The organism is Pantoea sp. Seng, from assembly GCF_009829935.1.
Classification (GTDB): Bacteria; Pseudomonadota; Gammaproteobacteria; order Enterobacterales; family Enterobacteriaceae; genus Pantoea; species Pantoea communis.
The window spans coordinates 1-57,286 of the sequence record NZ_SZZV01000017.1 but is presented as its reverse complement, the minus strand read 5'-3'; the positions used below and the strand labels follow the sequence as shown (position 1 = coordinate 57,286).

Below are 57,286 nucleotides of genomic sequence, written 5' to 3'. Positions count from 1 at the left end.
TCAGCTTACTGTAAGGTAAGCGAAAATCCGTTGATTGCGCTGAATTTACCTTTGGCGCAGTGGTCTTTTTTCCGGAACATATCGCCGCAACTAACGGGCTGAACCGCGTGTTCAGCCCGTTTTTTTGTGGTGCGGCAGAAATGCGTTGAATGGAAAACGGCAGGCTCATAGCAGATGAAAAAGATGTTAACCGGGTTACTTTTCATGGTAACCACCATAGCCTTTGGTGCAGACGATTTCACCCTCAGGGATATTCACTTTGACGGCTTGCAACGCGTCGCACCGGGTGCAGCAATGCTGAGTATGCCCGTACGCGTGGGCGATCGCGTCACACATGACGATATTCGTAACACCATTCGTGCGCTATTTGCCACTGGCAACTTTGAAGATGTGCAAGTGCTGCGCGATGGCGATGCGCTGCTCATTCGTGTGAAAGAACGGCCGGCCATTGCGAGCATTTCCTTCTCCGGCAACAAGGCAATCAAAGAAGATCAGCTGAAGCAAAATCTCGACGCCACCGGTGTGCGGGTCGGCGAAGCGCTGGATCGCACCACATTATCGGATATTGAAAAAGGGCTGGAAGATTTCTACTACAGCGCGGGTAAATACACTTCCAGCGTCAAAGCTGTGGTCACGCCGTTGCCACGCAATCGTGTCGACCTGAAGTTCGTGTTTACCGAAGGTGTATCCGCGAAGATTCAGCAGATCAATATTGTCGGCAATCATGCCTTCTCATCAGATGAACTCATCTCGCACTTCCAATTGCGTGATGATGTGCCTTGGTGGAATTTTATTGCCGATCAGAAATATCAGAAACAAAAACTGTCCGGCGATTTAGAAACACTGCGTAGCTATTATCTCGATCGCGGTTTTGCACGTTTTAATATTGATTCAACGCAAGTGAGTTTAACACCCGATAAGAAAAGTATTTATCTGACAGTCAATATTCATGAAGGCGATGTTTACCATATTTCCGATGTTATCCTGAACGGCGATATGGCGGGACACTCCGCCGAAATTGAGAAACTGGCCCATATACCGCCAGGGGCTTTATACAGCGGTGCCAAAATTACTGAGAACGAAGGCGCGATCAAAGCGCTGCTCGGTCGCTACGGCTATGCTTTCCCGCAAGTCAGTTCTCAGCCTGAAATTAACGATGCAGACAAAACCGTTAAACTGCATGTGAATGTTGAAGCAGGGCATCGTTTCTACGTGCGTCAGGTGAAGTTCAGCGGCAATGACACCTCGAAGGATTCGGTGTTACGTCGCGAAATGCGCCAGATGGAAGGGTCGTGGTTAGCCAGCGATGCGGTTGATCAAGGTAAGGCCCGTCTCAATCGTACCGGCTATTTCGAAAGCGTCGATGTTGATACCCAGCGTGTGCCCGGCAGCCCTGATCAGGTCGATGTGGTGTATAAGGTGAAAGAGCGTAACACCGGCACTTTCAACGTGGGTCTTGGGTACGGCACCGACAGCGGCATCAGTTACCAGCTTGGCGTCAGCCAGGATAACTGGATGGGTACCGGTAATACCGTGAGTTTTAGCGGCACTAAAAACAGTTATCAAACCTATGTTGAGATTGCTGCCACCAATCCTTACTTCACCGTGGATGGCGTGAGTCTTGGCGGTAAACTGTTCTACAACGACTACAGCGCCGAAGATAATGACCTGTCTGAATACACGCTGAAGAGTTTTGGTGCCAGCAGTACGTTAAGCTTCCCGATCAGCGAAAACAGTAATCTGAGTTCAGGGCTGGATTACACCTACAACCGCGTCAGTAATATGGCACCACAGGTCTCCATGTGGCGCTATCTGGGATCGCAGGGCATCCATCCGAAAGTGATCACCACCAATGAAGATGATGATGACGATTACGCCACCAGCGATGAGAAGTTTGTCGCCAATGACTTCTTCTGGAACATTGGCTGGAACTACAACTCATTAGACCGTGGTTTCTTCCCAACGTCGGGGGTTTCCGCTGGCTTTAATACCAAAGTGACGATCCCCGGATCGACCAACAGCTATTACAAAAGTACGCTGAGTGCCAACGCATACTTACCGCTTAGCAGTGATCATCGCTGGGTGCTGATGGGGCGTACCAAAGCCGGCTATGCTGATGGTTTGGGCGGCAAAGAAGTGCCGTTCTACGACAACTTCTACGCCGGCGGCTCCAGCTCCGTGCGCGGATTCTCATCCAATACCATCGGTCCAAAAGCGGCTTATTACAGTTGCACCGGCAGCGAAAGCAGCTATGGCAACTGTTCGGTGAATAAATCGGATGATGCGGTGGGTGGTAATGCGATGGCTGTGGCGAGCGCGGAGTTAATCGTCCCGACTCCATTTGTTAGCGATCGTTATGCGGATTCACTGCGCACCTCGTTCTTTGTCGATGCCGGTACCGTTTGGGATACCAAATGGGAAAATACCGCGGCAACGCGCGCGGCAGGCATTCCGGATTATGGTGATCCGAGTGAAATCCGTGTTTCCAGCGGTCTGGCATTACAATGGCAATCGCCGCTTGGTCCGCTGGTGTTCTCTTATGCCTTGCCGATCAAAAAATATGAAGGCGATAAGTCTGAGCAGTTCCAGTTTAATATCGGGAAAACCTGGTAGTGGTTATTTCTCTGTTAAAGAAAGAAGTAAGATTTACGTTATCTTTAAACAGAGAGAACAGAATAAAATAGCCGTTTTCGTAAAATAGTCAGGGTACGGTGCTTATGGAATGAGTGCCTGCCATCATCGTTGTTATGCATTTTCTATCAATATATTTCGCCACCCATTTGGGTGGCTTTTTTATATTATTTAACCTTCGCTCAGGCGTAATCCGCTTTCTGCATCAAACAGATGAATCTTCTCGGCGTTAAATCCAATACGAATCTGATCGCCACTCACCGCGCTATGACGCCCGGCGATTTGCATATGCATGGCGTGACCGTGCCATTCAAGGTGCAACAACGTTGATTCACCGGTGATTTCGACCACTTTTACTTTAGCTTGTGCGCGAGTTTCGGCTTCCAGTAAATCATGAGGACGCACGCCCAGCGTCACCTTAGCCCCTTCGCGATCGCGTGCCGCCGCATGCCAGCGCAGAGGTAGCGGTTGCCATAAATCCTGGCACTGCACACCCGGAATGCCATCGCGGGTAATCAATTTCGCCGGTAACAGGTTCATCGGCGGTGATCCGATAAAACGCGCCACGAAGGTATCTGCCGGACGATCGTAGATCGCCAGCGGTGCACCCTGCTGCACAATGCGTCCCTCTTTCATCACCACAATCTGATCGGCCAGGGTCATGGCTTCCACCTGGTCGTGCGTGACATACACCATGGTGGTTTTGAAGCGTTGATGCAGGGATTTGATCTCCGCACGCAACTCCATCCTCAGCTGTGCATCGAGGTTGGACAACGGCTCATCAAACAAGAACACCTGCGGATTGCGCACCATCGCGCGTCCCATCGCCACACGCTGGCGCTGCCCACCGGATAACGCACGCGGATAGCGCCCGAGCAGTTTATCAATGCCGAGAATCCCGGCGATGCGTTCGATTTTGCTCTGCTGCTCTTCGCGCTTCACTTTCTTCACCTGCATATGAAACGCGAGGTTCTCTGCCACCGTCAGATGCGGATAAAGCGCATAGCTTTGAAACACCATAGCGATATCACGATCGGCGGGATCGCGATCGTTGATTGCCACTTTATCCATCATGATTGCGCCATCCGACAGGCTCTCCAGCCCCGCCAGCAGGCGCAATAAGGTGGATTTACCACAGCCGGACGGACCGACCAGTACGGTAAAACTGCCGTCGGGAATGGTAAGGTCGAGCGGATGCAGAACCGATTGTTTGCCGTAGCGCTTGGCCACTTTTACGAGTTCAACACTGGCCATGATTTAGCGCTCCTGTGCGGAAAGTTGCAGTTGATGCCAGTCGGGATAGCGACGTGGCTGGGTACTGATTGCCAGTGACGCCACCGCGATGCCCCATTGCAACGCGGTGGTGATATTCTGCTGATGCAGCAGCGCAGTGAGAAAACCGGCATTAAAGCTGTCGCCTGCGCCAATGGTATCTACCACGGTGACGGGCTTAGCGGGTTGATTGATGTGCTGATGTGATTGCCAGCAACCTGCGCCTTGCGCACCGCATTTGACCACGCAACCGCCGCGGCCGCTGAGTCGTTGTGCGAGTTGGGTGGCGGCCACGTTAAGATTCTCCGCGTCCATTAGGCCCAGCGTTTCGACCTCATTGAGCAGCAGCCAGTCACACAGCGGTAACCACTGCGTCATCTGCTGGCGAACCTCTTCGGTCCACCCCTGCGGCGGCCATCCGGTATCCACGGCGGTGGTAAATCCGCGTTGCTGCAACTCACTCAGTAACAGCGGGTATTCGTTGTAAAGTTGCAGGCACAGGAAGGTGCCACACAGCAGCACGATATCGCCTTCACTGGCACGCAGCGGCAGTTGATTCAGCACATCTTCGGCGGTGAGCCGCACGATATGGCCAAGATTACTGAGGAAGGATCGCTCGTGATCGGAGTGCGTCACACCCACGGTCAGTGAGGTTTCACAGTGATAGCGCGTCCAGTGGGCGACGCTGTGCGGGAAGTAACTGCCCAGCCAGGCGCTTAAGCCGTCATCGCCCTGATTTGCCACCGCACGATGACGCACCTGCATCGCTTCTAACGCTAACGCACAGTTGCCCGCCGATCCGCCCGGTCGCAATTCGCTGTGATTCATCATCACTTCGGTGCCACGCTGCGGCCAGTGGTCGAGGGTGCCCATAATCAAATCGACGTTAATATTGCCGACCACATACAGCGTGGCGGTAGTGTCCATGTTCATCTTCATCCTTTGCTCCCGCCACTGGCCAGGCCGCTCACCAGCGTTTTCTGCAGCCAGATAGCAATAAACAGCGGTGGCACGGATGCCAGAATGCCGACCGCTGCGATCAAACCATCATCGGTGGCGCGTCCGGCGGTAAAGCCCGCAATCGTCACTGGCAAGGTTTGTGCCGCAATGTTGCTGGTGAACAATAGCGCATAGAAAAACTCATCCCACGCCAGCAGCCAGCCAAACAGCGCCGCTGCACCCAACACTGGTTTTGCCAGTGGCAGGGTAATGCGCAGCAGCACCTGCCAGACGCGCAAGCCATCCAGCCGCGCCGCTTGCTCAATATCCTGCGGTAAGGCATCGAACTGGTTTTTCAGCATCCACGTCAGAAACGGCAGGATCAGCGAGCAGTAAACGATGATCAAACCGGGGCGCGTGTTAAGCAGATCAAACTGTTGCAGCAGGAAGTAGAGTGGCAGCACAAACGCCACTGGCGGCACCATATATATAGCGAGCGAGGCAAACAGCCAGCCATCGCGACCACGGTAGCGGGGGAAGCTGAACGCCGCCGGAATGGCCAGCAGCAGACAGATAATCGTCGCCCCGGTTGCCACTAACAGGCTGTTACCCAACGCATGCAGGAACAGTGTGCCGGGTTGGCCGGGTTCCAGTGACATCAATCGGCCGTAGCGACTGAAGTCCCACTGGCGCGGCAACCATTCCAGCGGAACCCGCGTGAGATCGCTGGTGGCGCTGACGCTCATCAGAAACAGCCAGCCCATTGGTGCGAGTACCGAAATTGCCACCAGCAGCGCGGCGGCATATTTGGCTGTGTTGCGTAATTTAGCCTTCATACGCGCTCCCTTTACGGCGCTGACGCCACAACAACAACATATAGAGGGTGATCAGCACGGCGCACAGCAGCGTCATCAGCATGGCGTAAGCCGCGCCGCTGCCCGCGCGCAAATAGCTGAATGACTCCTGATAAACGTAGAAGCTCAGGGTTTTAGTGCTATCGACCGGGCCGCCGCGTGTCATCACATAGATGATGTCGAAAATCTTGAAGGCATCGATGGTGCGCAGTACCAGCGCCACACTCAGCGGGCCGACAATCGCCGGGAAGGTAATGGCACGGAAGCGCCGCCAGGCAGATGCACCATCCAGACGAGCCGCTTCAAACAGATCGTCAGGGATGGATTGCAATGCAGCCAGCACCAGCAGGGTCACCAGCGGATAGTTTTTCCAGATATCGGCAAACATCACCGCGTTGAGCGCCGAATCCGGCGATCCCAGCCAGCTACGATAGCCATCAATAATGCCCAATTGAGTCAGCAGGGCGTTAATGCTGCCGTAATCGGGGTTAAAGTTGAGACGCCACATCATGGCGTTGACGATGGTCGGCAGCGCCCACGGCAGAATCACCAGCACGCGCAAAATGTTGCGTCCGGCAAATTTCTGATTCAGCAGCAGCGCCACCAACACGCCAATCGCCCCTTCAAACGCTACCGAGACAACGGTGAAGTAGAGTGTGCGCCACAGTGAAGATTGAAAATCAGGATCGGTGATGGCGAACAAATAGTTCTCCACACCCACCCAGGCTGGCACTTCGCCGCTGCCAATGAGGGCAGCATCGGTGAAACTCAGCCAGATGGTGCGCAGCAGCGGCCAGGCGGTGAGCAACAGCATCACCAGCAACATGGGTGCTAACAGCACCCATGCCTGCCGTTGTTCGCGTTGACGCAAACTCAGCATGCTGACCCCTTAACGTAAACGCGCAGCACTTTTATCAACCGTCTGCATGGCCGCGTCTGGCGTGGCGCTGCCCACCAGCACTTGCTGCAGTTGCTGCTGCAAGGTGTTGGAGAGACGGGAATAATCAGCGGTTTCCGGGCGTGAAAGCATCACGTTCAATGATTTGTCCGCCGCCGCGATCAGGCTCTCCTGATTCTTCAGTACCGCAGGATCCTGATATGAGCTTTTCCAGATGGGCAGGCTCAGGGTAGCGTATTTGTTTTGAACCGGTTGCGAAGTCATGTAGCTAATGTATTGCCACGCCTGGTCACCGTGGGTGCTGCCTTTGGCGATGCCGAGCCCCATCGAACCGTTCACCGCACCAAATTTACCCGGCGCATCGCCTGGTGCCGGAACGATACCCACCTGACCGGCCACTTTGCTCTGCTTCGGATCGTTAGCCATGTTGTACATATAGGTCCAGTTCAGCGCGAACGCGGCATCGCCGTTGGAGAAGGCTTTGCGCACATCCTCTTCCAGATATTCGCGTGATGCTGGGTTACTCAGCCCTTCATCCAGCGAACTCTTCATCAGCTTGACCGCCTGCAATGAGGCCGGGCTAGAGAAATCGAGCTTGCCGTTGTTATAGAATTTGCCGCCAAAGCCAGATACCAATGTGGTGTAATCACACACCAGCGCTTCCGCCTGCGACCAGCTCCACACCAGTGGATATTTTACGATGTTCTTTTGTTTGATGATGCGTGAGTCATCAATCACCTGTTGCCAGGTTTGCGGCGGGGTGGTGATCCCGGCTTTCTCCAGCATCGCTTTGTTGTAATAGAGATATTTGGTATCCAGGATCCACGGCATGCCAAGGGTTTTGCCGTTATAGACCACGGTGTTCATTGCGCCGGGGAAGATCTTCTCTTTTTCGTCTGCGGCGATACGGCTGCTGACGTCCTGCAGCAGATCAAATTTGGTGAATTCCGCCGGCCAGATGGCATCAAACAGCACCACGTCATAACCGTTACCGCCTGCGCCACGCGCCGCGACAATTTTGTCGTGCAGCGCTTCGTACGGCACAAACTCCAGATTCACCTGCACATCCGGATGCGCTTTCTGGAACTCCTGCGTCATGGCGCGAATATCATTTTCGCTGTAAGCCGCCTGAGTCATAAACAGCGCATTGAGGGTGGTTGCGGCTGCCGCGCTGCCGGCGCTGGCTAACATGACCGCGATGGCACAGCCTTTCAATGTGGTCGAAAACCGGATTTTCATAACATTTTCCGCCTTGATGCAAGAAGAGGGTGTTTAATTAAATCAATTTGATTGATTTAATAACGCGCACAGGTTGTCAGGTTGCTGCAGCTGACATCAATGAACTAAAGCAAGTGACGTGCCAGGGCATAAATCTCGTTTGCCGCTGCTCACTACTCTGCACAGATTTTTGCGGCTGTCAGGTAAACAGGTTGTAAATTGTGTCGCCGATCATAGATATTGATGCGCTGGCAGTCGCGGGCGTGAGAAGAGGGAAGCAGGATGAAAACATCAGGAACCAATCTGGAGCATGCGCGCGCGCACAATCGCCGTGTGATCATCGAAGCGATCCGCCTGCACGGTGAATTGACGCGGGCTGAGCTGGCGCGACTGACCGCCTTAACCCCGCAAACCGTCTCCAATATCGTGGCTGAACTGGAAGCCGCCGAACTGCTTACCAGCCGCCAACCGCGCAAGCAGGGGCGTGGGCAACCGGCGATTCCGGTAATCCTCAATCCAGCCAGTGCCTTCTCCATCGGCATTCATCTCGACCACCAAACCCTACTGATCGTACTGGTGGATCTCACCGGTGAAGTTCATTTCCGCCGCCTTATTCTGGTGCAAAAACCCCAGCCCGATGCCACTTTAGCGCGCATTGCGGAGGTGCTGGCAGAGATCAAAACGCAGCTCGGTGACCGCTGGCAGAAAGTCCTGGGGATCGGCGTAGTGATGCCGGGACCCTTTGGCGTTGAGGGGATTTCCTCGGTGGGTCCCACTACCTTGCACGGCTGGGAGTCGGTCGATATCGAAGCAAGGCTGGCCGAAATGAGCGGCGTGCCGGTCACGCTGGAGAACGATGCCACGGTAGCGGCGATTGGGGAGCGTTTCCACGGCGTTGCGCGCCATCTCAACTCGTTTATTTATCTCTATATCGGCACCGGATTGGGCGCGGGTATTATCATGGATGGTCACGTTTACAGCGGCCATGCGCACAATGCTGGTGAAATTGGGCATGTGGTGGTGGAACCGGGTGGGCGCGAATGCTATTGCGGCAATCACGGCTGTCTGGAACGTTATGTGTCACTGCAGGCCGCCTATGAATTCTGTGGGCTGGACCCGATGACCGCGTTGCCGGACGACCTGCTGGAAGTCGATCCCGCAGTATTTGATCGCTGGATTGATACCGTGCTGACGCCATTGCGTCAGGGCATCAATATGCTGGAATGCATTTTCGATGCGGAGAGCGTGATCATCGGCGGCATGATGCCCGCCGCACTGCTGGATAAAATCATTCAGCGCCTGCCGCCGCTCTATCAGTCGGTGCGCGGGCGTTATCTTACCGGCTCACGTTTGAAAACGGGCATGACCGGCAGTGATACCGCGGCATTGGGTGCGGCGGCGTTGCCGATTTTTGACGAGTTTAATCCGCAGTTTCAGGTGTTGATGAAATGAGGACAAGAAGGAGCTGGCAAGGCCGGTTCCTGCCCTTAAATGACGTTGAAACAACGGAAATCCTGACTTGCCATCTGCCAGAATACTGTGCCTGACGCCTGCGCTGAGGCAGGTGACTTGATAGGATTTAACCTGCGAAAAATACGCTCAACTTTTGCTGCTCCCGGCCGTGCTCATCCATATTATCCGCCGCCAGCCAGGCCGATATCGCATGCTTCACCTGCGGCCATTCACCATCAATTATCGACAGCCAGTCGGTATCGCGATTGCGTTGTTTGCGTGTCATTGCCTGGCGGAAACGCCCTTCATAAGTGAAGCCAAGACGTTCCGCTGCCCGACGTGAGGCGAGGTTAGTGGAATCACAGCGCCAGGCGACCCGGCGGTAGCCCAGCTCAAATGCCTGTTTCAGTAACAAGTAGATCGCTTCACTGCCCAGCACGTTACGCTGCATCAGCGGCGACCAGGTGACATGACCAATCTCAATCGCACCGTTCTGGCCGTCAATATTGGCGAAACATACCGCACCAACCGCTTGCTGAGTGCGTTGGCCGATCACCGCGTAACTCACCAATCCGCTGTCCTGGCATTTTCCACTGATCCAACTTTCCATCTCTGCCAACGAGGCGGGCTGTGTCGCGCCCAGCCAGGTCCAGTCCCGATCGTCTGGTGCGCTTGAGAAGGCGGCAAACAAAGCGTGACTGTGCGCAATATCTAACGGTTCAAGCGTACAAAAGCGGCCGTGAAGCGGAATAGCAGGAGGCGCGGCCAGCGGCTGCCAATCTGGCAGAGCAAAACCCACTGGCTGACCATATTGATTCAGTTGCGTCATCGTCTGTCCCTGCTGAGCTGAAAATTATGTGCAAAGGCACTGTGTTGCCTTAATACACTCAGTTTATAACAAGAAAATTATCGGGCGATTTAAAATCTTTTTTACGCATTACCGTAATGACATTTTGTACCACCCATAACTTGCCAATTTGTCTGTCATGGGTGACTGCACACGGAAAATGTAAATGTGTTGTATTGCACTTTAAAACAAACCGCCTACCTTCATCATAATCAATTATCGTAGAAAGGTGTGTTTGAATGAATATCTGAAATACGTTATCCAGTTCATGTAATGTAATGGATGGTTTATTACGCGGATCGTTTAGTCGTTCAAATGCGGCATGGAAAGTAAAATGAATTCTGGCGCAGTCTTCAGCGAGGATGTCATTGATATCAGCTTCCAAATTCAGGAGTTGTTGTTCCGTTATGGTCATAATGCTGCGCAGCAACCTCGCTCAGTTTGCGATTGAGCTCTTCATTTGAGAGTGCATGAACGGTCGTAACATGGGCGCTGTAGCTTAGCGTTCCCATCCGGACATCAAACTCTTCATTATCAAATGAATCGACAAAGACGGCGTTGCCGCTCTCAGCATCAAAGAATGAGGCGTAATTCTGCTCTATTTGCATGTCAAATTTAAACATACAGACTCCCAATCAAGAAATTCTCTTCGATTATAGATGACAGAAATTACACCTTTTATGCAGTTTTAGCGACAAGCCGATAAACAATTCGCGATGAGTTTATCATCCGCTGAACAATGTGCAATATTTAAATGGTCGAAGTGTTAAAATAATTTCTATTTAAATCATATTGTTAATGGTTTCGGTAACGAGATTTAATACTGTTTTATGGCCATATATGTCTCGATTTTTAATTTTCAACTTGTTAGCTTTACAGTTTCCAAAAACCGAGAGTATGTGTTGTTAAAACGTGTAAGTAGATTCAGTCACATTATTAAAAATATATCTCGGACGAGAATCTTCAGAACAAAACAAATGGAGCTAAAATGCAGCCAAATCTACGCGAAGTCGCAGTCAAAAACGTTGAAATCGGTAGTAACGTTACGATTTACCAGCCTGCGAACGTTTATGGCTGCACCCTGCAAGACGATGTCTTCATCGGTCCGTTTGTCGAAATCCAGGCACATACGGTGATTGGAAGAGGCACAAAAGTGCAGTCGCACACCTTTATCTGCGAATACGTTAGCGTGGGCGAAAACTGCTTTATTGGTCACGGCGTGATGTTCGCCAACGATATGTTCCGGGATGGCAAACCCAATGCCGATCGAGAAAGCTGGGCGCGCATCACGCTGGGTAACAACGTCTCAATCGGCAGTGGCGCGAGTATTTTGGCGGTCAGCATCTGCGATGGCGCGGTCATCGGCGCGGGCAGTGTGGTGACGAAAGACATCACGCAGAAGGGCGTTTACGCCGGAAACCCGGCGCGTTTACTGCGGTTGCTATAGTACAAGGAACAGACTGGTTGTTTCGTTTATTTCGGATGTTGTTTGTTTCGTTTGTTTCGATTAGTATTAGAGCGCTGTAATTCACGAACTAAGAAACTGGAAAACTCATGACAAACTCAATTCTGGACAATGTCAGCCTTCCGGCTCAGAAGGAAATTGAGGCCGCTCTACGTGGACAAAGAGAACTGGCGACTTTTCTCTCCACAAAGCTGGAGACACAAGTCATATCCATTCAGGATGCAAACGACGAAACTCACCAAATCGAGTTGCCAACCTCAGCTTTAACGTTGCTAATGAAGGTGTTGGGAGAACTGGCCGTTGGAAATGCGGTGCAGGTCGTTCCGGTTCATGCTGAATTAACCACACAGGAAGCAGCCAATATCCTCAATGTCTCACGGCCTCATATGGTGAAACTATTGGAAGAGGGGAAGCTGCCATATCATAAAACTGGCCGCCATCGCCGCGTGCTTTTTGCAGACCTGATGCGCTATAAAGCTCAGCGCGAAAGTGAAAGTAATAATGCTATGCAGGAGTTGGCTGACTTAAGCCAAGGACTCGGTCTTTACTAATGACTCACTCGCCTTATCCGGTTGTACTTGATGCCTGTGTTATTTATCCAAACATGCTTCGTGACTTGCTTATGCGACTTGGACTAAGTGGTTTATACATGCCTAAGTGGACCGCGACTATCCATGATGAATGGCAACGAAACTTGGTTAAAAATATGCCTGAAGTCACGCCGGACAAGGTTAAGCGTATAGAAGTGCTAATGGACAAAGCGCTTCCTGATGCTCTTGTGACTGGTTTTGAGCCGCTGATTTCTGGGTTATCACTGCCTGATGAAGATGACAGGCATGTGGTTGCTGCGGCAATAAAATGTAATGCAGAAGTCATAGTCACATTCAATTTAAAAGATTTCCCGGGCGAGAATTTGGATGCGCTGGAGATTGAGGCGATGCATCCGGATGAATTTATTTTAGATTTAATCGATCTGAATCGAGCGCTGGTTTTAAAGGCGGTGCGAGAGCAGCGTACAAGCCTTAAAAATCCAGCAATCGGTTCAGAGGAGTATCTTACCTCATTGTTAAAGCTTGGATTGCCAATGACGGTAAGAGCTTTGGAAGCTTATAGCTTCATGATTTAGCTCGCATAATGCGGGCAGCATTATTGATTTATCTGTTGCGTCTGCTTTAACTCTCCATCACCCAATGCCCGGCGCTCACCTCGCGATAGCGCCGTGTTTCCGGCACAAACCCCAGAGCGCGCACCGGGCTTTTCAGCTCGCTAACGTCCATATGGCGCTTGAGATGACGTCGAGCTGGATCTGGAACCGGCACCGATGACAATAACTTGCGCGTGTAGTCATGCTGCGGATTCTCAAAGATCGCGGCGCGCGGGCCGATCTCGACAATCTCGCCCAACAGCATCACCGCCACGCGATGGCTGATGCGTTCCACCACCGCCATATCGTGCGAAATAAACAGATAAGACAGCCCTAGGCTGCTCTGCAGATCCAACAGCAGATTAATAATCTGCGCCTTCACGGTCACATCCAGCGCAGAGACGGATTCATCGGCAATAATCATTTTGGGGTCGAGCATCAATGCACGGGCAATACAGATGCGCTGGCGCTGACCGCCGGAAAACTCATGTGGATAACGTTTCATCATCGCCGAAGACAAACCCACACGTTCCATCAACTCCGCCGCCTTTTCCCGAGCAGCCTGTTTACTGCCGAGCTGATGTTGCAGATAAGGCTCGGTCAGGGCTTCGAGAATCGACATCCTTGGATTAAGGCTGGCGAACGGGTCCTGAAATATCATCTGCATCGCCCGACGTAACTGGCGCAGTTCGCTGGAGGAGAGATTTAGCACGTCATAACCGTCGAAAGCGATCTCGCCGGCATCGGCTTTCACCAGCCGGGTGAGGGAGCGACCGGTGGTGGATTTTCCACAGCCGGATTCACCGACCAGCGACAAGGTTTCGCCGGGCATCAGATCGAAAGAGATATTCTCCACCGCATGCACCGCACCGGTTTTGCGGCTTAACAGCCCTTCGTGGATGCTGAACCGGGTGCTAAGGTTTTTTACCGACAGCAGCGGCTGTTGCGAAGCGGGGCGCTCAGGTAGCAGTGCCACCGCATCACCTTTCAGCGCAAACTTCTGCGGCCCCGAAATGCCACGCATGGCGCCGAGCTGCGGCACGGTAGCGATCAGCGTGCCCGTATAATCCGCCGCTGGCGCCGAGAAAATGTCCGCCGTGGTGCCGGTTTCCATCACATCACCTTGATACATCACCAGCGTGCGATCCGAGACTTCTGCCACTACGCCCATATCGTGGGTGATAAACAGTACCGCGGTGCCTTCCTCTTCCTGCAATGTCTTAATCAGGTCGAGAATTTGCCCCTGGATAGTGACATCCAGTGCGGTCGTCGGCTCATCGGCAATCAGCAGTTTTGGCCGCAACGCCAGCGCCATGGCAATCATCACACGCTGGCGCATGCCGCCGGAAAAGTGATGCGGATAATCATCGAAGCGTTTAGCGGCATTAGGAATGCGCACTTTCTCCAGCAGCTTCACCGTCTCTTTCCGCGCCGCCCGCTTACTGATGTTGCGATGGTTGATCAGGACTTCAGCGATCTGGTGACCAATGGTGAAAGAGGGGTTGAGGCTGGTCATCGGCTCCTGAAAAATCATCGCCACGGCGTTGCCACGAATATCGCGCATCGCTTTTTCGCTCAGATTCAGCAGGTCCACGCCGTTCAGCAGCACTTTGCCGGTCACGCGCGCGTGGCGCATATTCAGCAAGCGCATAATCGCCATCGACGTCACGCTTTTGCCCGAACCCGACTCCCCGACAATCGCCAGCGTCTCACTGGCGTTGATGGTCATCGATACGTTCTTCACTACCTCACGCCACTGATCGTCATGGCGAAACGCAACGGTGAGGTTTTCTACCTGCAAGACCGGCTCGCGACTCATTTGGCCGCCACAAAGCGAGCCGAACGGGTGCTGACCGGCAGAAATTCAAAGTCAGTGTCGAAAGGATAGGCAGGCTGCAGTTTACGTTTACGCGCCAGACGTTCGACGTACTGATCCACCACGCCTTCAGACAGCGCCATCAGGTTAGGATTAGCAAATGGTGCCAGTTCCGGTGACAGATAACCCGATTTCACCACCACAATTTTTGCCTGCGCAGGATGAAGCCCCAGCAATTCAAAATCAGCGATATTGTGATAAGGGCGACGACGATCGGCGACCACCACCGTAATGCCGCCGGTTTTCAGCAGCGCCTGTTTAGCCAGCGAACGCGCATCATCACTCACCAGCAGGACTTCAAATTCTGCAGTAACTTTCCCCCCTGCGGGATCGAGCGTGGCACCGATCGTCAGAGTGAGTTTCGCCCCAACGCCTGCCGCAAAAGCAGCATCGGTGGCCGGTTTATCGGTGATTCCGGCGACGATCACATCCTGCGCGCCCTGGCGAATCAACTCTGCCAGCAGATTGGCACGATCGCCCACGCCACCACCGGTCGGGTTATCGCCCGAGTCGGCCAAAATCACCGGTGCAGTTTCACTGGCGATGGCCATTTTCACGCACTCTTCGGTGCTGCCTGTGACGCAGCCGAAGACAAACTCGTCGCGCGCCTGCCAGTATGCCAGCGCCAGTTTTGCTGCCTGTTCGGAAAGCACATCGGCGTCGGTACCGGTCATGATTGCCGCCGCAGTGGCGCGCGGTTCATCGGCCCAGACATAGCCGACCATCAGCGACGCATCCCAAATGTGGTCGATTTCATTGATACCCGGCAAACGCGCATACAAACTTTTTGCCGGTTCATCTTCGGTACTGGTGCGCTCACCGGGCAGCACCACCGGAATCGGTGCCCAAATCACACCGGGTTTCACGCCGGTTTGGAGGCTTTTCACCAGCATCGACACGGATCGACGCATGGTTTCTTCCACATCGATGTGCGGCGCCGTGCGATAGGTTGAGAACATATCAATGGCATCGATGATGCGCTGCGTCACGTTGCCATGCAGATCGTAACTGACGGTGATCGGACAATCCGGGCCGACCAGTTCGCGCGTGGCAGTAATCCAGTCACCTTCGGCATCTTCCATCCCTTCCACATACACCGCGCCGTGCATGGCGAGGTAGACGCCGTCCACCGGCAGCTGGGCTTGCAGACGGGTGAGAAAATCCTGCCTGAAGTCATCATAAGTGACCCGCGCCACCGGGCCACCGGCGATGGCGCGCGCATGGAAGGTCGGCAGAAATTCGGCATCGTAATCCTGCAGGAAAGCAAAGTAGGGGTTGGTCAGCAGATCGTCACCGCGCACGATGCGGAAGTCGTCGGCATAGTTCAGCACCGGGTTATACGTACTGCACTCCGTATGAATGCCACCAAAAGCAATGCGCATACAGCCTCCGCTAGTCGGGTAATTGAATGATAAATCGATATGCTGCCACGCTTGCCGCGGCGCGCGCCCAGCTCTGTTCGCTGATCACGATGCTGGAAATCGGGGTTTTGCCCATGATCGACGGCAACACGTGGCTATCAATGGATTGCATCACCACGGTTTTCAGTAAGCCGTCAAAAGCATCGGGTTGATGTGCGATGACGATCAATTCGGGATCGTTCATCTGAATAATGTTGGCGATCGAGAGGCCCAGCGCGTGACCAGCCTGATGCAGAATGGCGATGGCGGCACTGTTGCCTTTCACCGCCAGCGCTTCCAATTCGGCGATGGTTTGGCTCTCGAGTGCTTTATCGCGCATGCTCTCGCGAATCGCGGTCAGCGAGGCGAGAGTATCCAGGCAGCCGCGTTTGCCGCATCGGCAAGGGCGTCCGCCGGGTTCGATGGTGCAGTGGGCGATTTCACCGGCCCCGCCGTGTGCGCCGCGATGCAGTTGACCCTGGAAGAAGTGTGCGGAACCGATGCCGTCACCATGGGAAATCAGGGTGAAGTTGCGCGCTTTTTTCGCCACGCCGAAGATCTTCTCGCTGACGGCCAGCGCTTTGGCATCGTTCTCCAGCGAGACGTCCAGCCCGGTTTGCTGTTTGAGCATGTCGGCCAGCGGGACATTCTTCCAGCCCAGAAGCGCTGATTGCACGCAAATTGCCTGATTTTCATCGACAAATCCGGAGAGCGTAACGCCCAGGCCAATTAATTGATCGGCTGAAATGCCTTTCTGCGCAATCAAATCGGGAATCGCTGCTGCTAGCGTCACACTCAGCTGTTGGGGATCAGGATCGAGTGGCATGTGCGTGCTCGCCAGCACCAGTCCATGCATATCAATCAGCACTAAAACGACGTACTCGCCGAGTAGCGAGGCGCCGAGAAAATAGGCGCTGTCAGCACGCATTTTTAATAATACCGATGGCCGACCCTGACCACTGGATTCCGCCAGGCTCTCTTCCAGCAATCCGGCATTCAGCATCTCTTTGACCAGTGGGCTAATCGCGGCTTTGCTCAACTTCATATTTTCCGCAATAGCGGTACGGCTCATGCCGTGCGAGGCAATAAGCAGACGCAAAATTTGCTGCTGGTGGGCATTGAGCATGTTGGTTCTCACTGCATTAGCGATATGACCTGACAATAATGAGGCTGGAAAACAAATTCAACGATATTTAGTTAATTTTCTGAACGCAGATCTTACTATAAGTAAAATATATGAACTTACGTATTGGCTTTTGTTCAGAGAGTGTGCCTTATATAACGTTGTTAATTCACCTAACATTTCAATGATTCATTGAGGGCCTTCATGCAAAGCACATTCAAGCATTTAAAGGTACTGACGCTGGCCGGTTGTATCATGGCGTCACTGGCAAGCTCGGCGGCAATGGCCAGCCAGCTGGTGATTATGCAAAACGAACCGCCACGCAGCATGGATCCGGGCAACCAGACCGCTACCTTTACCGGCACGGTACTCGACCCGATGTACGAAGGCCTGACGCGTTTGGGTGATGACGGCAAGATTATTCCCGCGCTGGCGCTCTCCTGGAGTGCGGACAGCAGCGGATTGCACTGGACCTTTAAGCTGCGCCCCAACGTAAAATTCCACGACGGCACGCCGTTTAATGCCGATGCGGTAGTCGAAAACTTCCAGCGCCATTTGGATACCAAACGCGGTCTGGCGGGCAGCGGTAAAGTTCGCACCTTTATTCAGGATGTGAAGAAAACCGATGATTTAACGGTTGAGTTTGAGCTGAAAAAAATCAATCCGGCCTTTTTAACCGTGCTGGCATCGGGACCAGGATTAATGGTCAGCCCTACCGCAGATAAAGCAGGCAGCATCAATAATAAGGCGGACGGCACCGGGCCGTATAAGCTGGAACAATATAAATCTGGCGAATATGTGCTGGAGAAAAAGAACAGTGATTATTGGGGTCAATCAAACGGCCCTGATGAAATTAAATGGACGTGGAGCAGTGAGCCTTCCGTGATGAATATGGCGCTGCAATCCGGACAGGTCGATATTATTAACCCGGTGCCACCGCAATTCGCCGGCATGTTGAAAAACAATGCCAACGTTAATTTAAAACAGTCGCCGGGTGCGGCCGTGTTCTGGGTGGATCTGAATACGCAAAGCAAAGCGTTGAGCGACGTGCGCGTGCGTCAGGCGCTGAACTTTGCTACCGATCAGCAGGCGCTGGTGAAAGCCATCATGTTTGGTTATGCACAGCCGGCTAACTCTTCACTGGCACCAGTCGATGCCAACTACGATAAGAATCTGAAGGATTATCCTTACGATGTGCAGAAAGCCAAAGACTTGCTGAAAGCGGCGGGTTACCCGGATGGCTTTAGCATGTCAATTGCTGTTCAGGCACCCGATGCGCGCACCGCGCAGGTGTTGCAGGGGCTGTGGGCTAAAATCGGCGTGAAGTTGAATGTGCGCCAGATGGAAAGCGGCGTCTGGACCAAAGCCGCCTTCGCCGATGCCAAAGAGAAAGCCCAGCAGGGCACTGATGCAGTATTGGCGTCATGGTCATCCGGTTTATACGGTTCCGACTTGCAGCTGCGCCCGCTATATCACAGCGCCAGCTTTGCACCGGGCGGCGCGAACCTCGGCTTCTTTAGTGATAAGCAAACCGATGACCTGATCGATACCGCCGCCTCCACGCTTGACGATGCGAAACGTAAAGATCTCTATTTCCAGGCACAGAAACAGATCAGCGGGCTGGCTCCGCAGGTGCTGCTGTTCTATCAGGATGATCTCTACGCCTCGCGCAAAAACATCAGCGGCGTCACCATGCAGCCTGGCGGACAGATTGTGGTTCGCGATGCAGTGAAGAACTGATAGATGAAAGCGTATGTCGCGAAAAAGGTGCTCTCGCTGCCGCTGATTATTTTCGGTGTGTCGATCATCGTATTTATCGCCATCCGCGCGTTGCCGGGGGATCCGGCACGCCTGATGGCGGGCCCGGAAGCGCCGCAGGAAGCGGTGGATAACATGCGCATCCGGCTGGGTTTGGATCAGCCGCTGCCGCTGCAGTACATCAAATTTGCTACTGAAGCACTGCACGGCAATCTGGGGGAATCGTTGCAGTCACAGCGCCCGGTAATCACCGAAATCAGCGAGCGTTTGCCCTACACCTTGTCGCTGGCGGCGCTGGCCTATCTGCTGGCGATTGCTATCGGCGTGCCTGCGGGCATGACCGGGGCGATCTATCGCCAGCGTATTCCCGATCAAATCGTGATGGTGCTGACCATTGCGGGCGCATCGATAGCCAACTTCTGGCTCGCGCTGCTGGCGATGAACTACTTTGCGGTGGAACTCGGCTGGTTGCCGCTGTTGGGCGCGGACTCCTGGAAGAACTACGTGATGCCGACCGTCACGCTGGCGATTTTGCCGATGGCGATGATTGCCCGCATGACACGCTCCAGCATGCTGGATGTGCTGAGTCAGGACTATATTCGTACCGCCAAAGCCAAAGGCTTATCGTCGGCGAATATTCACTGGAAACATGCGCTGCGCAACGCCTTGATCCCGATTGTCACCATCGTCGCACTTAACTTCGGTAGCCTGATTGGTGGCGCCGTGGTGACGGAGTCGGTGTTTAACTGGCCAGGCATTGGCCGCCTGCTGGTGGATTCGGTGAAGTACCGCGACTACCCGGTGATTCAGGGCGTGACGCTGGTGGCGGTCACCGGCGTGGTGCTGATGAACCTGGTGGGTGAAATATTGATTGGCCTGCTCAATCCAAAAATAAGGTTCGACTGATGAACAGCCTCGATACCTCTTTGCTGCCGACACGATCGCGCCGTCGCCAGTTCCTGCGCATGCTACAGAACAATCCGTCGATAGCGATTGGCGGCGGATTGGTGCTGCTGGTGGTGCTGGCCGCGGTGTTAGCACCGCTGTTAACCCATTGGGATCCGATCGAACAGGATCTGCTGAACACCTTGCAGGCTCCCTCTGCTGCGCACTGGTTTGGCACGGACGACTATGGCCGCGACATCTTCGCCCGCGTGATTTATGGCGCGCGCATCACGCTGTTCGAGGTCTGCCTGAGTGTGGCGATCTCGATGGTGATTGGTATTCCGCTTGGCATCATCTCCGGTCTGGCAGGACGCAAAATCGATGCGCTGATTATGTGGGTGATGGATATTATTTTCGCCTTTCCCGGTATCGTACTGGCGATTTTGATTGTTAGCGTGCTGGGTGAAGGGCTGGCCAATATGCTGATCGCGATTTCGCTGTTCTCCATTCCGGTGTATGCGCGCCTTAGTCGTAACCTGACGCTCGGCCTTAAGAACATGGAGTACATTGAAGCCGCGCATATGCTGGGCGTGCGCTATCCGCGTATCATTACCCATTACATTCTGCGCAACTCAATCGGACCGCTGATTGTGCAATCGACTTTAACGGCGGGCGCAGTGGTGCTGTCGGCGGCCAGCTTGTCGTTTCTGGGGTTAGGCGTGCAACCGCCGATGCCGGAGTGGGGCACCATGATGAGTGATGGGCGCAACTTCCTTGGGCTGAATATTTACGTGTCGCTGTTTCCCGGACTGGCGATTTTGATTACTGTGCTCGGCTTTAATGTGCTGGGCGACGGCCTGCGTGATGTGATGGATAAACGTTTATGAGTACAACACCGGCAGTGATCTGCCTCGATCTGGGCGGTTCGTTCGTGAAGTTGGGTGTGATGGATGCGCAGCAGCAGCTGACGATCCTCGATCAGCAAAAAATCCCGGCAGACAGCTGGCCGGATTTTACCGCGCTGGTGAGCCGCATGATCCAACAACATCAGCATTTCAGCACGGATTCACCGCTGGCGATCTCCACTGCGGGCATCGTGGCACCGGATAGCGGTGAGATGTTTGCCAGTAACATCCCAGCCTTTCATCAACGCAACCTCAGCCAGGCGCTGGGAGAGTTACTGCAACGTAAAGTGATCGTGCATAACGATGCCGACTGCTTCACTTTCGCGGAAGCGCAGGCAGGTGTGGGCAAAGGGCACAAAGTGGTGTTTGGCGCCATTCTCGGTTCCGGCGTCGGCGGCGGTTTGGTGGCAGATGGGCGAATCATCACCGGACAGAATGGCCTGACGGGTGAATGGGGCCATGGTCCGATTACGCTGACCGAAGTGGACATTGAAGGCGAGACAATACGCTTGCCGCGCCAGCCTTGTCCCTGCGGTCAAAAAGGCTGTCTCGATAGTTACGGCGGCGCGCGCGGGCTGGAGAATCTCCATCGCACTTTGTATGACGTCAATGCGAGCAGCCTCGACATTATCGCCGGCTGGCAACAGCAGGAAGTGCAGGCTAATCGCACGATTCAGGTGTGGTTACAACTGGTAAGTCAGCCGCTGGCTTACACTATCAATATCACCGGTGCATCGTTGGTGGCGGTGGGCGGAGGATTGGCTTCGGTGACAGCGTTGATGGAAGCATTGAATGAGGAAGTGCAGCGTTATGTGTTGCGCAGCACTCAGCATCCTTTGGTGGTGCCCGGCGTGTTTGCCCATAACGGCGGAATGATCGGCGCGGCGCTGCTAGCACGGCAGGTTGCTTAACGAAAATGCACACACTGCAGCGGTGCCGGTCAACATACCCTTGCTTTGCGCCGTGATGGGCGCAAGGCGGCTAATCAACGATTAATTAGCAGCCACATAATTCTCTGCCATCGAATTTTCATTTAAATCAGTTATCATGTTCCGCTAAAACCTTTCAGTCTCAACGATGGTGGCCTTCAATGCCGCCACGATTGTGATTGGATTCTTCACCTGCGTTACTGGAAAACCATGTCATCTGCACAACCTCAACTTAATCAGCTGCCGGAGCAGGCATCGCTGCCACGCGCCAGTGTGCTCAAAGCGCTGTTTGCGCTCGGCACCGGTGGCTTTGCCATTGGTACCGGCGAATTCGTCATCATGGGCCTGCTGCCCGATGCCGCCACCGGCCTCAATGTTTCTATCCCTACGGCGGGCCACCTGATCAGTATCTACGCGCTGGGCGTGGTGATCGGCGCACCGCTGTTGGCTGTGCTCGGTGCTCGCGCTTCACGTCGTAACTTCCTGATGACGCTGATGGGCCTGTTTGCCGCGGGTAACCTGTTTAGCTCGGTAGCACCGGGTTACTACTCAATGCTGCTGGCGCGTTTCCTCGCCGGTTTTCCGCACGGCACGTTCTTTGGTGTCGCCGCATTGGTCGCTGCTGGATTGGTAGAGCGCAGAAAACGTGCTCAGGCCGTTTCGATGGTGCTATTTGGCCTGACGATCGCCAACCTGCTTGGCGTGCCTGCGGTTACCGCGATTGGACAGGTGTTTGGCTGGCGTGAAGCGTTCGCCATTGTTGGCGTATTAGCGCTGTTGACCATGGTGCTGGTGGGCATGTGGGTGCCGAACGTGGCGGGTGACAAAACCGCCAGTCCGTTGCGTGAACTCTCGGCGCTGACGCGCAAGCAGGTGTTGCTGACGCTGGCGATTGGTGCGATCGGCAGCGGCGGCTTGTTCTCGGTGTTCAGCTACGTGAAACCTACGCTGACCGAACTGGCACAAATGCCAGTGAGTTGGATTCCGGTGGTGCTGGCGCTGTTTGGACTCGGCATGATTATCGGCAACGTGGTGGGTGGTCGTCTGGCGGATCGTGGACTGGAGAAAACCATTCGTATGGTGCTGATCTGGTCGGTGCTGGTGCTGAGTGCTTTTGTGTTCACCGCGCACTATGCGTTTGCCGGTTCACTCAACGTGATGCTGGTCGGTACCATGGTGGCGCTGGCGAGCGTGCTGCAAATCCGTTTAATGGATGTGGCGGGCGATGCGCAAACCATGGCGGCGGCGTTGAATCACTCGGCATTTAACCTGGCGAATGCGCTCGGCGCATGGCTGGGTGGCGTGACCATTTCTGCGGGCCTTGGCTGGCAGTCTACGGGTTGGGTCGGTGCGATTCTGGCGGTGTTGGGCTTGTTGATTCATGGTATCGCGGTGCGCGATGCACGGAGAAAGTCGATTACGTTTGCGCATGAAAGCGCCTAGTTGATTCTTATCGGGCGGCCATCAGGTCGCCCGTTTCATTATCCTGCCAACTTTTCCTGCAAAAACGCCATAAATACTCGATTCACTTCGCTGCGCTGACGATGCTGTGGATAGAGCGCGTTCAGGTTGAGTGAGGAAGGCTGCCACTCATCCAGCACGGTCATCAAATCACCGCTGGCTAAGGCCGGTGCCACGATAAACTCCGGCAGTAGAATCAGCCCCAATCCAGCCACTGCCGCATCACGCAGCATCTCGCCATTATTGCTCACCATCGGGCCTTGCACCGCCATCACCTTGCGTTGTTCACCGTTAAACAGTTCCCAGCCGGTCTGGCTTTCTCGCCCGTAACGCAAACAAGCATGATTGAGCAGATCCTCCGGTTCACGTGGTGCGCCCGCGCCCTGAATGTATGACGGACTGCCGCAGATCACGCGGCGAAATACGCCCAGACGTTTGGCGATTAAGCTTGAGTCGGGCAGGGTGCCAATACGGATCGCCATATCAAAGCCTTCACCGACCATATCGACGTAGCGGTCCGCCAACTCCACCTGGAACTGCAATCCGGGGTGCTGACTGATGAACTCGGCGATATACGGTGACAAATGGCTGATGCCAAACGACATCGGAACACTAAGACGAAAGCTGCCTTGCAACACCTGTTGCCGGCCAGATACCGCCTGCTGGGCTTCCTGCACATCATCGAGAATACGTTGCGCATGTTGGGCAAAGAGTTGGCCGTTATCCGTCACCGACAGTTTACGCGTGTTGCGATTCAGCAGACGCGCACCGAGTGATTCCTCCAGCGCGGCGATACGGCGGCTAACGTATTGCTTCGACAGCATCAACTGTTCGGCGGCGGCGGTGAAGTTACCGGCTTTAATTACTGCGACATAAATACGAAGATCTTCTATCTGCATATTGTCCACTTTTCGGTGACAGTCATTGTCAGGTTAGCGCATTGTTGGGCAAATTAGTTTACGTATACTTATCCTCATTCGGAAGGGCAAGCGTCTTTCCACCGCACATTTGAGGAGCAAACCATGATTGAACAACGTCTGTCAGAACAACGCGGAGTGGGTGACCACGGTTGGCTGAATTCACATCACACTTTTTCCTTCGCGAATTACTGGGATCCTAAACAGATTGGCTTCTCCGATCTGCTGGTAATCAATGACGACCGTGTCGCACCGGGTCGTGGCTTTGGTGCGCATCCACACAACAATATGGAGATCATCTCCTATGTGCTGGACGGCGCGCTGGAGCATAAAGATTCAATGGGCACCGGCTCGGTGATCGTCTCCGGTGATGTGCAGTTGATGAGCGCGGGTAGCGGTGTGACGCACAGCGAGTTCAACCACTCGAAGAGCGATAACGTGCACTTCCTGCAAATCTGGATTGTACCGGGCGAGCGCAATACCCAGCCGGGCTATCAGCAGATCTCCGTGCCAGAGAGCGAGAAACGCGGGCAACTGCGTTTGATTATCTCGCCGGAGGGGGAAGAGGGCAGCCTGAGCGTACGTCAGGATATCCGCATCTATGCCGGTTTCTTTGATGGTGCCGAGCAGCAGACCTTCGCACTGGATGCCGATCGTTACGCCTATATTCATGTGGCGCGCGGCAGCATCGAAGTGAACGGTGTGAAATTCAAAGAAGGTGACGGTGCGCGAGTGCGTAATGAGAGCGCATTGCACTTCGCTCAAGGCGATAACGCAGAAGTGCTGTTGTTTGACCTGCGTCCGCTGGAAGTGAATCATCCACAGCGTTAAAACAAGCCAGGGCGTCTTAACGGACGCCCTGAAGCCTATGCGTTTTGCTTGCTTAACGTCGGCATGAATGAGCAACACAATGCTGCCTATGTCGCGCTGACCGGTTTACTTAAGCTTCAGTGAGCTTTCAATCAAGCTTCCATCTTTATGGGTAATGGTTTAAGGGACGGACCAGAGTTCGCCCCTTATCAGCACCGTCTTATAGTAGCGACTGCGGCGATACCGGCTTGCCGGTTTTCAATGACTCGAGCGCTGCATCCGCCAGTAATAACGCCTGCAACCCATCATTCCCGCCAGGGTACTGGCCTTCGCCTTTTGCCAGCGCCTCAATGAGGGTCGCCAGTTCATTGCGGTAAGCATCGGCATAACGCTGCAGGAAGAAGTGCTGCGGCTTCTGCGCCACCACCCCGTTTGCCACGGATTTCACCAGCTGAGACTCCAGCTGATTCGTTACCTGCAACATCCCTTCGCTGCCGTGCACTTCAATACGCTGATCGTAGCCGTAGCTGGCACGACGGCTGTTGGTGATCACCGCCATCTTGCCGCTGGCACAGGTGAGGGTGACAACGGCGGTATCGACATCGCCCAGCGCTTTAATTTCGGGATCAACCAGCGCCGCCGCGCTGGCGTACACCGATACCGGCTCTTCATTTAACAACCAGCGCGCCATATCAAAATCATGAATCGTCATATCACGGAACAGACCGCCTGAGACTTTAACGTACTCAGCAGGCGGTGCGCCCGGATCGCGTGAGCTGATGGTCACCAGTTCGGTTTCACCAATCTCGCCATCACGCAGACACGCCTGCAAATGCGCCATGCTCGGGTCAAAGCGTCGGTTAAAGCCAACCATCAATGGCACGCCTGCTTCACGCACCGTGGCTAAACAGCTCTGCACGCGCTGCAAACTTAAATCCACCGGCTTCTCACAGAAGATGGCTTTTTTGGCGCGCGCGGCGGCTTCAATCAAATCTGCATGGGTGTTAGTGGCGCTGCAAATCGCCACCAGATCAACCGAACTGTCCGCCAGAATGGTGTCGAGATCTGCCACTTTGGCACTGTATTTCTCTGCCAGCACATTAGCAGCAGGGGCGTAGACATCCATCACATACGCCAGACGACATTGCGGATGCGCGGCGATATTCCCAGCGTGGATCTGTCCAATACGGCCAGCACCTAAGAGAGCAACATTGAGCATTTTTTAATTCCTATGAGGGCGACAGGTGATGGCGCTATTAAGCGTATTGGTGAAGTTTTAAGTCAAAGCAAAGCCTGAAACGGATGCTAAAAGGATGAGGCCGATCACATGAAAATTTGAGGTTAATGACCTCAAATATATGATTGTTCGCTGGATTCATGGAGTTATAACAATTTGATTATCAGTGTCTTATCAAGCTACTGTTTCATCCATGAGGTGAAGGACATCAGGAAATATCATGACGCTGCAAAACTGGAAATCGCCATCCATTAAAGCCATCGCGCAGGAAGCGGGCGTCAGTCCCGCCACCGTAGACCGCGTGATCAATGGACGGCAAGGCGTGCGCGAGGTGACGCGCAAGAAAGTTGAAAATGCCATGGTGCGGTTGGGGCTGAGTGACACAGAAGACCCTCGCGGAGCGGCAAAACGTATCGCGATTGTGTGTGAATCCGGCACCAGCTTTGTCGCGCAGCTTGAGTTTCATGCACGCGCGGTAATGCGCGAACGTCCACAACTGCACATCACGTTGGATACGCTACCGAGTGCGCAATTCCACGCTGACCGCTTTAGCAAGCTGATTGAACGCCGCGCTACTGAAGCCAGCGGCATTATTCTGGTGTGTCGCGATGACGTGAAGATCAACCGTGCGGTTAAAGCCGCCATTGATGATGGTGTGCAGGTGATTTGCCTCACCAGCGATCTGCCCAATTCGCGGCGTACTGCTTATGTGGGTATCGATCAGACCGCTTCAGGCGCGACTGCCGGTTGGTTTATGGGCCGCATGCTGCCGCCGCAGCAACCAGGCAATATTCTGCTGATTTGCAGTTCGACCTATCGCACCCAGGAGGAGCGCGAGATCGGCTTTCGTCGCGTGCTGCGAGAGGCTTTCCCGTGGCTGACGATTCGCGACCGCGTCAACATTAACGACGAAGCCGCAACCGCCTGGCACAGCGTGAAAAAGTGGCTGGAAGAGGGCAAACCGCTGGCCGGAATTTACAACACGGCGGGCGGCAACGAAGGCGTAGCTAAAGCGTTAGAGGCATTTGGTGTACAGGATCAGGTGATCTTCGCCGGGCATGAGTTGAGTGAATCGAGTCGCTTGCTGCTGGAGAAAGGGACCATGGATATGGTGCTGGGGCATGACATGCGGCGCGAGATCGAGCAGTGCCTGGCGATATTTGAAAAGCCGCTGAGTGAGCGCTTGCCGGAGGATGTGAAAACGCCGCTGCTAATTTATCACCGCTATTCTTATTTTTCTTGAACTTCAATCAGCTAGATTTCCAGTACCCTTGAAACATGCTTATTTTCAGCATGGTGTTGAAATATTGTGCAGCTGACGTATCATGTAGTTATGTTTCTTCATTCTCAGGAGGCTGTTATGGGTATCTCAACAATTTCGAGCCGTTCGTTCAATCAGCAGGTATCAGCTGCGAAAAAACTGGCGGAGGAAGGCCCTGTATACATCACTGATCGCGGAGAACCAGCCCACGTATTGATGACGTTTGAGGAATATAAAAAGCTAACGGGTACACGACGCAATATCCAGGATGCACTTGCTATGCCCGGTGTCGCTGATATCGATTTTGATCCTCAACGAGTGGACATAGACTTCAGGGATGTGGATTTTTCATGAGATATTTGCTTGATACCAATGTCATTTCGGAAATGCGTAAGGCAAGGACGCCCAAAATTGATCCACAAGTATCCAACTGGACGGATACGGTAGATGCGGGTGATATGTTCATATCAGCGATTACGATTATGGAGATCGAAAAAGGCATCCTTCAGGTGTTGCGAAAGGATGTGCGTCAGGGAGAAATGCTACGCGAATGGTTTGCATCAGTGGTATTACGTGAGTTTTCAGGCCGTGTACTGCCTTTTGATGCCGAAACTGCCATTTATTGTGCGAGCCTCCATGTACCCGACCAACGTTCCGCGAATGATGCAATGATCGCGGCCGCTGCCTTTCGTCATGATATGACTGTAGTTACGCGAAATACCAGGGACTTTGAAGGACTAGGCGTTATGTTGCTCAATCCATGGGAGTGGCAATAACATCATCAGAACACATTTAAGAACCAGAATAAAATAATAAGACTAATAAGACTAATAAGACTAATAAGCGATATGTAGCTATTTTAATTGCAGGGTTATTTAATTTAACGAAATCCGGCGCTGTTATTGACCGGTATCTATCAGCCTCGTATTTCTTATATCCAGGTCAATAACTGTATTATCGAACTAAATGTCATTTACCAACGTCAATGAATTATTAATGCAGAGGGGCTGAGCCTTCATTTGCTCTGGCCGTTTATCCATGTCCAACCCCTTCGATTTCGTCCCTTGCGGCTTCAATCACCCGCTCTGAGTGTTTAGCCAACATATCCTGTGGGCGTTGACCACCAAGAAAGCTGTTCACTGACAAGAACCAGAACGCTATTCCCCAACCATCTTTATGATCTGCGAATATCTTCAGCACATCAGAGAGCGCTTTCAATAATAGCGTTCAACTGTCTGTGTGATTAATTTTTACCCACATTCAATCCCTCCTCGCAACTATCCCAAACCCAACAATTTTTGAGCTAAATTATCATTTAGAGCTATGGACGTGAATTTGCTGCGTCAGGGTGAACAGGTTGCCACCGCGTCTGACTGCCAGGCGTGCCACACTGCGCCGGGCAGTAAAACCGCTTACCGCGGTGGATACGGTATTGCTTCGCCGATGGGCACCATTTACGCCACCAACATTACGCCGGATAGCAGCGGCATCGGCAATTATAGCGAGGCCCAGTTCTCCGAGGCAGTGCGGCACGGTGTTCGCGCGGACGGCGCGCAACTCTATCCGGCGATGCCATATACCTCTTACAGCATGATGACCGATGAAGATCTGCACACGCTTTACTACTACATGATGCATGGCGTCAAAGCGCAGGCGCAGCACAACCCGCAGACCGATCTGCCGTTCCCGTTTAATCTGCGCTTCAGCATGCGCTTCTGGAACATGATGTTCGCCAACAACAAGATGTGGCAGAACGATGGCAGCAAAAGCGTGGAGTGGAATCGCGGTAACTATCTGGTGAACGGGCTGGCACACTGCAACACCTGCCATACTCCGCGCGGATTTATGATGCAGGAGCAGCAGGATCGTCCACTGGCTGGCGGACCGCTGGGTAGCTGGTATGCGCCAAACATCACGTCGGATGAGGTGAGCGGAATTGGCGGCTGGAGCGATGACGAGTTGGTGCAGTATCTGAAAACCGGACGCGCACCGGGCAAAAACCAGGCGGCGGGCGGTATGGCGGAAGCGGTTGAGCACAGCCTGCAGTATCTGCCGGACAGCGATTTACATGCTATCGCCACTTAACTGAAAGGCACCGCACCGATTCGTGATGAAGGCGACACTATTCCAGCCTTCAGCTACGGCGCGCCTTATGATGTGGAAAACAGCGTGCGTGGGCGCAATCCGAACAACGCCAATCACTCGCTGGACAACGGCGCGGCGCTGTTCAGCGGCAACTGCGCCAGCTGTCACCAGCCGGATGGCGCGGGCAGTGCTAATCAGGCCTATCCATCATTGTTCCACAACACGGCAACCGGGCTGCGTAATCCGAACAACCTGATCTCTGCCATTTTGTTTGGTGTGCAACGTGACACCGCCGATTATCAGGTGCTGATGCCGGGCTTCAGTTCGCCGTCCTATGTCGACAAACTGAATGACCAGCAGGTCGCCGATATCAGTAACTTCGTGTTAGCGCATTACGGCAATGCCGAGGTTACCGTGACGGCGGGTGATGTGGCGTGGGTGAGAAAGGGCGGTCATCCACCGCTGCTGGCGCGTCTGCAACCGATGATGTTGCCGGGTATGATCGGCGCGATCATTGTGTTGCTGGTGGTGATTGTCGCGTGGCGCTTGATGCGTGGCAGGCGTGTAGATTGATTCCAGGTGCGCAAGAATGCGCACACTACAAACTGCATTAACCTTCGCAAGGTCGCCTATTATGGCGACCTTGTTGCGTGTCATGTTACGGCATCAGGTTACACCTGCTATTTCAGCCACCAATCCTAATCAATCATCCCGCCAAAAATCGTATGGCTGCGCTTGATGGCTCTAAAACCAGAGAATTTTGCCCCTGCGATCACGCCGTAAGTAACACAGTTTCTTAACATTCATCTCAGTGATTAGGATCGCAATAATTATTACCAAACTCTCTTTAATAAGAAGCCATAGAGTTTACGCATGGTTGCGCAAAGAGAGAGGGCGTTATGCACGAGAAAATCCCCGGAACACGTTGGTATCGCGTTATTGCCCCGATTTTAATTACCTGCATCATCTCGTTTATGGACCGTGTGAACATCAGTTTCGCGCTGCCGGGCGGCATGGATCAGGACCTGGCGATCACCAGCCAGATGGCCGGTATGGTCAGCGGCATCTTCTTTATTGGTTACCTGTTCTTACAGGTACCAGGCGGACGGATCGCGGTGAATGGTAGCGGTAAACGCTTTATCGCCTGGTCACTGATGGCGTGGATGGTGGTCTCTATCGCCACTGGCTTCGTCACCAACCACTACCAACTGCTGGCGCTGCGCTTTGTGCTGGGTATCTCCGAAGGCGGTATGCTGCCAGTGGTACTCACCATGGTCAGCAACTGGTTCCCGGAAAAGGAACTCGGGCGCGCCAATGCCTTCGTGATGATGTTCGCGCCACTGGGTGGCATGTTTACCGCCCCGATTTCTGGCTACATCATCAACGTACTCGACTGGCGCTGGCTGTTTATTATTGAAGGTTTGCTGTCTGCAGCGGTGTTGCTGGTGTGGTGGCTGGTGATCGCCGATCGCCCGGAAGAGGCGCGCTGGCTCCCTGCCCGTGAGAAAGCGTATCTGTTACGGGAACTGGCCCGCGAGCGCGCCGCGCATCGCAGTGCTGCGCCAGTGAACAAAGCGCCATTAAAAGCGGTTTTCCGTAATTCTGGCTTGATGAAACTGGTGGCACTGAACTTCTTCTATCAGACCGGCGATTACGGCTACACGCTGTGGCTGCCGAGCATTCTGAAAAATCTCACCGGCACGAATATGGCGGGGGTGGGGTTGTTAGCGGCGATCCCGTTTGTTGCCACTATTCTGGGGATATATGCGATTTCGTGGCTCAGCGACCGTACAGGAAAACGCCGTTTGTGGGTGATGGTTTCCCTGTTCTGCTTCGCCGCTGCGCTGCTGGCATCGGTGGTGCTGCACAGCAATATCGTCGCGTCTTATATCGCGCTGGTGGTGTGCGGTTTCTTCCTGAAAGCGGCGACCAGCCCATTTTGGTCAATTCCCGGACGTATTGCCTCGCCAGAGGTGGCGGGAGGTGCGCGTGGCGTAATCAACGGGCTGGGTAATCTGGGCGGATTCTGCGGGCCGTACCTGGTCGGCATAATGACGATGCTATATGGGCAGAGTGTGGCGGTGTGCTGGCTGGCGGGATCGCTGGTAGTGGCCGGCATTATTACGGCACTGCTGCCGCATAATTGCGATATCAATCCATCAGCTCCACGTAAAATCGGGGCGGATGAGCGGTTGATGAGCGTTAAGTAAATGGGTGCGCTGCCGTTAGCAGCGCAACGCTTGCCACGCAGACACCATTTTAGAGTGGCACGTAAAGTTCATTAGTAACAGCGTGCCAAATTCTTCATATTCAAATTTATCGAAGATTTTTTCCTTTCCAGACCCCAATTATTTGAATAAATCTCCCTTATTCGGTTTGTCTCAATGCTGGTACGTAAGTATTTCGCAAATAACTCGCAAGCGAAATGAAATAACCCTGCGCGGCATGATATGAAAGGTGTATGATTTTTTTTGATACTTAAGTCCAATGTAAATCAGAAAAAGCCTAATTAATTGCAACATTGCGTGGGTATTCGCTTGCCACTGACTAACGCCAGGGTACTTAATCTGGGAACGACTTCGCTCGTGCTGTATTCAGATTGCCAATATACCGTAGCGGGTATTTCAGCCATGATGCGTGAGAGATTTCCACAGCAACAAACCGACAGTGCTATCATTATCGTAAATGCTTGCTCGGTGTCTTTAGAGGCAAGAATGAATGATGTTTTTGTCTTACGAAAAAGATACGGCGAGCGCGTATTTATTTTCGTGCTGACGCAGGATAAGGACAATTACGAGGTCTATTCCCGGATTCATTTTGTTTCGCTGAGATCCTCAGCCAATGCGCTGCTGTGCTATATCATGAGTGCGGTGCTATTGCATGAGAATAGAGGCGTAATGTTGTCGCTGCAAAGTATGCAAATCATCTACATGAAATCACTGGGCGTTGAGATTGCCGATATTGCGGCGCTGATGAACAAAAGTTACTCAACCATCAAAAATAATTTGTCATATTGCAAAAGACGTTTGCATATCAGGAGTTCATTCTCTGAGCGAGCGCTGATCTCTATTGCGAAAGGCATTGTCTCTAAACATTAAGAAGGCTGGTTATGTCACAACTGGTTTTGGTCTTTATATTATGTATCGTGTTGGCATTTTCAATTTACGCCATTTTTCATGGTAAAAAGAAAAAGCGTTTTTACAGCAAAAAAAATTCAAGTCGTCGTTAGGATCCCAACATGTCAGCGCCCAGCCGCCGCAATCCGGTTGCTTGGTTTCCTACAAGATATAAGCGGCAGGGTGGAGAACGGCGGTAGACATCAAGTCGAAAGCAGGGCGCGCTTAAACGAGAAAATATGAGCACGGGCCGCATCGGCCGCGCGTTGCTTATCGCCAGACTTCAGCGCCTCAATAATCTCATTATGCTCCGCAATGACTTCATCCATATGGACAACATTGGACAACGTTGTCGCCCAAAAGCGCTGTGCCTGCGCATGAATCACACTCAGAATATCTGACAGCCGACTGTTTCCGGCGATATCGGCCAGCACCTGATGAAATTCGCGATCCAGCAACATCATTTCCTCGCGACTACGTGATTCGCTCGCTCTGGCGATTTGCTGGTTCAGTTCGCGCAGCTGTTGAATGTGTGAATCAATAACTTTCTGACTGGCTAGCTCAACACACAGGGTTTCATTGACCAATCTCACCTCAATTAACTCCAGTGCATCATCTATCGACAAAGGTGCCACCATCACGCCTTTGCGCGGGATGATCTGCAACAGCCCCTCGGTGGCCAGCCGATGAATCGCTTGATTGATCGGCGTCCGACCCATTGCCAAATCATCCATCACCTGAGCGGTATTTAAATACTCCCCTGGTTTGTAGCGAAGCGTGATGAGCTTGTGCCTGAACGCCAGATAAGCCTGTTCATTCAAAGAGAGGCTCTTTTCCCGGCTGGCTGGGTTCACATTTTCAGTAACTGACTCACTCATCACGACGTTCCTTTTTTTGCCAATGAGACATATTACACAAAAATCTGGCATGAAAATCGCTAGTTTGAAAACACAGTGAAATTTCACAGTGATTTTTCAAATGGAGATCATCACATGCACCTTCAGTTCACAACCGGCGATAAAGCCGCTAGCACGCTCGATGTCGAGGTTTCCCATTTCATTATTGCGGGTTGGGCCGGACGCGATAGTGATGCGGTGTTGCACCATATCAGGGAGCTTGAGGCACTGGGTGTGCCCGCTCCCGGTGCAGTACCGTTGTTTTACCGCGTTGCGACCAATCAACTGAGCCAAGAGCCACTGCTGGAAGTGGTCGGCGATGAAACCTCCGGGGAAGCTGAGCCCTTTGTGTTTTTCCATCGGGGCGAATGGTGGGTCTCCCTCACTTCAGATCACACCGATCGTTATCTGGAAACCTTCAGCGTTGCCCTTTCCAAACAGGCCTGTATTAAACCGGTTGCCAGCAAAGCCTGGCGCATGAGCGAGGTGGTTGAGCACTGGGATACGCTGGAGCTGACCTCGTGGATAAAAGAGCAGGGCGAATGGGTTGTTTATCAGCAGGGCACGCTGGCCTCATTACTCACGCCGCAAGATCTACTGGCCCGCTATCTGAACGGCAACACCGCACAAGAAGGATTGGCAATGTCCTGCGGCACGCTGGGTGCGATTGGCGGTATTCGACCTTCCAGCGAATTTCGCATGGCGTTGCACGACCCGCGCCTGAATCGCACGCTTGAACACGCTTACTGCACTGGCGCGCTGCCAGTGGTCGCTTAAGGAGCATGCTAATGACCACACTCTGGCAAGCAAGTCAGCAGCTTCAGGCAGGTAATGCGTCTCCTGAAGCTTTTACTGAATCGGCATTGCGCGCAGCGCAGGATCCGTCAAAAGAGGGGGATCTTGTTTTCACCACCCGCTATGCCACCCAGGCCGCTCAACAGTCAACAGCAGCGAGTGCGCGCTGGCAAACACAGCAAGCCTTCAGTGCTATTGATGGGCTGCCTGTCAGCATCAAAGATCTCTTTGATGTGCAAGGCGAGCCAACCACGGCGGGTTCACATTTGCTCCTGAATGCAGAACCGGCAGCAGCGAATGCCCACGTGGTTGATCGCTTACATCAGGCTGGGGCGGCGATTATCGGTAAAACCAACATGACCGAATTTGCCTTTTCCGGGCTGGGTATCAATCCGCATTACGGCACACCGGCTAATCCGTGGCGTCGCGAAGACAAACGCATTCCGGGCGGTTCTTCTTCTGGTGCAGCTGTCGCCGTGGCAGACGGCATGTGCCTGGGCGCTATCGGTACTGACACCGGTGGATCGGTGCGTATTCCTGCTGCGCTGTGCGGCTTGACCGGCTTTAAACCCACCGCGAATCGCATCAATCAGGCGGGTACGTTACCGCTCTCTGCCTCGCTCGACAGCATCGGCGTGATTGCCCATGACGTGCGCAGCTGCTGGCTGCTGGACAGCGTCATCGCGGAACAGCCGCTTGAACTCCAGCAGGTGGAGTTACGCAGTGCTCGTTTCGCTATCCCGCAGACCCGCGTGCTGGAGGGACTCGACGAAGACGTTGCGCAAGCCTGGAAAAATGCCATCGAAGCACTGGAACAGGCCGGTGCCACCCTGGTTGCACTGCCGCTTGAAGAGCTTGATGAGTTGAACAGTATGAATGCGCGTGGCGGCATTACCGCTTACGAGGCATGGCAATGGCATCAACAATCCGCACTGGCGCAACCCGAAGCTTACGATCCTCAAGTGTTAGCGCGTGTGCAGCGCGGCAGTTTGCTGACGGAGCAAGATGCCCGTGAACTTCATCAACAGCGCAAAGCGTGGCAGCACCGCATTAATAGCGCGCTGGCAGACTTTGACGCCTTACTCATGCCCACCGTTCCGCGTATCGCACCGACCCTCGCTTCTCTGGAGGATGCGCAGCAGTACATGGAGGTCAACGCGCTGATGCTGCGTAACACCAGCGTAATCAACATGCTGGACGGCTGTGCACTCTCTTTACCCTGCCATCAAACCGGTAGTGCGCCGGTTGGCCTAAGCCTTGCTTCTGTTCATGGTGATGACGCCCGCTTAATCAGCTGGTCGCTCGCCGTGGAAACTGCCCTCAACTGGAGATCCTGATGATGACTCAATCCCACGGCATGCTGTTTGTCGCCACTAACATTGGCGCTGAAGACGAAGCGGACTTCAACCAATGGTATGACCATGAACATGTAGAAGAGCGCGTCGCGATTCGTGGCTTCTTAAGCGGAACGCGCTATCAGGCTATCCATGCCAAGCGCAAATATCTTGGCCTGTATGAAACCGAGGCGCTGGAAGCCTTTACCAGTGCGGATTATCACGCAGCCTTCACTCGCCAGACCGAATGGTCAGTGAAAAATCTGCAAAAGATGGTTAATCCAATGCGTCGGGTCAGCGCGATCACCCATAAGCATGGCAAAGGGACCGGCAGCCATCTGGCGGTGGTGACGCTGAAAGCGCTGGATGCCAGCGTGTTGACTGCGTGGCAGCAGCAAATTAGCCATACCCCGGGCTATGTTGCCTCCAATTTACTGACCCCGGATGTGGCGCTCAGTTCTCCGTTGCCGATGGAGAGTAAAGGACAGCGGCAGATGCTACCGATGCTACTGATTCACTGCAGTGACGCATCAAGCTGTGACCAGTTGGCCGCACACGCGGCGGAATTGATGACCGGCGATGTTCAACGCTATGCCTTTAGCTGGCAGTTAACTAAACAGGAGTTGGCACATGGCTAATACAGACTCTTCATTGCAGCAGACGGTGCGTGATAAGCGCACGGCTTCGAAAACCGGGCGCCTGGCCGCTGCCAGTTCCATCGGCACCGCGCTGGAATGGTACGACTTCACCGTCTACAACATTATGGCGGCACTGGTGTTTAACCATGTGTTCTTCCCCAGTTTTGATCCGCTGGTTGGCACCATTCTGGCGTTTTCGACCTATGCGGTAGGTTACATTTCACGTCCGCTGGGCGGTTTTGTGTTTGGTCATCTGGGGGATGTCGCAGGGCGCAAAGCCGTGTTGATCATCACGCTGGTGATCATGGGCGTCACCACCGCCTTAATGGGCTTGCTGCCAGGCTATGCGGTGTGGGGCATCTGGAGTCCGGTGCTGTTGGTCGCGCTGCGTTTTGTGCAGGGTATTGCACTGGGCGGTGAATGGGCGGGTGCCGTTTTACTGTCGATGGAGCACGGTGATGCTGATAAACGTGGGCGTAATGCATCTTTTGCACAGGTGGGGCCTTCCTGCGGAACCTTGATTGGCACCGGGTTTATCACCCTGGTGACGGTGATGATGAGCGGCGATCAGTTCCAGGCATGGGGCTGGCGCATTCCGTTCCTGCTGAGTCTGCTGCTGGTGCTATTTGGATTGTGGCTGCGTCGTGGCGTGGAAGAGACACCGACCTTTGTCGCGATGCAGGTTGCGGAAAAAACGACGCATACGCCACTGAAAGAGGTGTTTGTCAACTATTCGAAACAGCTGCTGATTGCGGGGGGATCACGTATCGGTTCTGATGTACTGTACGCGCTGGTGGTGGTGTTTACCCTGACCTATGTCACCACCGTGCTGCAACTGCCACGCCCTTTGGCTTTGATGGCTACGATGTTAGGTGCAATAGGGAATGCGATCACCGTCCCGATGTTTGGCGCGCTATCTGATAAATGGGGACGCCGCCCGGTGTACATCACTGGCGCAGTGTTGGCGATCATCTGGTCATTCGTGTTCTTCGTGCTCCTGGACAGCACGCAGCCGGTGCTGATTGTGCTGGCGGTGATAGGGGGTCTGCTGATCCACGCAATCATGTATGGCCCACAAGCCGCGTTCGTCACTGAACAGTTTCCCAGCCACGTTCGCTATGCCGGGTCATCACTGGCTTACACGCTGGCCGGTATTGTCGGTGGAGGGTTTGCGCCGTTGATTATTACTACGCTGTATAAAGAAATGGGCAGCACGCTGTGGGTGTCGCTGTACGTTACGCTGGCGCTGCTGATCACGCTGTTTGCCGTGTGGAAGGCAAAAGAGACGGCACATAAGCCGTTGTAACTAAGTGGATTACGGCAGTCATTGAGTGTGGGTGGCCTTAGGGCCGCCCACAGCTACCTGACATTATTCATATCTCCACCCCTTACTCCTCCCAAAGCAGCGGTACACAATTCTCCCCACCAATCGTTGACCAACCGCAAATTTCTGTCATCTCAATCATTACTCTCAGGCTAACGATCCCACCTTCAGGTTGATTGATGGCATCACCGCTTAAGACCACACTTTCCTGCGTTGACGTAATCAAGCGATTCGCTCATTCAGGAGGTTAGTCATGTCATCAGGACAACAAACGGCGCGGGTGTGGAATACGCGCCGTACCGAGAAACAACGGCGACAGGCGTCGTTGCCGGTGCAGGGCAAAGTATTACCCACCGATCAAATGGTTGAGATGCTGGAAAAATTAATCTCGCCTGGCGACCGCGTCGTACTGGAAGGCAATAACCAAAAACAGGCCGATTTCCTCTCACGTATGTTGGCCGAGGTTAACCCGAAAAAGGTGCACAATCTGCATATGATCATGCCGAGCGTGGGTCGCAGTGAACACCTCGACATCTTTGAAAAAGGCATCGCCCGCAAGCTCGATTTCTCCTTTTCCGGCACGCAAAGTCTGCGTATTTCGCAGCTACTGGAAGACGATCAGCTGGAAATCGGCGCGATTCATACCTACATCGAACTCTACTCTCGCCTCTACGTAGACCTCGCACCGAATGTCGCGCTGATCGCCGGATACAAAGCTGACCGTAAAGGCAATCTCTACACCGGGCCAAGTACCGAAGACACGCCAGCACTGGTCGAAGCGGCTGCTTTCCACGACGGGATTGTGATCGCGCAGGTTAACGAACTGGTGGACGACGAGTGTGATCTGCCGCGCGTGGATATTCCTGGTTCGTGGATCGACTATGTAGTAGTAGCTGACAAACCCTTCTTTATCGAACCGCTGTTTACCCGCGACCCGCGTCTGATCAAACAGGAACACATCCTGATGGCGATGATGGCGATCAAAGGCATCTACGCCAAACATCAGGTGCAATCGCTCAATCATGGCATTGGTTTCAACACTGCCGCCATCGAATTGCTGCTGCCAACCTACGGTGAGCAACTCGGTCTGAAAGGCAAAATTTGTAAACACTGGACGCTGAACCCGCACCCCACCTTAATTCCCGCCATCGAAAGCGGCTGGGTCGAGAGTGTGCACTGCTTCGGTGGTGAACTGGGGATGGAAGAGTACATCCGCGCGCGCCCGGATATCTTTTTCACCGGGGCCGATGGTTCGATGCGCTCTAACCGCGCCATGTGCCAGCTGGCAGGTCAGTATGCCGTCGATATGTTTATCGGCTCAACGCTGCAAATCGATGGCCTGGCAAATTCCTCAACGGTTACGCGCGGTCGCCTTTCTGGCTTCGGTGGTGCGCCAAATATGGGCCACGATCCGCACGGTCGTCGCCATGCCACTGCCGCCTGGCTGGCAATGAAAAATGGCGAAGATGCCATGGAACGCGGCCGCAAGCTGGTGGTGCAGATGGTGGAAACCTTCCAGGCAGGCGTGAAGCCGACCTTCGTAGAAAAACTCGATGCCATTGAAGTGGCGAAAAACTCTGGAATGCCGCTGGCGCCGGTAATGATCTATGGCGATGACGTCACGCATGTGCTGACCGAAGAAGGTATTGCCTATCTGTATCGCGCGCAGGATCTCGAAGAGCGCCGGGCGATGGTGGCGGCGGTGGCCGGAATTACCGATATCGGTCTGGGCGTGGATGCCAAACGCGTCGCTGAACTGCGTCGTAGCGGCAAAGTGGTGTTCCCGGAAGATCTTGGGATTCGCCGATCTGATGCCACGCGTTCGCTGCTGGCGGCCGGTAGCGTGGCCGACCTGGTCGAATGGTCTGATGGCCTTTACAACCCACCGGCAAAATTCCGGAGCTGGTAATGAAACGACTTGCGCCGCAATCGGTTGAAAGCCACCTGCATCAACTGGCACAGCACGCCACCGATTGCCTGATCGAAGAAGTGAACCTGACGCCCAAGCCGGGGCTGGTGGATCGTCGCGGCAGCGGCGCACATCAGGATCTCTCGCTGGCGCTGATGGAGCGTTCTGCCCGCAGCCTGACCCCGACCTTTTATGCGCTGGCGCAACAGTGCTGGCAGCGTCCAGCGGATATCGCACTGCGCGAAACCGTGGGCCGCCTTGGTCGCGAAGGGGAGCGTCAGATGATGGCTGCCACCGACGGGGTGAATACCCATCGTGGCGCGATCTGGGCATTGGGTTTGCTGGTCAGCGCGGCGGCGATGCGCGGCGGTGAGGCAAGCAGCGATCAACTCTGCACTCGTGCCGCTGAACTGGCTTGTTTACCGGATCGCCACGCACCCAAAACCTTCAGTAAAGGGTTACGTGCCGTGCATCGCTTTCAGGTGCCGGGCGCACGTGAAGAAGCGCAACAGGGCTTTCCGCATATCACGCAGCTGGCATTGCCGCAGTTGCAGCGCAGTCGAGAAGCCGGGGCCGATGAAACCGAGGCGCGGCTTGATGCGTTGATGGCGATTCTTACCTCGCTCAGTGACACCTGCGTGCTCAACCGCTCAGGCATGAACGGTTTGCTGACCTTACAACGTGGTGCGCACGCGGTGTTACAGGCGGGTGGTACTGCGCACATAGCGGGTCGTCAGGCTTTACAACAACTAGATAGCGCGATGCTGGCGCTGAATGCGTCTCCCGGCGGCGCGGCTGATTTACTCGCCGCCACGCTGTTTATCGATCGCGTCAGCATCGCCACTCATTGATTAAGAGGTTGCTATGGAAAAGATAACGTTGTCTTACCCGGCACGTCGCACGCTTAGCGGAAATGCGCTGGCGGGCGTAGTGGGATCGGGTGATATGGAAGTGCTGTACCGCGCGGATAACAGCGCCTTGCTCAGCGTGGCGATCACCACCTCGGTGGATAACAGCAAAGCGCGTTGGGATGCGTTGTTCAGCCGCCTGGCGGAACTGACTGAGCTACCGGCGGGCCAACTGGTGATCCACGATTTTGGTGCCACGCCGGGCGTTGCGCGTATTCGCATCGAACAGGTGTTTGAGGAGGTGAACCATGCGTGATGACAGCAGCTTTATCGAATTACGCGCCCGTCAGCGTGCGCTGGCATTGCTGGACAGCGGCAGTGCGCGCGAACTGCTCGATCCGTTCGAAGGCGTGATGTCTCCCTGGCTGGAGAAACAGGGCATTGTGCCACAAGCCGATGACGGCATGGTGGTGATGAAAGGCACGCTTAACGGCAATCCCACCGTGGTAATTGCCATTGAAGGCACCTTCCAGGGCGGCAGCATGGGGGAAGTCTCCGGCGCAAAAATGGCCGGTGCGCTGGAGTTGGCGGCTGAAGACAATCGCAACGGCATTCCAACCCAGGCCATTCTGTGTCTGGAAACCGGCGGCGTGCGCTTGCAGGAAGCCAATTTGGGGCTGGCGGCGATTGCGGATATTCACGCCGCCATCGTCGATCTGCGTCAATACACACCGGTGATTGGCATTGTTGCCGGGACCGTTGGCTGCTTTGGCGGAATGTCGATTGCCGCCGCGCTGTGCAGCCATTTGATTGTGACGCGTGAAGCACGTCTGGGATTGAATGGCCCGCAGGTGATTGAGCAGGAAGCGGGCATTGATGAGTATGACTCGCGTGACCGCCCATTTATCTGGAGCATGACCGGTGGCGAGATTCGCTATCAAAGCGGGCTGGTCGATGCGCTGGTGTCAGACGGTGTCCAGGCGATGAAAACGGCAGTGGATGCAGCGTTGGCGCAAGGGGTTCCGGCACAGCATCGCAGTGAAAACTATGCATTTTATCTTGAGCGTTTAAGCCATTTCGATACCGCTCAACAGGCCAGCACAGCCACCATTCATCAGGTCTTCCATCCGGAGGTGAAATCATGAGCGCACACAACAGTCGGGGTGAGCTGTGGCTCAGCCAGTTAACCGGCGGCGCTGCCAGCCACACAGGGCTTTGCCCGTCCGTGCAGGTCGCGGATGCCGAACTTAATGGCGAAACCGCTCGTTTCATTGCTGTCGTTCCGGATGCGCACAATCGCTATCCACGCGCTGGGCAAGGCGAAGTCGGTTTGCTGGAAGGCTGGACGCTGGCAAAAGTGGTGCAAGAGACCATTGCGGAAGACGCCGCAAACGCAGTGAAGCGACCCATCATTGCGGTGATTGATGTGCCAAGTCAGGCTTATGGCCGCCGTGAAGAGGGCTTTGGTATTCATCAGGCACTGGCGGGCGCTGTGGGCGCTTATGCACAAGCGCGTCTGGCCGGGCATCCGGTGATTGGGCTGATCGTGGGTAAGGCAATGTCCGGCGCGTTTCTGGCGCACGGTTATCAGGCCAATCGACTGATCGCGTTTAACGACCCGGCCGTGCAGGTGCACGCCATGGGTAAAGCCTCGGCGGCGCGTATCACCCTGCGTACCGTGGAAGCGCTGGAGAAACTTGCTGCCAGCGTACCGCCGATGGCCTATGACATCGGTAATTACGCCACGCTCGGCCTGTTGTCATCTCTGCTGGACATCACCCATCCGGATGCGCCGACGGCCGAAGAGATCACGCGTGTTAAAGCCACGCTGGCGGAAGCGATTGACGATACGCGCCGTGTGCCGGGTCGAGGTTCGCGCCTGGCGGCACCGAATCGTCAAAGCTCGGCACTGGTGCGCGAACGTCTGCGCGCCAGTTGGTAATACCCTAATAATAAAAAGCATTAAATCAACCTGCCGGCTGTCAGTATGCCGGACGCACGCGGCGTCCGGCCTCTGCGGCAACTGATAAATTCAACACCATCGCGTCAGTACTCACTCTTTTAATAACAAACAGGTGATTTATGACTTACGTGATTCTGCATGCTCTGGCTCCGATCTTCATTATCATGTTGCTCGGATTCTGGGCCGGCAAAGCCAAAATGGTTGATAACAAGAACGTCTCTTTGCTCAATATTTTTGTGATGGATTTTGCGCTGCCCGCCGCGTTGTTTAGCGCCACGGTACAAACGCCGTGGAGCGGGATTGTGGCGCAGATGCCGCTGATTGTGGTGCTGACGCTGGCGATGTGGGTGGCCTACGCGGTGCTCTATTTTGTTGCCACTAAAATCTTCAAAAAGTCGCCACAGGATGCGGCTGTATTGACGCTGACTGTGGCGTTGCCTAATTACGCAGCGCTAGGTTTGCCCATCCTTGGCAGCGTGGTAGGAGAAGGTTCGGCGACATCGCTCTCTGTTGCCGTCTCCATTGCCTGCGGTTCAGTGCTGATGACCCCCTTCTGCCTGCTGATTCTCGAACGTGAAAAAGCGCGTACCGCCGGGGAAACACAGCGTTCAACGCTGGCGATGCTGCCGGTGTTGATGTGGCGTTCGGTGAAAAAACCGATTGTGCTGGGACCGCTATTGGGCGTGGTGCTGTCAGCCATTGGCATCAAAATGCCGGATTTGGTGCTGGCCGCGATCAAACCGCTCGGTCTGGCTGCCACCGCCGCCGCACTGTTCCTGACCGGGGTGATCCTCTCGGCACGTCAGCTGAAAATCAACAGCATGGTGATCAGCTCGACAGTGACCAAACTGCTGATCCAACCGTTACTGGCGTGGGGCATTGTGATGTTGTTTGGTTTGCACGGCACCGTCGCGATCACCGCGATTCTGATGATTGCGCTGTCAGCCGGTTTCTTTGGTGTGGTATTTGGTAATCGCTTTGGTGTGCAGTCACCGGATGCCGAAGCGGTACTGTTACTGAGTTCGCTGCTGTCGATTGTGTCACTGCCGCTGTTTATTAGCCTAACTTCAGGAATGTAATGATGAATATCCGCCCACACGATCTGCTCTGGCTGCACGCTGATACCACGCTGCTCGACATTAAGGAAAGCTGGGTGGCGCAACAGTGGAACGCTCAGCAGCCGGTCGTGGTGCGGCGTGATGTGATGCGGCAGGATCGCATTCCGATTGGCGTGCGTGGCAGTGCACGCCATCAACGGGCGGCGGGATGGGTGCGGGAGCAGGATGTGCTGCGGATTGATACACCGGAGGGGCTACTGGCGCATGCAAGCGATTCTGTGTTTCGCGCATTACCCACGGTTGAGGCAGTGATGAAACTTCATCAGCAGCGCTGGTCATGGTCGTGGGGCGTGACCGGCAGCACGGGATTCGCTCTGGCGACCGGGTTGCCGGTGCTGCATGCCACGAGCGATCTCGACCTGTTAATTCGCGCACCGTTGCCGTTGCAGGCGGAGGAATTTAAGGCCTGGCAGCAGCAACTTGCACGTTTACCCTGTCGTGCAGATACCCAGATAGAAACGCCGGTGGGGGCGTTCGCGCTTAATGAGTGGCTGCGTGAGGGGCGCGTGTTGTTAAAAACCGCGCGCGGTCCCCGTCTGACACATCTTCCCTGGACGGAGGAAATCGAATGAAAACCCTGTTCACTTTTCCGGGACAAGGCACGCAACGGCCTGCCATGTTGCAGTCGCTGCCACGCGATAAGACCTGGCAGGTGGCGCATCAGGTACTGGGTGATGACCTGTTGCAGCTCGATTCGGCTACCGCACTGCAACATACGCGCGCAGTGCAGCTGGCGCTGCTGATTGCGGGCGTGTCGGCGGCGCGCCAGCTAATCGCCAGCGGCGTGCAACCCGCGATGGTGTGTGGTCTGTCGATCGGTGCGTATCCTGCGGCGGTGATCGCCGGTGCTTTGGATTTTGCCGATGCTCTCCAACTGGTGACACTGCGCGGTGAACTGATGGAGCAGGCGTATCCGCAGGGCTATGGTTTGACGGCGATCAGTGGTATGACGCTGGCACAAGTCGAAGCGCTGGTGGATGGGCAAACCAGTTTTATCGCCAACATCAATGCTGAAACACAGATTGTGATAGCGGGTAGTGACAGTGCCATGGCGGCAGTGGCGCAGCAGGCGCTGGCGCAGGGGGCACAGCGAGCGCAGCGGCTGGCGATCAGCGTGCCTTCACACTGTGCACTACTAGATAGCCCCGCGCAGCAACTCAAAGCCGCTATCGATAAGGTCAGGTTGCAACGTCCACAATTCGCTTATCTCAGCGGCAGCAGCGCCCGCGTTCTCTGGCAGCCGGAACGGATTGCTGACGATCTGGCGATGAACATGGCGCGCAGCGTGCGCTGGCATGACGCGATGGTGGCGGCGAAAGAACGCGAAGTGCGTCTGGTGATTGAGATGCCGCCCGGTGAAGTGCTGACGGGCTTAACGCGCAGCGTGCAGTGTCAGGGCGAATGTATTGCCCTTGAGCGCAGCGGCGCTGAACTGGCGCTGCGTCTGTTTCAGCGGCTGGCGCGCTGAACCTTTTCCTGCAAACTCAGGGCGAACATACGCCCTTCAGCCACCAGTGCCAGCAGATTTGGATCATGTTCGCGGTTGCGCGGAAACACGATAGCGATCTGCTGTCGCATTTGATACGGCTCGGCTAAGCGGAGAAAACGCAGATCGTTTTCATACTGCTTACGCATCCTGCCCGGTACCAGCGAATAGCCCATGCCGGCCTGCACCAGACTGAGCATCGAGAAGATGTCATTCACGCGCGTGACGATGTTGGGTTCAAAACCGGCCACGTGGCAGGCTTCCTGAAAACCGGCAAAGGTGGCAAAACCTTCGGCTAGCGAGACAAAGGGTTTGTCACTGTAGCTGCGCAGATCGATATCTTCCTCGCTTTTATCATCGCCACCCGCTGGCACGGCGAGGAAGATGTCATCCTGGAACAGCGCGACCTGCTCAAAAATCTTTTCATCAATCTCGGCTTCGCTGACAGAAATGATAATCGCATCCAGCTGATTGTCTTTCAGCGCGCGCAGCAGCAAATCATTAGAACCCATGGTGAGGTTGAGTTCTAACTCGGGGCGGCGCAGTTTCATTTTCATGATCAGACGCGGCACGGTTTCCAGCGACAGAGAATATAAGGTGCCCACACGCAGATGCCCCAGACCGATACCTGCAGTGCGTCGTGTTTCATCAATGCCCTGACTCAGCGTGGCCAGCGCTTCCCGGCTGTATTCCAGCAGCGTCGTAGCGGCGGGCAGTGCCACCAGGTTGCGGCCTTTATGTTCAAACAGCGGACAACGCAAACTCTCTTCCAACGTGTGCAGCGCACGATGCACGCTCACGGTGCTGATCCCCAGCGTTTCTGCCGCTCTGGCGAGGTTTTCCGTTTCCATGTAGCAGCTGAAAATCAGCAGCTTGCGGATGGTGAGATCATTGTCGAGGGTCAGTTTCATGCCGGTTTCATATCGTCATCAGAGAGGGCACTATAACGTTAAGCCGCGATGCGGGTTAGCCAAAAACGGGTATGTACGATGTATGTCGGCCTCACTACTAACCTGGCCGCCCCTGACGGATCCACTGCTCCGTTAGCGATATTGATAGACGATATCGGGCACAATTTAACGTACTCAATATGCGTAGCTCGTTCTGTAAAAGCTGCATGAATCGCGCTCTGTCTTCAGGAGCAAGATCAATTACCTGCATCGCAGAGTCAATATTCTGACCCTCTGCAACGATTAAGCGAATAGTGGTGTTTAAATCTTCTCTGTGACGAAGTCTAAACGGATCCGGAACGCCCATGGCTTCCAGTGTGACGGCATAGCGTTTGATTGAACGACGATATAAATGTTCGAACAACTCAACGGCTAAAGTCACGTCACGTTTTTCATAAATCCCCATCATCGCGTAGGCATAGCTTGTGACATCAGCATCAAGAAAGGAGAGTGGAGCACTATTGTAGATCATGAGTGGAATATTTGCGGCCAGCCTGCTGGTTCTTTTATTCCCGTCTTCAAAGGGTTGCAGATAAGCGATATTGACCCACAGGAAAAAGGCTGACTCCACAGGATTATTAATCAGCCGTGATTTTTTGATAATGATGTCGAACATTTCTTGTAACAGGAACGGTGCCTGTAGTGGAGTGTAGGTCGTTCCCGAAATATTCACGATTTTGCGTCTGATCGCTCCCAACTCGTCAGAATTTGACAATAAATCATGCATCAATAAAGCATGTAAGTTGCTGATTACCGGCCCAGTTAATCCAGATTCAGGGACTGCATCGACCAAAAACTCTATTGCCTGTTTATGATTAAGCAGCATGACGGCATCTAAATCATTTGATGCCGCGCCACTTTTGAACAGTTCTTCGGTGGCCAGCAATGAATATCGGTTTCCTTCAAGTTGAGAAGATGACCAGGACAAATCAATGAGCAATTGCTCCAGAACTTTTCGCGCGTAGGTACCTGCGGGTTGTTGCCCTGCCATTTTTCCTTCATTCATCAAGGCCAGGGCTAGCGTCTGAGGCAGTAGGAACGTTTCGTTCGGAATATAATTGTCCACGAAGCTTCGGTCATACCCGGAAATATCCCTGACTGACAGAGGTAAATTTAGATATTGATGCAATGATTGAGCTGTAGTGAGGGAAGAGGAATGATATTCAGGGGTCTTCTCCGTCACCGATGAACCGTATTGGGGTAGCTTGTTCAAGGGCGCCAGCGCGGTATACCGAGTCCCCCGTCCTACGCCGTGCCGGGTAATTTTGCTTTGACCAAGCAAAACCTCGATATGCCGTTTGATCGTAGAACGACCCACACCAAGACGGCCCGCGAGGTCACCGGAACTAAGCGAAGACTCGGCACTTGCGATAGTTGAGAGAATTTGGTGTTGAAGGTTTGAAAGATCATCTGGGGACGTTGGCTGGATCAAAATCGTATGCCTCTGGGATTAGCTTAAAATCCATAAATCAGAAATCTACCTGGCCCGTGCTTTGCACTCGCTGAAAGCTTAAGACCAGGTAGATTTGTGGCCCATATTGAACGTTAATGGTCCATGATATCGATATTTATGGCCCACACTAAACATTTACGGTCCATTATAAATATTTTACAGCCCATTTTACTCATTATCGGCCCAATAAATTAAATTTATGGCCCAATCTTGAAATTTGCGGCCCGGAATCACTTTATTTGATAGCCGCTAACCCGCGACCATTCGCTCTCTCGCGCCAGCTCACACTCACAAACGTCACCACAAATAACAGGCTATACAGCACCACGATGGTGGGGCCCGGCGCGCTATCGAGGAAGAACGACGCGTACACTCCGCAAAATCCAGTCAGGATGGCAATCAGCGCCGCCAGCAGCATGACCTGTAAGAATCGCCGCGCCAGTAGCAGTGCGATCGCTCCTGGCGCGATCAGCATGGCGATCGACAAAATCACTCCCACCGATTTCAGCGCGGCAACGATGGTGAGCGCAATTAAACACAGCAGCCCATAATGCATCACATTAGCGTTGATGCCACAGGCGCGCGCCTGTTGTGGGTCAAAGGCATGCAGCAACAGATCGCGCCATTTCACACTTAGCACCAGCACCACCAGCAGCGCAATGGCGGCGGTTTGTGCGATATCCGCCCAGCCAATACCCAGCATATCGCCGAACAGAATGTGGTCGAGATGGACTTCCGGTTTCAGTTTTAGGTAGAGCACCAGTCCGGCACCAAACATCCCCGAAAACACAATGCCCATCACGGTATCAGGCTTGATGCGGCTGTTCTGGCTGATAAAACCGTTGGCGAGCGCGCACAGCATGCCCGCGATAAAAGCGCCAATCGCAAAAGGAAAGCCGATCCACCACGCCAGCACCACGCCGGGAAATACCGCGTGACTCATGGCATCGCCGAGCAGTGACCAGCCTTTTAACACTAAAAATGCGGACAGCATGGCGCACGGCAGCGACAAAATCAGCGTGATGATCAGCGCCATATTCATAAATTCGAATTCGAAAGGACTCAGCAGTATTTCAATCATTGAGGTTGATCTCCTGCGCCAGACGAGCGCGTCGCCGGGCCGCCAGCACGCCATGTTTAGGCGCAAAGACGAACGCCAACAGGAACACCAGAGTCTGCGCCACCACGATCACGCCGCCAGTGGCACCATCAAGGAAATAGCTGCTCCACGCGCCAAGGAAGCTAGTGATGCTGCCGATAGCCACGGCAATCATCAACAAACGCGGGAAGCGATCGGTGAGCAGATAAGCGGTGGCGCCGGGTGTCACCACCAGACAAATCACCATAAAGGCGCCAACGGTTTGCAATGCGGCGACGGTGGAGGCAGCGAGCAGGGTAAAGAACAGGATCTTTAAGCCGGTGGTATTCAGCCCAAGTGAGCGCGCGTGGCTTTCATCAAAGAACGTCACCATCAAATCTTTCCACTTAAGCAGCAATAACGTCAGCGTCACCACGCCGATGGTGCCGAGCTGCCAGATATCGGCGGGCGCCACCGCGAGGATGTTGCCCAGTACGATGGTTTGAATATTGACCGACGTCGGATTGAGCGACACCAGAAAGAGCCCGATGCCGAAGAAGGAGGAGAAGATCAGTCCGATGATCGCATCCTCTTTCAGGCGCGTGCGCTGGTTAAGGAATAGCATGCTGCCTGCCGCCAGTCCGCCGGAGAGAAAGGCACCGAGTGAGAAGGGCAACCCCAGCATGTACGCGCCAGCTACGCCCGGCACTATCGAATGTGACAGCGCATCACCAATCAGCGACCAGCCTTTCAGCATCAGAAAGCAGGAAAGAAACGCGCAAATCGCCCCGACCAGCGCGGCGATCCACATCGCATTCAGCATGTATTGATAGCCAAACGGCTCAATAATCCACGACATGATCCGCCCCCGGTTGCGCGGCTATCTTCTGCAACAGTGCGGCATTGCGCTGCTGTACCTCACCGTCAAAGGTGCGTGCCAGATTGGCGGCGGTAAAGGTGCCGCGCAGCTCGCCGCTGGCTAGTACGGTGTTTTTCACCAGCACGCAGCGGTCGCAGTAATCAGGAATGGTGTTGAGGTCGTGCGTGGAGACCAGCATGGTGCGGCCCTCATCGCGCAGCTCCTGCAACAGGGCGATGATCGCCGCTTCAGTTTTGACATCGACGCCGGTGAAAGGCTCATCCAACAGGATGATTTGCCCACTCTGCGCCAGCGCACGTGCCAGGAAAACACGTTTTTTCTGCCCGCCGGAGAGTTCACCAATCTGACGATGGCGGTAATCACTCATCCCAACGCGTGCCAGCGCCTCATCCACGCGGCGTTTGTCCTCCGCACGCGGGATACGCAGCATGTTCATATAGCCGTAGCGGCCCATCATCACCACATCTTCCACCAGCACCGGGAAGCTCCAGTCCACTTCTTCCGACTGTGGCACATAGGAGACGATATTGTGTTTCAGCGCACGCTTCGCGGGCATCTCTGCCAGCGTGACCTGACCCGTCGAAAGCGGCACGAAGCCCATAATCGCCTTAAACAGTGTGGATTTCCCGGAGCCGTTGACGCCCACCAGCGCGGCGATGCTGCCCGCTGGCACGGAGAAAGATGCCTGACGCAGCGCAGTGTGACCGTTGCGGTAGGTGACGCTAACATCCTGCACGTTTAGGGTCATTTTTGGCTCCCGGCGGTGATGCCTTTGGCTACGGTATCGGTGGTCACGCGCAGCAGATCAAGGTAGGTCGGAACCGGCCCGTCACTGTTGCTGAGAGAGTCAACATACAGCACGCCGCCGTAGTGAATACCCGCTTCACGCGCGACCTGTTGGGCCGGTTTGGCGGAGATGGTGCTTTCGCTGAAGATAGTCGGGATGTGGTTGGCTCTCACCGCATCAATCACTTTGCGCACCTGTTGCGGTGTGCCTTGCTGATCGGCATTGATCGGCCAGAGATAAAGTTCTTTCAGACCCAAATCACGTGCCAGATAGGTAAAAGCGCCCTCACTGGTCACCAGCCAGCGCTGGTTTTCCGGCAGTTTTTCAATCTCCGCGCGCATCGGCGCCAGGGTTTGCTGGATTTGCGTTTTATAGCGATCCGCATTGGCCTGATAAACGGCGGCATTGGCAGGATCGTATTTTTGCAGTGCGTTACGGATGTTATCGACGTAAATCAGCGCATTGTCTGGAGACATCCAGGCATGCGGGTTGGGTTTGCCGTTGTAGGGGCCTTCGGTGATGCCCAGGGGTTCAATGCCTTCTGTCACCGTAACTTCCGGCACGCTTTTCAGGCGCTGGTAGAAGCGGCTAAACCACAGTTCCAGATTAAAACCGTTTACCAGGATTAAATCGGCACCCTGCGCGCGACGAATATCGCCGGGGGTTGGTTGGTATTCATGGATCTCCGCACCGGGCTTGGTGATGGATGTCACTTCGGCGGCATCACCTGCGACGTTCTTTGCCATGTCTGCGATCACCGTGAAAGTAGTGACCACTTTGAGTTTGTCGGCAGCAAACGCCAAAGTGCTCATCGCGAGCGTAAGCATCACAACCGATACAACGTGCCTGATCAACATAATCATCCCCTGAGAATTATAGCCTGTGCTATACATTATAGTGAATGCTATGAATGTGAAGTGTTTTTGTACACCTTTTGCTGTTTACGACAAAAATTTACGTAAGTTGAAGTAGCCGAGGAGAGTAAAGAAAGTGGCTTATGCGATTTTCGAAATAACGTAGAACATATTGTTCTTAAGGGCAGGGAGGTATTATTGAGAGCAAGAACACTTCACCACGAATAATGAAGTGTTCCTGAGAGGGAATTAATCGATCGACAAATTATGAATCGCCAGCGCAGCACGCGCGGCCTCTTTGCCTTTCTTAATAAAGTGTTCGGTATAGAAGTTTTCCAGCACATCGACCGGCTGGAAATTGTGCGGCGTCAGTGAGACAGAGAACACTGGCACATTGGTGGTCAGCTGAACGTTCATCAGGCCATCAACCACGGCTGCAGCAACGAAATCGTGACGATAGATACCGCCATCCACCACCAGCGCAGCCGCTACGATCGCGTCGTATTTGCCGGTTTCCGCTAAGCGTTTTGCCAGCAGCGGCATTTCAAATGCGCCCGGCACTTCCAGCACTTTTAATTCCGCTTCAACGTTCTGTGCTTTTAATTCTTGCTCAAAACCCACCAAAGCATTGTGCACAATCTCTTTGTGCCAACCGGCTTTAATAAAGGCAATTCTAATATTTTTCATAAGGAGTCCAACATCACCTGTAATTTCTTTGCGCTTGAAAAGTAGCAATAATGCCTTTGTATACCATATGTTACGTTTTCGATCCAGAACGTGCACGTAGCGATAAATGCCTTTATCGCATAACGAAATCCACGCTTGACGCCGAACGGCGCCTGCAATACAAATAGACGCGTCGGGGGAGTCTCGCCAAAGAGACTGAGAGGCTAAAAGCGCAATGCGCGGCTTAGCGACCCTTTGAACCTGACCCAGTTGATACTGGCGTAGGAAGACTGACAGCACCGATCCGGTGTTGTCTGGCGCAGAGGATCGCTCGCGCCCTTTCCCTCCTCCTGTATCTGCGGGTCTCAGTCAACACTGAGAGGCCGATGTGAATTCCCTTTATATCCCGGATAACCTGCTGTGAGCCGCTGGACGGTATTAGGCTGCGGCGTGGCAGGCCTGTGCGTGGCAACGCTGCTGGCTGAACGCGGCGAAGACGTCGACGTCATTGGCGACGACTCCCGCCAGGCCGCGTCGTGGTTTGCTGGCGGCATGCTTGCACCCTGGTGCGAATCCGAAAGTGCACCGCAGGAAGTGATCTCTCTCGGTCAACACGCTGCTGGCTGGTGGCAACAGCGTGTCAGCAGCGTGGCACATCAGGGAACGCTGGTGGTAGCGCCACCGCGCGATAGCCAGGAACTGACTCGCTTCGCACGCATGACCGAACAGCACCAATGGGTCGATCCCGGTGAGCTTGAACCTCTGCTGGCCGGGCGTTTTGCGCGTGGGCTGTTTTTTGCCGAGGAGGCGCATCTCGACCCGCGCCTGGCGCTCACCGAAATGCGCGAAAAGCTGTTACAGCGCGGCGTGCGTTTTGATGCACAACACCCTTCGGGTCGGGTGATTGATTGTCGTGGCATGCATGCCAAAGCCGACCTTCCGCGTCTGCGTGCGGTGCGTGGCGAGATGGTGATTCTGCACAGCGAAGAGGTGCAGTTCTCGCGTCCGATTCGTCTGTTGCATCCGCGCTTTCCGTGCTATCTGGTGCCGCGCAGTAACGGCCATTTCATGCTGGGTGCCACGATGGTGGAAAGTGACGATGACAGCGCGATCAGCGCACGCGCCTTGATGGAACTGCTCAGCGCGGCATACGCCATTCATCCTGCTCTTGCCGAAGCCCGCGTGGTGGAAAGCGGCAGCGGTTTACGTCCTGCTTATCCGGCCAACCTGCCGGAAATCCATTATCAAAACGACACTTACTATCTTAACGGCATGTATCGCCACGGTTTTCTGCTGGCGCCAATGATGGCAGAACAACTGATGCAGCGCCTTTTCGGGGAACAATCCTATGAATATTCAGCTTAACGGCCGGGCGATCCGCACTGAGGCCAGCACGCTCAGCGAATTGCTGATCGAGCAGCAAATTGATGCCGCCTGCGTTGCCAGCGCTTTCAACGGCAACTTTGTACCTAAAAGTCAGTACAGCAGCCAGCAGCTGGAAGAGGGCTGTCAGTTGGAAGTCTTGTCCCCGATGCAGGGAGGTTGAAACATGTTTTACGATTTCACTCCCCAGTCACGTTTTCTGCTTGGCACCGCGGGCTATCCATCACCGGCGATTCTGCAACAGGCCATTGCCGCCTCTGGCACGGAAATCATCACTGTGAGTTTGCGTCGTGAAGGCGCGGCGGGTGCGGCTTTTCGCGAGATGCTGACCGGGCTGGACATTCGCGTGCTACCGAATACCGCAGGCTGCCACACGGTGAAAGAGGCGGTAACCACCGCGCAGATGGCGCGCGAGCTGTTTAATACCTCGTGGATCAAACTGGAGGTAATTGGTCATGCCGACACGCTCCAACCCGATCCTTTTGCGCTGGTTGAAGCGGCACGCATCCTGTGTGCGGATGGTTTTCAGGTCTTCCCGTACACCACCGAAGATTTGATCGTCGGTGAGAAGCTGCTGGAAGCCGGTTGTGAACTGCTGATGCCGTGGGGTGCGCCGATCGGTTCCGGGCAGGGCCTGCGCAACATTGAAGGATTACGCGCGATGCGGGCATGGTTCAGCGACATCCCGTTGATAATTGATGCAGGCATCGGTGCGCCATCACAGGCCGCGCAGGCGATGGAGATGGGCTTCGATGGCATCCTGCTCAATACTGCCGTGGCGAAAGCCGGCGATCCGGTTGGCATGGCGAACGGGTTCCGTCTGGCGATTGAAGCGGGACAGGCCGCACGCAGTGCTGGTTTGATGGAGAAGCGCGATATGGCGGCAGCTTCAACACCGATCTTCGGTCTGGCGAGTTTGAGTTAAGGAGCCACCATGGATCGCTATCAACGGCAGATGATGCTGCCGGAAATCGGTGTCGAAGGTCAGCAAAAGCTGGCGGATGCGCGCGTCCTGGTGGTGGGGGCAGGCGGGTTGGGCGCTACATTACTGCCGCAGCTGGTTGGCGCAGGCGTCGGTTTTATCCGCCTGTGTGACGACGATCAAGTGGCCTTACACAATCTACATCGCCAGACGCTGTTTACGATGCAGGACATCGGTCACGGCAAGGCAGCACGGGCGCAACAGGCGCTGGTGCAACGTAATCCCGAGGTGCAGATCGAGGTGGTGCCACGGGCTATCGGCGCCAGCGATCTGCCGCACCTGCTGACGGATATCGATCTGGTGATTGATGCCGCTGATAACTTCGCGGTGACCTATCAACTCTCTGATGCCTGTCTGGCAGCGCAGATTCCTTTGATCAGCGCATCAGTATTAGGCCGTCAGGGCTATGTCGGCGGGTTCTGCGGAAGCGCGCCGAGCTATCGGGCGCTGTTTCCACGCTTACCCGCCTCTGCAGCCAACTGCAACACTGCTGGGGTAATGGGGCCGGCAGTGGCGACTTTGGGTGCAATGCAGGCGCAGATGGCACTCAGCGTGCTGTTGGATCTGCAACCTTCACCCCTCGGCAGTGTGATCAACTGTGACTTCATCAACTGGCATATGCGCGCATTTCGTTTTGACGGCGCGGAAGAGCCAGAAAACAGCGTGCCCTTTATCGATGAGCAACTGCTGACGAAAGATGATTGCATTGTCGAGTTGCGCAGTGTGGAAGAAGCCCCCGTCAGTGTAGCGAACATTGTCGAACGCATTCTGCCGCACGCCCTAGTCGATTGGCAGCCGCCGCAGGATCGGCGCATCGTGCTGGTATGTGCCAGCGGCATTCGCGCGGCGCAGGCGGCCTCGGTGTTGGAAGCGCGAGGGTTTACCCGTCTGGCAATGTTGGCGGCAAAGCGACTATGAATCCGATCGGATTTAATGACATCACCTTTAGCTGGGGCGAACAGGCGCTGTGCCAGCAACTCAATCTGCAACTGCGCGGCGGTAAAACCACGGTGCTATTAGGGCGTAGCGGCATTGGGAAAAGCACCTTATTGCGGCTGGTGGCAGGTTTGTTGCAGCCACAACAGGGCGAAATCAGTGGCTTACCGGGCAAAGTGGCGTGGATGGGGCAACAGGATCTGTTGTATCCGTGGCTGACGGTGCTGGAAAACGTGATGCTTTCCGCTCGGCTCAACGGTGAAAAACCGGACCGCGCGCGTGCGTTGGCGCTGCTTAAGCAGGTGAAGCTGAGTGAGGTGGCGCAAGCCTCACCGGATAAGCTTTCAGGCGGGATGCGGCAGCGTGTGGCACTGGCACGTACACTGTATGCCCAACGCGAAGTGGTGCTGATGGATGAGCCCTTCGCCACGCTGGATGTGATGACCAAACTCAGTCTGCAAACCCTGACTGCCATGCTGCTCAAGGGCAAAACGGTGCTGCTGGTTACGCACGATCCGCTTGAAGCCTGCCGTATGGCCGATGACATCGTGCTGTTGCATGGCCAGCCGTTAGCGGTTGAAAGCTGGCCGGTGCCTGCGGGTGATGCTCCCCGATCCCTTGATGATCCTCGCCTGCTACAGGCGCAGGGCGAACTCTTTTCCCGACTGAATCAAGATGAAAAAACTGTTTAGCGCGATCTATCTGATCTCGGTGCTGCTGTGTGGCTGGCTGCTGGCGCGGCAGCATGGCGTGCCTGACTTTTTGCTGCCTTCGCCACTGGCGGTGTTGGAGGCGTTATGGCTGCATCGCCAGCTGCTGGCGCATCACGCGCTGTTTACCCTGGCAGAGATTGTGCTGGCGCTGCTGCTGGGCGTTGGGACGGGCGTGACGCTGGCGGTCCTGATGGCAGGCAGCCAGACGCTGCGTCGCGTGCTGTTTCCGCTCGTGACCGCCAGCCAGGCGATTCCGGTGTTTGCGCTGGCGCCACTGCTGGTGTTGTGGCTGGGATTTGGCATCGCCTCCAAGGTGGTAGTCGCGGCGTTAATCGTTTTCTTCCCGCTGTGTCTGTCGCTATTTGATGGCCTGTGCCGTACGCCCTCCGGCTGGCTGGAACTGGCGGGCACGCTGAATCCTTCACGTGCGCGGATTTTCTGGCACGTGCGCTGGCCCGCAGCGCTCCCGCAGTTCTTTTCCGGTTTGCAGATGGCGGTGGTGCTGGCCCCGATTGGGGTGGTGATTGGCGAATGGGTCGGTGCCAGCAAAGGGCTGGGCTATCTGATGATGCAATCCAACGCCCGGCTGGAAACGGCCACCAGCTTTGCTGCTTTGTTGCTGTTATTGATGCTGGCGCTGCTGCTCTCCGGCGGCGTCGCATTGCTGCGTAAAAAATTCCTCTGGCACTCAACATAAGGACGTCCCTTGAACACCCTACGTAACGCGATTACCGCTTTGCTGCTGCTGGCGACCACCAGCGCGCACGCCGAACAAAAAGTTCGCCTGCTGCTCGACTGGTTTGTGAACCCTAACCATGCAGCCATTTTTGCCGCGCAGTACAGCGGCGCTTTCAAGAAGGAAGGGCTGGATGTCGAGATGATCGCCCCGGCTGATTCGGCGTCGGTGCCGCTGCTGCTGGCGGCAGGCAAGGCCGATCTGGCAATCAGCTACCAGCCGCAGCTTTACACGCTGGTGGAAAAGGACGTTCCGGTAATCCGCGTCGGCACGCTGATTGGTCAGCCGCTGAATACGCTGACCACCGTGTCCAGCGATATCCATTCGCTCAAAGATTTAGCGGGTAAAACGCTGGGTTACGCGGTGCCAGGATCGGAAGATGTGGCGATCCGCAATATGCTGAAATCGCAGGGCGTGGATGTCAATTCGGTGAAATTAATTAGCCTGAATATGGATTCCACTTCGGCGCTGCTGACGCACAAAATCGATGGCGCGATGACCATTTTCCGCAATTACGAGCTGATCGATCTCCAGGATAAGGGCGCTAAGCCGGTGGTGTTCAAACCCGAAGATTATGGTGTGCCCGCTTATGATGAGCTGATCATTCTGGCGAACAACAAGAGCGCCGCCCAGGACAAGCGTATTCCGGCATTCTTACGCGGTCTGGACGCGGGTGTGGTGTGGTTGCGTGCGCATCCGGAAGAAGCCTGGAAGGCGTTTATTAAGCAGTATCCTGAGCTGAACACCAAACTCAATCATCAGGCCTGGGAAGCGACATTGCCGCTGTTTGATGGGCACAGCGCCACCTTTGATAAAGCAAGGTATCAGGCGTTTGGTGAATATATGAAAGCCAACGGGCTGATCAAAGATGTAGCGCCGATGACGCGCTACTCGATGGAGCAGTAACCGTTTGCGGGCTGGCTAATTCGCTGGCCCGCAATACACTTTCACCTTTCATCCTTTATGCTCTAACCTGCAGAACGCAGAACGCAGAACGCAGAACGCAGAACGCAGAACGCAGAACGCAGAACGCAGAACGCAGAACGCAGAACGCAGAACGCAGAACGCAGAACG

The 57,286-nt window shown here is 54.5% G+C and carries 56 protein-coding genes, 1 pseudogene and 1 riboswitch; of the genes and pseudogenes, 36 read left to right on the top strand and 21 right to left on the bottom strand.

Annotation, left to right across the window (positions count from 1 at the left end; all coding sequences use genetic code 11):
• Positions 1-5 precede the first annotated feature (5 nt).
• Complete coding sequence (locus FD737_RS23765) at positions 6-206, bottom strand: hypothetical protein (RefSeq protein ID WP_202404597.1); 201 nt, start codon at positions 204-206, stop codon at positions 6-8.
• On the opposite strand from FD737_RS23765, the gene bamA reads away from it, so the two are divergent.
• Positions 175-2,613, top strand: coding sequence for an outer membrane protein assembly factor BamA (gene bamA / locus FD737_RS17425; protein WP_160834122.1), 2,439 nt, complete (start codon positions 175-177; stop codon positions 2,611-2,613). The genes FD737_RS23765 and bamA overlap by 32 nt on opposite strands.
• Positions 2,614-2,802: 189 nt before the next feature.
• Here bamA and FD737_RS17420 read toward each other — a convergent pair whose 3' ends face one another.
• Genes FD737_RS17420 through FD737_RS17400 form a run of 5 tightly spaced genes read right to left on the bottom strand, consistent with a single transcriptional unit; the run spans position 2,803 to position 7,833 of the window.
• Complete coding sequence (locus FD737_RS17420) at positions 2,803-3,885, bottom strand: ABC transporter ATP-binding protein (protein WP_160834121.1); 1,083 nt, start codon at positions 3,883-3,885, stop codon at positions 2,803-2,805.
• A gap of 3 nt (positions 3,886-3,888) precedes the next feature.
• Entirely contained in the window at positions 3,889-4,836 is a 948-nt protein-coding gene (locus FD737_RS17415) for a carbohydrate kinase family protein (protein WP_370523103.1), read from the bottom strand.
• 2 nt (positions 4,837-4,838) lie between these two features.
• The gene (locus FD737_RS17410; RefSeq protein WP_160834120.1) at positions 4,839-5,678 is read right to left on the bottom strand and encodes a carbohydrate ABC transporter permease; all 840 of its coding nucleotides are present in this window, start codon (positions 5,676-5,678) and stop codon (positions 4,839-4,841) included.
• The gene (locus tag FD737_RS17405) at positions 5,668-6,576 is read right to left on the bottom strand and encodes a carbohydrate ABC transporter permease (RefSeq protein ID WP_160834119.1); all 909 of its coding nucleotides are present in this window, start codon (positions 6,574-6,576) and stop codon (positions 5,668-5,670) included. Before FD737_RS17405 ends, FD737_RS17410 begins: the two co-directional genes overlap by 11 nt.
• A 9-nt stretch (positions 6,577-6,585) precedes the next feature.
• Positions 6,586-7,833, bottom strand: a complete 1,248-nt coding sequence (locus tag FD737_RS17400) for an extracellular solute-binding protein (RefSeq protein WP_097118772.1) — start codon at positions 7,831-7,833, stop codon at positions 6,586-6,588.
• A 261-nt stretch (positions 7,834-8,094) separates the two neighbouring features.
• Between FD737_RS17400 and FD737_RS17395 the strand changes: the two genes are divergently transcribed.
• Complete coding sequence (locus FD737_RS17395; protein ID WP_160834118.1) at positions 8,095-9,264, top strand: ROK family transcriptional regulator; 1,170 nt, start codon at positions 8,095-8,097, stop codon at positions 9,262-9,264.
• Between the two features lie 127 nt (positions 9,265-9,391).
• Here the strand turns inward: FD737_RS17395 and FD737_RS17390 are convergent, their stop codons facing one another.
• Positions 9,392-10,093, bottom strand: coding sequence for a GNAT family N-acetyltransferase (locus FD737_RS17390; RefSeq protein WP_160834117.1), 702 nt, complete (start codon positions 10,091-10,093; stop codon positions 9,392-9,394).
• 392 nt (positions 10,094-10,485) lie between these two features.
• Complete coding sequence (locus FD737_RS17385; protein WP_160834116.1) at positions 10,486-10,734, bottom strand: hypothetical protein; 249 nt, start codon at positions 10,732-10,734, stop codon at positions 10,486-10,488.
• 365 nt (positions 10,735-11,099) lie between these two features.
• On the opposite strand from FD737_RS17385, the gene FD737_RS17380 reads away from it, so the two are divergent.
• From FD737_RS17380 to FD737_RS17370, 3 genes are all read left to right on the top strand, one after another.
• Complete coding sequence (locus FD737_RS17380; protein WP_097118776.1) at positions 11,100-11,558, top strand: acyltransferase; 459 nt, start codon at positions 11,100-11,102, stop codon at positions 11,556-11,558.
• Between the two features lie 107 nt (positions 11,559-11,665).
• A complete protein-coding gene (locus FD737_RS17375; protein WP_097118777.1) occupies positions 11,666-12,127 on the top strand; it encodes a helix-turn-helix domain-containing protein in 462 nt (153 codons plus the stop codon).
• Positions 12,127-12,702, top strand: coding sequence for a PIN domain-containing protein (locus FD737_RS17370; protein ID WP_160834115.1), 576 nt, complete (start codon positions 12,127-12,129; stop codon positions 12,700-12,702). Before FD737_RS17375 ends, FD737_RS17370 begins: the two co-directional genes overlap by 1 nt.
• Before the next feature lie 46 nt (positions 12,703-12,748).
• On the opposite strand, the gene FD737_RS17365 is transcribed toward FD737_RS17370, so the two are convergent.
• The 3 genes from FD737_RS17365 to FD737_RS17355 are packed head-to-tail and all read right to left on the bottom strand — an operon-like array spanning position 12,749 to position 17,122.
• Positions 12,749-14,539, bottom strand: a complete 1,791-nt coding sequence (locus FD737_RS17365; protein WP_097118779.1) for an ABC transporter ATP-binding protein — start codon at positions 14,537-14,539, stop codon at positions 12,749-12,751.
• On the bottom strand, positions 14,536-15,978 hold the full coding sequence (locus FD737_RS17360; RefSeq protein ID WP_097118780.1) for a M81 family metallopeptidase: 1,443 nt from the start codon (positions 15,976-15,978) through the stop codon (positions 14,536-14,538). The genes FD737_RS17365 and FD737_RS17360 overlap by 4 nt, the downstream gene beginning before the upstream one ends.
• Before the next feature lie 10 nt (positions 15,979-15,988).
• The gene (locus FD737_RS17355; RefSeq protein WP_160834114.1) at positions 15,989-17,122 is read right to left on the bottom strand and encodes an ROK family transcriptional regulator; all 1,134 of its coding nucleotides are present in this window, start codon (positions 17,120-17,122) and stop codon (positions 15,989-15,991) included.
• Positions 17,123-17,323: 201 nt separating this feature from the next.
• Between FD737_RS17355 and FD737_RS17350 the strand changes: the two genes are divergently transcribed.
• The 5 genes from FD737_RS17350 to FD737_RS17330 all read left to right on the top strand — a co-directional run bounded on the left by FD737_RS17350 (position 17,324) and on the right by FD737_RS17330 (position 23,039).
• A complete protein-coding gene (locus FD737_RS17350) occupies positions 17,324-18,859 on the top strand; it encodes an ABC transporter substrate-binding protein (protein WP_160834113.1) in 1,536 nt (511 codons plus the stop codon).
• Positions 18,860-18,862: 3 nt separating this feature from the next.
• Positions 18,863-19,783, top strand: coding sequence for an ABC transporter permease (locus FD737_RS17345; protein ID WP_097118783.1), 921 nt, complete (start codon positions 18,863-18,865; stop codon positions 19,781-19,783).
• Entirely contained in the window at positions 19,783-20,649 is an 867-nt protein-coding gene (locus FD737_RS17340; RefSeq protein ID WP_058961660.1) for an ABC transporter permease, read from the top strand. Before FD737_RS17345 ends, FD737_RS17340 begins: the two co-directional genes overlap by 1 nt.
• Positions 20,646-21,578, top strand: a complete 933-nt coding sequence (locus tag FD737_RS17335) for an ROK family protein (RefSeq protein ID WP_160834112.1) — start codon at positions 20,646-20,648, stop codon at positions 21,576-21,578. Before FD737_RS17340 ends, FD737_RS17335 begins: the two co-directional genes overlap by 4 nt.
• Before the next feature lie 228 nt (positions 21,579-21,806).
• Positions 21,807-23,039, top strand: a complete 1,233-nt coding sequence (locus FD737_RS17330) for an MFS transporter (protein WP_160834111.1) — start codon at positions 21,807-21,809, stop codon at positions 23,037-23,039.
• A 38-nt stretch (positions 23,040-23,077) separates the two neighbouring features.
• On the opposite strand, the gene FD737_RS17325 is transcribed toward FD737_RS17330, so the two are convergent.
• Positions 23,078-23,956 (bottom strand): LysR family transcriptional regulator, encoded by an 879-nt coding sequence (locus tag FD737_RS17325; protein WP_160834110.1) that lies wholly within the window; start codon positions 23,954-23,956, stop codon positions 23,078-23,080.
• A gap of 123 nt (positions 23,957-24,079) precedes the next feature.
• Between FD737_RS17325 and FD737_RS17320 the strand changes: the two genes are divergently transcribed.
• The gene (locus FD737_RS17320) at positions 24,080-24,805 is read left to right on the top strand and encodes a pirin family protein (protein ID WP_160834109.1); all 726 of its coding nucleotides are present in this window, start codon (positions 24,080-24,082) and stop codon (positions 24,803-24,805) included.
• Between the two features lie 199 nt (positions 24,806-25,004).
• Here FD737_RS17320 and iolG read toward each other — a convergent pair whose 3' ends face one another.
• Positions 25,005-26,003: an inositol 2-dehydrogenase gene (gene iolG, locus FD737_RS17315; protein ID WP_160834108.1), complete on the bottom strand. Its 999-nt coding sequence runs from the start codon at positions 26,001-26,003 to the stop codon at positions 25,005-25,007.
• A 238-nt stretch (positions 26,004-26,241) separates the two neighbouring features.
• On the opposite strand from iolG, the gene FD737_RS17310 reads away from it, so the two are divergent.
• From FD737_RS17310 to FD737_RS17285, 6 genes and pseudogenes are all read left to right on the top strand, one after another.
• Positions 26,242-27,264, top strand: coding sequence for a LacI family DNA-binding transcriptional regulator (locus FD737_RS17310; protein WP_160834107.1), 1,023 nt, complete (start codon positions 26,242-26,244; stop codon positions 27,262-27,264).
• 117 nt (positions 27,265-27,381) lie between these two features.
• Positions 27,382-27,636, top strand: a complete 255-nt coding sequence (locus FD737_RS17305; RefSeq protein ID WP_034831240.1) for a type II toxin-antitoxin system Phd/YefM family antitoxin — start codon at positions 27,382-27,384, stop codon at positions 27,634-27,636.
• The gene (locus FD737_RS17300) at positions 27,633-28,058 is read left to right on the top strand and encodes a type II toxin-antitoxin system VapC family toxin (protein ID WP_097118791.1); all 426 of its coding nucleotides are present in this window, start codon (positions 27,633-27,635) and stop codon (positions 28,056-28,058) included. The genes FD737_RS17305 and FD737_RS17300 overlap by 4 nt, the downstream gene beginning before the upstream one ends.
• A 559-nt stretch (positions 28,059-28,617) precedes the next feature.
• Positions 28,618-29,940 (top strand): annotated as a pseudogene (locus tag FD737_RS17295) (cytochrome c); the annotation flags it as partial.
• 326 nt (positions 29,941-30,266) lie between these two features.
• Positions 30,267-31,577: an MFS transporter gene (locus FD737_RS17290; RefSeq protein WP_160834106.1), complete on the top strand. Its 1,311-nt coding sequence runs from the start codon at positions 30,267-30,269 to the stop codon at positions 31,575-31,577.
• A gap of 315 nt (positions 31,578-31,892) precedes the next feature.
• Positions 31,893-32,465 (top strand): hypothetical protein, encoded by a 573-nt coding sequence (locus tag FD737_RS17285; RefSeq protein WP_160834105.1) that lies wholly within the window; start codon positions 31,893-31,895, stop codon positions 32,463-32,465.
• A gap of 221 nt (positions 32,466-32,686) precedes the next feature.
• Here FD737_RS17285 and FD737_RS17280 read toward each other — a convergent pair whose 3' ends face one another.
• Positions 32,687-33,361 (bottom strand): GntR family transcriptional regulator, encoded by a 675-nt coding sequence (locus FD737_RS17280; protein WP_097118793.1) that lies wholly within the window; start codon positions 33,359-33,361, stop codon positions 32,687-32,689.
• Positions 33,362-33,475: 114 nt separating this feature from the next.
• On the opposite strand from FD737_RS17280, the gene FD737_RS17275 reads away from it, so the two are divergent.
• From FD737_RS17275 to mdcH, 12 genes are all read left to right on the top strand, one after another.
• Positions 33,476-34,156, top strand: a complete 681-nt coding sequence (locus FD737_RS17275; protein WP_160834104.1) for a DUF2848 domain-containing protein — start codon at positions 33,476-33,478, stop codon at positions 34,154-34,156.
• Between the two features lie 11 nt (positions 34,157-34,167).
• Complete coding sequence (locus FD737_RS17270) at positions 34,168-35,511, top strand: amidase (RefSeq protein ID WP_160834103.1); 1,344 nt, start codon at positions 34,168-34,170, stop codon at positions 35,509-35,511.
• Positions 35,511-36,146 (top strand): DUF4286 family protein, encoded by a 636-nt coding sequence (locus tag FD737_RS17265; RefSeq protein ID WP_202404589.1) that lies wholly within the window; start codon positions 35,511-35,513, stop codon positions 36,144-36,146. Before FD737_RS17270 ends, FD737_RS17265 begins: the two co-directional genes overlap by 1 nt.
• Positions 36,139-37,452: an MFS transporter gene (locus FD737_RS17260; protein ID WP_160834102.1), complete on the top strand. Its 1,314-nt coding sequence runs from the start codon at positions 36,139-36,141 to the stop codon at positions 37,450-37,452. The genes FD737_RS17265 and FD737_RS17260 overlap by 8 nt, the downstream gene beginning before the upstream one ends.
• A gap of 271 nt (positions 37,453-37,723) precedes the next feature.
• On the top strand, positions 37,724-39,379 hold the full coding sequence (gene mdcA / locus FD737_RS17255) for a malonate decarboxylase subunit alpha (protein ID WP_160834101.1): 1,656 nt from the start codon (positions 37,724-37,726) through the stop codon (positions 39,377-39,379).
• Positions 39,379-40,230: a triphosphoribosyl-dephospho-CoA synthase gene (locus FD737_RS17250; RefSeq protein WP_097118797.1), complete on the top strand. Its 852-nt coding sequence runs from the start codon at positions 39,379-39,381 to the stop codon at positions 40,228-40,230. The genes mdcA and FD737_RS17250 overlap by 1 nt, the downstream gene beginning before the upstream one ends.
• A gap of 13 nt (positions 40,231-40,243) precedes the next feature.
• Positions 40,244-40,543 (top strand): malonate decarboxylase acyl carrier protein, encoded by a 300-nt coding sequence (gene mdcC / locus FD737_RS17245; RefSeq protein ID WP_160834100.1) that lies wholly within the window; start codon positions 40,244-40,246, stop codon positions 40,541-40,543.
• Positions 40,536-41,372, top strand: coding sequence for a biotin-independent malonate decarboxylase subunit beta (locus FD737_RS17240; protein WP_160834099.1), 837 nt, complete (start codon positions 40,536-40,538; stop codon positions 41,370-41,372). Before mdcC ends, FD737_RS17240 begins: the two co-directional genes overlap by 8 nt.
• Positions 41,369-42,169 carry a biotin-independent malonate decarboxylase subunit gamma gene (gene mdcE / locus FD737_RS17235; protein ID WP_160834098.1) on the top strand — a complete coding sequence of 267 codons (801 nt, stop codon included), beginning with the start codon at positions 41,369-41,371 and terminating at the stop codon, positions 42,167-42,169. Before FD737_RS17240 ends, mdcE begins: the two co-directional genes overlap by 4 nt.
• A gap of 140 nt (positions 42,170-42,309) precedes the next feature.
• Complete coding sequence (locus tag FD737_RS17230) at positions 42,310-43,269, top strand: AEC family transporter (protein ID WP_058961684.1); 960 nt, start codon at positions 42,310-42,312, stop codon at positions 43,267-43,269.
• A gap of 2 nt (positions 43,270-43,271) precedes the next feature.
• Positions 43,272-43,880, top strand: a complete 609-nt coding sequence (locus FD737_RS17225) for a malonate decarboxylase holo-ACP synthase (protein WP_160834164.1) — start codon at positions 43,272-43,274, stop codon at positions 43,878-43,880.
• Positions 43,877-44,776, top strand: a complete 900-nt coding sequence (gene mdcH, locus FD737_RS17220; RefSeq protein WP_160834097.1) for a malonate decarboxylase subunit epsilon — start codon at positions 43,877-43,879, stop codon at positions 44,774-44,776. The genes FD737_RS17225 and mdcH overlap by 4 nt, the downstream gene beginning before the upstream one ends.
• Here mdcH and FD737_RS17215 read toward each other — a convergent pair.
• The 7 genes from FD737_RS17215 to FD737_RS17185 all read right to left on the bottom strand — a co-directional run bounded on the left by FD737_RS17215 (position 44,758) and on the right by FD737_RS17185 (position 51,483).
• Positions 44,758-45,705, bottom strand: a complete 948-nt coding sequence (locus FD737_RS17215; RefSeq protein WP_097118803.1) for a LysR family transcriptional regulator — start codon at positions 45,703-45,705, stop codon at positions 44,758-44,760. The two genes, mdcH and FD737_RS17215, sit on opposite strands and share 19 nt — an antisense overlap.
• 97 nt (positions 45,706-45,802) lie before the next feature.
• Positions 45,803-47,176, bottom strand: a complete 1,374-nt coding sequence (locus FD737_RS17210; RefSeq protein WP_202404588.1) for a Fic family protein — start codon at positions 47,174-47,176, stop codon at positions 45,803-45,805.
• Between the two features lie 256 nt (positions 47,177-47,432).
• Positions 47,433-48,278: a metal ABC transporter permease gene (locus FD737_RS17205; protein WP_160834096.1), complete on the bottom strand. Its 846-nt coding sequence runs from the start codon at positions 48,276-48,278 to the stop codon at positions 47,433-47,435.
• The gene (gene sitC / locus FD737_RS17200; RefSeq protein WP_097118805.1) at positions 48,271-49,134 is read right to left on the bottom strand and encodes an iron/manganese ABC transporter permease subunit SitC; all 864 of its coding nucleotides are present in this window, start codon (positions 49,132-49,134) and stop codon (positions 48,271-48,273) included. Before sitC ends, FD737_RS17205 begins: the two co-directional genes overlap by 8 nt.
• Positions 49,118-49,903 carry a manganese/iron ABC transporter ATP-binding protein gene (locus FD737_RS17195; protein ID WP_160834095.1) on the bottom strand — a complete coding sequence of 262 codons (786 nt, stop codon included), beginning with the start codon at positions 49,901-49,903 and terminating at the stop codon, positions 49,118-49,120. Before FD737_RS17195 ends, sitC begins: the two co-directional genes overlap by 17 nt.
• Entirely contained in the window at positions 49,900-50,769 is an 870-nt protein-coding gene (locus FD737_RS17190; RefSeq protein WP_237448821.1) for a metal ABC transporter substrate-binding protein, read from the bottom strand. Before FD737_RS17190 ends, FD737_RS17195 begins: the two co-directional genes overlap by 4 nt.
• A 276-nt stretch (positions 50,770-51,045) precedes the next feature.
• Positions 51,046-51,483, bottom strand: a complete 438-nt coding sequence (locus FD737_RS17185) for a 6,7-dimethyl-8-ribityllumazine synthase (protein ID WP_034830445.1) — start codon at positions 51,481-51,483, stop codon at positions 51,046-51,048.
• Positions 51,484-51,647: 164 nt separating this feature from the next.
• Positions 51,648-51,767: riboswitch (TPP riboswitch) on the top strand.
• A 115-nt stretch (positions 51,768-51,882) separates the two neighbouring features.
• On the opposite strand from FD737_RS17185, the gene FD737_RS17180 reads away from it, so the two are divergent.
• From FD737_RS17180 to FD737_RS17150, 7 genes are read left to right on the top strand one after another with little or no spacing between them, the layout of a single operon-like run.
• A complete protein-coding gene (locus FD737_RS17180) occupies positions 51,883-52,827 on the top strand; it encodes an FAD-dependent oxidoreductase (protein ID WP_160834093.1) in 945 nt (314 codons plus the stop codon).
• The gene (thiS, locus tag FD737_RS17175) at positions 52,811-53,008 is read left to right on the top strand and encodes a sulfur carrier protein ThiS (RefSeq protein WP_034830370.1); all 198 of its coding nucleotides are present in this window, start codon (positions 52,811-52,813) and stop codon (positions 53,006-53,008) included. The genes FD737_RS17180 and thiS overlap by 17 nt, the downstream gene beginning before the upstream one ends.
• Before the next feature lie 3 nt (positions 53,009-53,011).
• Positions 53,012-53,770 (top strand): thiazole synthase, encoded by a 759-nt coding sequence (locus FD737_RS17170; RefSeq protein ID WP_097118810.1) that lies wholly within the window; start codon positions 53,012-53,014, stop codon positions 53,768-53,770.
• A 9-nt stretch (positions 53,771-53,779) separates the two neighbouring features.
• Complete coding sequence (locus FD737_RS17165; protein ID WP_160834092.1) at positions 53,780-54,745, top strand: HesA/MoeB/ThiF family protein; 966 nt, start codon at positions 53,780-53,782, stop codon at positions 54,743-54,745.
• Positions 54,742-55,455: an ABC transporter ATP-binding protein gene (locus tag FD737_RS17160; RefSeq protein ID WP_097118812.1), complete on the top strand. Its 714-nt coding sequence runs from the start codon at positions 54,742-54,744 to the stop codon at positions 55,453-55,455. The genes FD737_RS17165 and FD737_RS17160 overlap by 4 nt, the downstream gene beginning before the upstream one ends.
• Complete coding sequence (locus FD737_RS17155; protein ID WP_160834091.1) at positions 55,439-56,173, top strand: ABC transporter permease; 735 nt, start codon at positions 55,439-55,441, stop codon at positions 56,171-56,173. The genes FD737_RS17160 and FD737_RS17155 overlap by 17 nt, the downstream gene beginning before the upstream one ends.
• A 9-nt stretch (positions 56,174-56,182) precedes the next feature.
• Entirely contained in the window at positions 56,183-57,118 is a 936-nt protein-coding gene (locus FD737_RS17150) for an ABC transporter substrate-binding protein (protein ID WP_160834090.1), read from the top strand.
• Positions 57,119-57,286 lie beyond the last annotated feature (168 nt).

Excerpts from the sequence above, each read along its gene's own strand:
- FD737_RS17160 (WP_097118812.1), top strand. The coding sequence starts at position 54,742 with ATGAATCCGATCGGATTTAATGACATCACCTTTAGCTGGGGCGAACAG.
- FD737_RS17300 (WP_097118791.1), top strand. The coding sequence starts at position 27,633 with ATGAGATATTTGCTTGATACCAATGTCATTTCGGAAATGCGTAAGGCA.
- FD737_RS17325 (WP_160834110.1), bottom strand. The coding sequence starts at position 23,956 with ATGCAGATAGAAGATCTTCGTATTTATGTCGCAGTAATTAAAGCCGGT.
- sitC (WP_097118805.1), bottom strand. The coding sequence starts at position 49,134 with ATGTCGTGGATTATTGAGCCGTTTGGCTATCAATACATGCTGAATGCG.
- FD737_RS17310 (WP_160834107.1), top strand. The coding sequence starts at position 26,242 with ATGACGCTGCAAAACTGGAAATCGCCATCCATTAAAGCCATCGCGCAG.
- FD737_RS17260 (WP_160834102.1), top strand. The coding sequence starts at position 36,139 with ATGGCTAATACAGACTCTTCATTGCAGCAGACGGTGCGTGATAAGCGC.
- FD737_RS17415 (WP_370523103.1), bottom strand. The coding sequence starts at position 4,836 with ATGAACATGGACACTACCGCCACGCTGTATGTGGTCGGCAATATTAAC.
- FD737_RS17370 (WP_160834115.1), top strand. The coding sequence starts at position 12,127 with ATGACTCACTCGCCTTATCCGGTTGTACTTGATGCCTGTGTTATTTAT.
- FD737_RS17335 (WP_160834112.1), top strand. The coding sequence starts at position 20,646 with ATGAGTACAACACCGGCAGTGATCTGCCTCGATCTGGGCGGTTCGTTC.
- FD737_RS17305 (WP_034831240.1), top strand. The coding sequence starts at position 27,382 with ATGGGTATCTCAACAATTTCGAGCCGTTCGTTCAATCAGCAGGTATCA.
- bamA (WP_160834122.1), top strand. The coding sequence starts at position 175 with ATGAAAAAGATGTTAACCGGGTTACTTTTCATGGTAACCACCATAGCC.
- mdcA (WP_160834101.1), top strand. The coding sequence starts at position 37,724 with ATGTCATCAGGACAACAAACGGCGCGGGTGTGGAATACGCGCCGTACC.
- FD737_RS17420 (WP_160834121.1), bottom strand. The coding sequence starts at position 3,885 with ATGGCCAGTGTTGAACTCGTAAAAGTGGCCAAGCGCTACGGCAAACAA.
- FD737_RS17320 (WP_160834109.1), top strand. The coding sequence starts at position 24,080 with ATGATTGAACAACGTCTGTCAGAACAACGCGGAGTGGGTGACCACGGT.
- FD737_RS17405 (WP_160834119.1), bottom strand. The coding sequence starts at position 6,576 with ATGCTGAGTTTGCGTCAACGCGAACAACGGCAGGCATGGGTGCTGTTA.
- FD737_RS17410 (WP_160834120.1), bottom strand. The coding sequence starts at position 5,678 with ATGAAGGCTAAATTACGCAACACAGCCAAATATGCCGCCGCGCTGCTG.
- FD737_RS17330 (WP_160834111.1), top strand. The coding sequence starts at position 21,807 with ATGTCATCTGCACAACCTCAACTTAATCAGCTGCCGGAGCAGGCATCG.
- FD737_RS23765 (WP_202404597.1), bottom strand. The coding sequence starts at position 206 with ATGAAAAGTAACCCGGTTAACATCTTTTTCATCTGCTATGAGCCTGCC.
- FD737_RS17345 (WP_097118783.1), top strand. The coding sequence starts at position 18,863 with ATGAAAGCGTATGTCGCGAAAAAGGTGCTCTCGCTGCCGCTGATTATT.
- iolG (WP_160834108.1), bottom strand. The coding sequence starts at position 26,003 with ATGCTCAATGTTGCTCTCTTAGGTGCTGGCCGTATTGGACAGATCCAC.
- FD737_RS17275 (WP_160834104.1), top strand. The coding sequence starts at position 33,476 with ATGCACCTTCAGTTCACAACCGGCGATAAAGCCGCTAGCACGCTCGAT.
- FD737_RS17170 (WP_097118810.1), top strand. The coding sequence starts at position 53,012 with ATGTTTTACGATTTCACTCCCCAGTCACGTTTTCTGCTTGGCACCGCG.
- FD737_RS17280 (WP_097118793.1), bottom strand. The coding sequence starts at position 33,361 with ATGAGTGAGTCAGTTACTGAAAATGTGAACCCAGCCAGCCGGGAAAAG.
- mdcH (WP_160834097.1), top strand. The coding sequence starts at position 43,877 with ATGAAAACCCTGTTCACTTTTCCGGGACAAGGCACGCAACGGCCTGCC.
- FD737_RS17350 (WP_160834113.1), top strand. The coding sequence starts at position 17,324 with ATGCAAAGCACATTCAAGCATTTAAAGGTACTGACGCTGGCCGGTTGT.
- FD737_RS17195 (WP_160834095.1), bottom strand. The coding sequence starts at position 49,903 with ATGACCCTAAACGTGCAGGATGTTAGCGTCACCTACCGCAACGGTCAC.
- FD737_RS17185 (WP_034830445.1), bottom strand. The coding sequence starts at position 51,483 with ATGAAAAATATTAGAATTGCCTTTATTAAAGCCGGTTGGCACAAAGAG.
- FD737_RS17340 (WP_058961660.1), top strand. The coding sequence starts at position 19,783 with ATGAACAGCCTCGATACCTCTTTGCTGCCGACACGATCGCGCCGTCGC.
- thiS (WP_034830370.1), top strand. The coding sequence starts at position 52,811 with ATGAATATTCAGCTTAACGGCCGGGCGATCCGCACTGAGGCCAGCACG.
- FD737_RS17265 (WP_202404589.1), top strand. The coding sequence starts at position 35,511 with ATGATGACTCAATCCCACGGCATGCTGTTTGTCGCCACTAACATTGGC.
- FD737_RS17360 (WP_097118780.1), bottom strand. The coding sequence starts at position 15,978 with ATGCGCATTGCTTTTGGTGGCATTCATACGGAGTGCAGTACGTATAAC.
- FD737_RS17380 (WP_097118776.1), top strand. The coding sequence starts at position 11,100 with ATGCAGCCAAATCTACGCGAAGTCGCAGTCAAAAACGTTGAAATCGGT.
- FD737_RS17270 (WP_160834103.1), top strand. The coding sequence starts at position 34,168 with ATGACCACACTCTGGCAAGCAAGTCAGCAGCTTCAGGCAGGTAATGCG.
- FD737_RS17395 (WP_160834118.1), top strand. The coding sequence starts at position 8,095 with ATGAAAACATCAGGAACCAATCTGGAGCATGCGCGCGCGCACAATCGC.
- FD737_RS17290 (WP_160834106.1), top strand. The coding sequence starts at position 30,267 with ATGCACGAGAAAATCCCCGGAACACGTTGGTATCGCGTTATTGCCCCG.
- FD737_RS17365 (WP_097118779.1), bottom strand. The coding sequence starts at position 14,539 with ATGAGTCGCGAGCCGGTCTTGCAGGTAGAAAACCTCACCGTTGCGTTT.
- FD737_RS17355 (WP_160834114.1), bottom strand. The coding sequence starts at position 17,122 with ATGCTCAATGCCCACCAGCAGCAAATTTTGCGTCTGCTTATTGCCTCG.
- FD737_RS17385 (WP_160834116.1), bottom strand. The coding sequence starts at position 10,734 with ATGTTTAAATTTGACATGCAAATAGAGCAGAATTACGCCTCATTCTTT.
- FD737_RS17155 (WP_160834091.1), top strand. The coding sequence starts at position 55,439 with ATGAAAAAACTGTTTAGCGCGATCTATCTGATCTCGGTGCTGCTGTGT.
- FD737_RS17215 (WP_097118803.1), bottom strand. The coding sequence starts at position 45,705 with ATGAAACTGACCCTCGACAATGATCTCACCATCCGCAAGCTGCTGATT.
- mdcE (WP_160834098.1), top strand. The coding sequence starts at position 41,369 with ATGAGCGCACACAACAGTCGGGGTGAGCTGTGGCTCAGCCAGTTAACC.
- FD737_RS17190 (WP_237448821.1), bottom strand. The coding sequence starts at position 50,769 with ATGCTTACGCTCGCGATGAGCACTTTGGCGTTTGCTGCCGACAAACTC.
- FD737_RS17375 (WP_097118777.1), top strand. The coding sequence starts at position 11,666 with ATGACAAACTCAATTCTGGACAATGTCAGCCTTCCGGCTCAGAAGGAA.
- FD737_RS17230 (WP_058961684.1), top strand. The coding sequence starts at position 42,310 with ATGACTTACGTGATTCTGCATGCTCTGGCTCCGATCTTCATTATCATG.
- FD737_RS17240 (WP_160834099.1), top strand. The coding sequence starts at position 40,536 with ATGCGTGATGACAGCAGCTTTATCGAATTACGCGCCCGTCAGCGTGCG.
- FD737_RS17165 (WP_160834092.1), top strand. The coding sequence starts at position 53,780 with ATGGATCGCTATCAACGGCAGATGATGCTGCCGGAAATCGGTGTCGAA.
- FD737_RS17205 (WP_160834096.1), bottom strand. The coding sequence starts at position 48,278 with ATGATTGAAATACTGCTGAGTCCTTTCGAATTCGAATTTATGAATATG.
- FD737_RS17390 (WP_160834117.1), bottom strand. The coding sequence starts at position 10,093 with ATGACGCAACTGAATCAATATGGTCAGCCAGTGGGTTTTGCTCTGCCA.
- FD737_RS17400 (WP_097118772.1), bottom strand. The coding sequence starts at position 7,833 with ATGAAAATCCGGTTTTCGACCACATTGAAAGGCTGTGCCATCGCGGTC.
- FD737_RS17225 (WP_160834164.1), top strand. The coding sequence starts at position 43,272 with ATGAATATCCGCCCACACGATCTGCTCTGGCTGCACGCTGATACCACG.
- mdcC (WP_160834100.1), top strand. The coding sequence starts at position 40,244 with ATGGAAAAGATAACGTTGTCTTACCCGGCACGTCGCACGCTTAGCGGA.
- FD737_RS17250 (WP_097118797.1), top strand. The coding sequence starts at position 39,379 with ATGAAACGACTTGCGCCGCAATCGGTTGAAAGCCACCTGCATCAACTG.